The organism is Pseudorhodoferax sp. Leaf265, from assembly GCF_001422365.1.
Lineage (GTDB): Bacteria > Pseudomonadota > Gammaproteobacteria > Burkholderiales > Burkholderiaceae_C > Pseudorhodoferax.
The window spans coordinates 226,171-279,254 of sequence record NZ_LMMT01000037.1; the positions used below are offsets into that span (position 1 = coordinate 226,171).

Genomic DNA, 53,084 nt, shown 5'->3' on the forward strand with positions numbered 1-53,084 from the left:
TGCAGTAGTCGATCGCGCGTGGCGACTGGCGCAGCGCCTTGCGCCAGGCCTCGCCGGCCTTCTCCAGCACGTCGGTCAGCGTGGCCTGGCGCTCGCGCTGCTCGGCGGCGCGCTGGCGTTCCTGCGGCGTGCTGTCGTCGTCGGGCACGGCCATGCCGACCTGCTGGGCCAGGTCCTGCACGGCCTCGCGGAAGCCTGCGCCGGTGTGCTCCATCAAGAAGCCGATGGCGTTGCCGTTCTTGCCGCAGCCGAAGCAGTGGAAGAACTGCTTGCTGGGGCTGACCGTGAACGAGGGCGACTTCTCGCCGTGGAAGGGGCACAGGCCCAGGAAGTTGGCACCGCCCTTCTTGAGCTGCACGTACCGGCCCACCACCTCGACCACGTCGACGCGGGCGAGGAGTTCCTGGACGAACGACTGCGGAATGGCCACGGGGCGAGCTTACACAGGCGGCGGCCTGTCCATCGGCGAAAGGTCAGCGCGGCGCCAGGCGGATGGCGCCGTCCAGGCGGATCACCTCGCCGTTGAGCATGTCGTTCTCGAAGATGTGGATGGCCAGGCGCGCGTAGTCGGCGGGCGTGCCCAGACGGGAGGGGAAGGGCACGCTGGCGGCCAGCGCGTCCTGCACCTCCTGCGGCATGCCGAACAGCATGGGCGTGCCGAAGATGCCGGGGGCGATGGTCATGTTCCGGATGCCGGTCTTGGCCAGGTCGCGCGCGATCGGCAGCGTCATGCCGACCACACCGCCCTTGGACGCGCTGTAGGCGGCCTGGCCGATCTGGCCGTCGTAGGCCGCCACCGAGGCGGTGGAGATCAGCACGCCGCGCTCGCCCGTGGCCTCTGGCGCGTTCTTGCCCATGGCCTCGGCCGCGAGCCGGATCATGTTGAAGCTGCCCAGCAGGTTGACCATCAGCGTCTTCTGGAAGGTCGCCAGGCCATGGGCGCCGTTCTTGCCCACGGTCTTCTCGGCCGGCGCGATGCCGGCGCAGTTCACCAGCCCCATGAGCTTGCCCAGCTCCACGGCCTTGGCCACGGCGGCCTGGCCATCGACCTCCTGGCTCACGTCGCAGCGCACGAAGGCGCCGCCGATCTCGCGGGCCAGGGCCTCGCCCTTGTCGGCCTGCAGATCGGCCACGACCACGCGGCCGCCCTTGGCGGCCAGCGCCCTCGCTGTTCCTTCGCCCAGACCCGACGCGCCGCCCGTGACGATGAAGACCTTGCCTGCGATGTCCATGTGTGCTCCTTTGGTGGTTTGACGTTGACGTAAACGTCAATTATGGCGCCCGCCCAACGACAAGGGCCGCCCGGAGGCGGCCCTTGCGCGGTGCGCAGGCGGCTACTTGAAGCCCACCCGGTCCAGCATCTGCTGCACCTTCAACTGGTGTGCGCCGACCTGGCCGATCGGGATCGTCTCGGCCTTGAAGCCGTTGGGCACCATGGCCGCCAGCGCCGGGTTGTCGACCTTCACACCCTTGGCGGTCGGCCATTCGTTGTTTCCGTTGGCAAAGTAGTTCTGGGCCTCGGGGCTGGCCAGGTATTCCAGCAGCTTGATGGCGTTGTCGCGGTTCTTGGCGTACTTCGCCACCGCGCCGCCGGCGATGTTCAGGTGCGTGCCCCAACTGCTCTGGTTGGGAAATACCACGCCCACGCGCTCGGCCACGGTGCGGTCGGCCGGGTTGGTCGAGCGCATCAGGCGCGCCAGGTAGTAGCTGTTGGTGACGCCCACGCCGCACTCGCCGGACGCCACGCCCTTGATCTGGTCGGTGTCGCCGCCCTTGGGGTCGCGCGCCAGGTTGGCCACGATGCCCTTGAGCCATTCCTCGGCCCGCGTCTCGCCCATGTGTTCCGTGACCGCGCCGAACAGGCTCAGGTTGTAGGGATGCGAGCCCGAGCGGATGCAGATCTTGCCCTTGAGCGCAGGCGAGGCCAGCTTCTCGTAGGTGTCGACATCGCTGGCCTTCAGCGTGGCCTTGTCGTAGACGATCACGCGGGCACGCGTGGAAAAGCCCCACCAGGAGATGCCGCCATCGGCCGCCGGCTGCGAACGCAGGTTGGACGGGATCGCGTCTTCCAGCAGCTTGGAGCGGATCGGCTGGAACAGGCCGTCGACCTCGCCGCGGTACAGCCGGGCCGCGTCCACCAGCAGGATCACGTCGGCTGGCGAGGCCGTGCCCTCGGCCTTCAGGCGGGCGATGATGTCCGCGTCGCCCGCGTCCACGCGGTTGATCTTGATGCCGGTGGCCTTCGTGAAATTGCTGTACAGCGCTTCGTCGGTGGCGTAGTGGCGGGCCGAGTACAGGTTCACGACCTGGTCCTGCGCGAGCGCGGTGCCGGCTGCCAGCAGCAGCGCAGCCAGGGAAATGGCTCTCTTCAACATGAAGCTTCCTGGAACGATGGGAGGCGGCGATGGTAAGGCCAACGCGAATCGTTCTCGAAAATCCCCGGCACAAAAAAAGGCCCCGCACAGCGGGGCCCTTGAAGGGGTTCCTGAATCCCGATGAATTCGAAGAAACCCGAGGAGACAACTCGCGGGAGCCGGCTGCGCCGGTCTCCCAGAACAACGAATCAACGCTTCTTGGCAGCGGCGGTGGCCGTCTTGCCGGCGTTCACGGCCGAGGTGGCGACCGCGTTGAAGTTGGCTTCGGCCACGTCGCTGGCTTGCTTGACGGCCTTTTGTACGGATTCCAGGGCGTTGGTGCCGGCGGCCACAGCGCTCTTGAACACGGCCACGGCGGTCTCGGAACCGGCGGGGGCGTTCTTGGCGGCGCTGTCCACGGCCGACAGGAACTTCTTCTGCACGTCGCTGGCCTGGGCTTCGAAGGCCTTGCCGAACTCGGCGCCCGTGCCTTGGGCGATTTCGTAGACATGGCGGCTGTAAGCGGCGGTCTTCTCGGCCAGCGGCTGCAGCAGGCTGGCTTGCAGGGCCAGCAGCTCTTGCGCGTCCTTGACCGACAGGGCAGCCTGGGCGGTGTCGGCGGCTTCGGCCAGGGCGGCCTTGGAAGCGGTGACGTTCAGTTCAACCAGCTTCTCGACGCCTTCGAAGGCCTTCGAGGTCAGGCCGAACAGCAGGTCGAAGTTGGCTTTGTGGGTGGCAACGATTTGGTCAGCGGTCAGCATATGAATCTCCAGTTTGAAAATGTGCGGGATCTTTGCTGCTCTCCCGCCTCATCCGTTGATGTTGCAGTGCAGCATGGAACGAATTATAGGGACGCACTGCGGCGGTGCAAGCCTTTTTTGCTGCATTGCAACAATCTAGAGGGCGGCTTCTAAACCGGCCCGTGCTTGACGACCCCGCTGGCAGAATGCCGCGATGCCAGCCACCCCCGCCGCCGCACCGGCCCGCGCCCAGCCGCGTGGGCGCGAAGACTTCCGGGTGTTCCGCCCGATCACCACCCGCTGGGCCGACAACGATGCCTACGGCCACGTCAACAACGTCGTCTACTACAGCTGGTTTGACACGGCCGTGAACGCGTACCTGATCGAGCAGGGCGCGCTGGACGTCGAGCGCAGTCCCACCATCGGCCTGGTGGTGGAGACGCAGTGCCAATACTTTGCCCCGCTGGCCTTTCCCCAGACCATTGAAGCCGGCCTGCGCGTGGCGCGACTGGGCGGGAGCAGCGTGCGCTACGAGGTGGGCCTGTTCGCGCAGGGCGCGCCGCAGACGGCCGCCCATGGCCATTTCGTGCATGTGTACGTGGACCGGGAAAGCCGCCGGCCCGTGCCGGTGCCCGAAGCGTTGCGCAGCGTGCTTGCACCGCTGCTGTGAAACGGGTTCGGGCCGGCCGGGTGCAACCCCGACCGGCCCGAACGGGCCTGCCGCACGCCATCGCGTGCCAACCAGGCCACCAGCGGCGTGCAATCAGCTGCGCTTGGCGTCGGCCATGGCGGCCACGTGGGCGGCCTTGGCGTCCTTCATGCACACGTCCTTGGTGTTGCCTGCGAGCGCATCGCACTTCTGCTTGGCCGTGTCGTAGGCGGCATCGGCCTTGGCCTCGACGACCTTGGCCGTCGCCTTGGCGCTGGGCTTGTACTGCGCGTCGAGCTCGGCCTTGGCAACCTTCTCCTTGCCCTTGGCCTCGCTCTGGCACACGTCCTTGGCATTGCCGGCCAGCCCATCGCAGCGCTGCTTGTCGGCCTTGTACTCGGCCTCGATGCGGTCTTCGGCGGCCTTGTACTCGTCGCGCGTCATGGCGCTGGCGTGCGATGCGAAGGTGAAGGTCATGGCGACACCCAGGGCGGTCAGGGCGTGCTTGATGGTGGTGGCTTGCATGGCGGTACTCCTCGGTGTGTGGCTTTGCTTTGGAGAAGGGGATTCAGACAGACTTCTCGAAGAAGAAGTCAGGGTTGCGGCTTTCCCAGTCGCGCACCTGGCGCTCGGCTTCGTCGCGGGCGACGCCGTGGCGTTCCTGGATGCGGCCCAGCAGCTGTTCGCGACGCCCTTCGATCACGTCGAGGTCGTCGTTCGTGAGCTTGCCCCATTGCTCCTGGACCTTGCCCTTGAACTGCTTCCAGTTGCCTTCCAGCTTGTCGTTGTTCATGTGCTCTCTCCTTGTGAAACCGTCCGTCGCGGGCTGCTCTGGACGTGGAGTCACTGTAGGCAGGGTGGGGGCCGCAGGCGGTAGGACGCGCCGGTCTGCCTGCGTAGGCCTGAAAGCCTTGCGCCCTGCAGAAAAAGCCGCCTGGCGCCCCTGCGACAATGCGCTGTCATCACCCTGAAGCATTGAGCCGGAGACAAGCCCGCGCGGCGCGCCAACCATGATCCTCAGCAGCCTTCTCGACACCGACCTGTACAAGTTCACGATGATGCAGGTGGTGCTGCACCAGTTCCCGGGCGCGCAGGTGGAGTACCGCTTCAAGTGCCGCAACAGCATTGCGCTGGCCCCGTATGTGAACGAGATCCGCGAGGAGATCCGCCACCTGTGCACGCTGCGCTTCCAGGACGCCGAACTCAACTACCTGCGTTCGCTGCGCTTCATCAAGAGCGACTTCATCGACTTCCTGGGCCTGTTCAAGCTCAACGAGAAGTACATCGAGGTCCAGCCGCTCGCTTCGGGCGACATCGAGATCTCGATCCGCGGGCCCTGGCTGCACACCATCCTGTTCGAGATCCCGGTGCTGGCCATCGTCAACGAGGTCTATTTCCGCAACACCGGCGCCGGTGCGCGCCTGGCCCAGGGCCGCGAGCGGCTGGACCGCAAGATCGCGCAGCTGCAGGCCGAGGGCCTGGCCGACCTCAAGATCGCCGACTACGGCACGCGCCGGCGCTTCTCCAAGACCTGGCACGAGGAGGTGCTGCGGCGCCTGGCCGATCGCCTGGGCACGGGCCCGCACGGCCAGCTGGCTGGCACCAGCAATGTGCTGTACGCGATGAAGCTGGGCCTGACGCCGCTCGGCACCGTGGCGCACGAGTACCTGCAGGCCTGCCAGGCGCTCGGCCCGCGGCTGCGCGACAGCCAGGTGTTCGCGTTCGACTCCTGGGCCAAGGAGTACCGCGGCGACCTGGGCATCGCCCTGTCCGACGTGTACGGCATGAGTGCCTTCCTGCGCGACTTCGACATGTACTTCTGCAAGCTGTTCGACGGCGCGCGCCACGACAGCGGCGACCCCTTCACCTGGGGCGAGCGGCTGATCGAGCACTACCGCCAGAACCGCGTGGACCCGCACACCAAGACGCTGATCTTCAGCGACGGACTCACGGTCCCGCGCACCATCGAGCTCTACCAGCGCTTCCGCGGCCGCTGCCAACTGGCCTTCGGCATCGGCACCAACCTCACGAACGACCTGGGCGATGCGCCCGCGCATGTGCCGCTGCAGATCGTCATCAAGATGGTGCGCTGCAACGGCCAGCCCGTGGCCAAGCTGTCGGACACGCCGTCCAAGAACATGTGCGACGACGAGAAGTACCTGGCCTACCTGCGCCAGGTGTTCGAGATCGAGCCGCCCGCCGTATGAGCGGCCGCACTGGGCGCACGCTGGCAGGCGTGCTGGGGCTGGCTGCGCCGCTGGCCGGATGGGCTGCAGAGATCGATGGACGCGCCCTGTCGGCCTGGTGGGGGCTGCCGTTCGCCGGCGTGCTGCTGTCGATCGCGCTGTTCCCGCTGTTCGCCATGCGCATCTGGCACCACCATTACGGCAAGATCACGGCGGCCTGGGCACTGGCCTTCTTCGTGCCCTTCGTGTGGGTGTTCGGGCCGGGCCTGGCCGGTGCCAGCCTGGTCCATGCGCTGCTGGCCGAGTACATCCCCTTCATCGTGCTGCTCACCGCGCTGTTCGCGGTGGCCGGCGGCATCTACATCCGCGGCAACCTGCACGGCAGCCCGGCGCTGAACACCGCCATTTTGGCCATCGGCGCCGTGCTGGCCAGCTTCATGGGCACGACGGGCGCCTCCATGCTGCTGATCCGCCCGCTGGTCCGCGCCAACGACAACCGCCGGCACAAGGCCCATGTGGTCGTCTTCTTCATCTTCATCGTCTCCAACATCGGCGGCTCGCTGACGCCGCTGGGCGACCCGCCGCTGTTCCTGGGTTTCCTCAAGGGCGTGGAGTTCTTCTGGACGCTGCGCAACATCCTGCCCGAGACGGCGTTCATGCTGGCCTGCCTGCTGGTGCTGTTCTATGGCCTGGACAGCTGGTACTACCGGCGCGAAGGCGTGCTGCCGGTCGATCCCACGCCGGACACGCAGCGCCTGGGCTTCGACGGGAGCATCAACTTCGTGCTGCTGCTCGTGGTGGTCGGCCTGGTGCTCATGAGCGGCCTGTGGCAATCGCCGGTGGTGTTCGACGTGGCCGGCACACCGTTGCCCTTGCCTTCGCTGGTGCGCGACATCGGCCTCATCGGGGTGACGCTGCTCTCGCTCAAGCTCACCGCTGCCAAGGTGCATGCCGACAACCAGTTCTCCTGGGGCCCGATGGCCGAGGTGGCCAAGCTGTTCGCGGGCATCTTCCTGACCATCATCCCCGTCATCGCGATGCTGCGTGCCGGCACCGACGGCCCCTTCGGTGCCGTGGTGCGTGCCGTGACCGGGCCGGACGGTCAGCCGTTGCCCGCCATGTACTTCTGGGCCACGGGCGTGCTGAGCTCGTTCCTCGACAACGCGCCGACCTACCTGGTGTTCTTCAACACCGCCGGGGGCGATCCGCAGCAGCTCATGACCACGCTGGCGCCCACGCTGGCCGCGGTTTCGGCCGGTGCCGTGTTCATGGGCGCCAACTCCTACATCGGCAACGCGCCCAACCTCATGGTCAAGGCGATTGCCGAGGAGCGCGGCGTGGCCATGCCCAGCTTCTTCGGCTACATGGCCTGGTCCTGTGCCGTGCTGGTGCCGCTGTTCGTCGTGCTCACGTTCATCTTCTTCGTCTGAAAGGCGCCCATCCATGTCCAAGCCCTCCGTCCTCGTCGCCCGTGCCGTGTTCCCCGAAGTGCTGGCCCGGCTGGCCGAGCATTTCGAGGTCAGCGACAACCAGGCCGACGCGAGCTGGAGCGCCGACGAACTGGCGGCCCGCCTGGCCGGCAAGCAGGGCGTGTTCACGACGGCCAGCGAGCGCATCGACGCGACCCTGCTGGCGCGCTGCCCCGATCTCAAGATTGCTGCCAACATGGCGGTGGGCTACAACAATTTCGACCTCGACGCCATGAGCGCGCGCGGCGTGCTGGCCACCAACGCGCCCGACGTGCTGACCGAGACCACGGCCGACTTCGGCTTCGCGCTGCTGATGGCCACGGCCCGGCGCATCGCCGAGAGCGAGCATTACCTGCGCGCCGGCCAATGGACGAAGTGGAGCTACGACCTCTTCGCCGGCAGCGACGTGCACGGCGCCACGCTCGGCATCCTGGGCATGGGCCGCATCGGGCAGGGCATTGCCAGGCGCGGCGCCCATGGCTTCGGCATGAACGTGGTCTACCACAACCGTTCGCGCCTCGCGCCTGAACTCGAGGCCGAGTGCAAGGCCCGCTACGTCAGCAAGGAAGAGCTGCTGCGCCAGGCCGACCACCTGGTGCTGGTGCTGCCGTACTCGCCTGCTTCGCACCACGCCATCGGCGCGGCCGAACTCGCGCAGATGAAGCCCACGGCCACGCTCATCAACATCGCGCGCGGCGGCATCGTCGACGACACCGCACTGGCCCAGGCGCTCAAGGACAGGCGCATCGCCGCCGCCGGCCTGGACGTGTTCGAGGGCGAGCCCTCGGTGCACCCGGGTCTCCTGAGCGTGCCCAACGTGGTGTTGACCCCGCACATCGCCAGCGCCAGCGTGCCCACACGCCTGGCCATGGCCAATCTCGCGGCCGACAACCTGATCGGCTACCTCGTGCACGGCAAACCCTTGACACCCTTGAACGCCGCCGCCCTGCATGCCTGAACTTCCGCTCGCCACCTGGCTGCTGCTGGGCCTGGCAGCGCTCAACGTGGTGCTGCTCGTGCTGCTGCTGAGCCGGCCGACCTCCCGCGCGGCCGAATTCGATGACCTGGTGCGCGCCCACACCGAGCGCACCGAACGCAACCTGCGCCAGGAGCTGACCGACGGCGCACGCGGCAGCCGCCAGGAAAGCGCTCAGGCGCTCGCCAGCTTCCAGCGCACGCTGCTGGCCCAGGGGGCCGAGGCCACGCGCACGCAGAACGCCCAGATCGACGCGCTGGCCCAGCAGCTGGCACTGCTGCAGAAGTCGCTGGCCGACACGCTGGCCCAGCAGCTCATGGGCCTGTCGGAGTCCAACGCCCGGCGCCTGGCCGAAGTGCGCGCCACCATGGAAACGCAACTGGCCCAGCTGCAGGCCAGCAATGCCGGCAAGCTCGACGAGATGCGCCGCACTGTGGACGAGAAGTTGCAGAGCACGCTGGAGACGCGCCTGGGCGAGAGCTTCCGCCAGGTGGCCGAGCGGCTGGAGCAGGTCTACAAGGGCCTGGGCGAGATGCAGACCCTGGCCCAGGGCGTGGGCGACCTCAAGCACCTGCTCAGCAATGTGAAGACGCGCGGCATGTTCGGCGAGGCGCAGCTGGCCGCGCTCTTGGAGCAGGTGTTCGCGCCCGAGCAGTACGCGGCCCAGGTCGCCACGCGGCCCGGCCAGCGCCATGCGGTGGACTTCGCCGTGCGCCTGCCCGGCCGCGGCGACGACGGCGCGCCGGTCTGGCTGCCGATCGACGCCAAGTTCCCCAACGAGGACTACGAACGCCTGCTCGACGCGCAGCAGCGCGCCGATGCGCCGGCTGTAGAGCAGGCTGCGCGTGCGCTGGAAGGCCGCATCCGGCTGGAAGCCCGGTCGATCTCCGACAAGTACGTGGAGCCGCCGCACACCACCGACTTCGCGATCCTGTTCCTGCCCACCGAGGGCCTCTACGCCGAGGTGCTGCGCCGGCCCGGCCTGGTCGAAGCCCTGCAGCGCGAGCACCGCATCACGCTGGCTGGTCCCACCACCTTGCTGGCCATGCTCAACGCGCTGCAGATGGGCTTTCGCACGCTGGCGCTGGAAAAGCGCAGCAGCGAGGTCTGGCAGGTGCTGGGTGCCGTCAAGAGCGAGTTCCAGAAGTTCGGCGGCGTGCTGGCCGACGTGCGGCGCCAGACCCAGACCGTGCTCAACACGCTGGACAAGGCGCAGACCCGCAGCAACGTGCTGACGCGGCGCCTGCGCGACGTGGAGGCCTTGCCCGGCACCCAGGCGCTGCTGGCCGAGGACGACGAGGCCGACGCATGACGGGCCGCGAACTGCTGCGCCTGATCGGGGCCCAGGTCTGCCTGCACGCCACCATGGCCGGCATGCGCCTGGCCACGCCGCTGCTGGCACTGCAGCAGGGCCACAGCCCGGCGGCCGTCGGCGTGCTGATCGCGCTGTTCGCGTTGACCCAGGTGTTCCTCGCGCTACCGGCTGGCCGCTTCGCCGACCGCCATGGCCTGAAGCTGCCGATTACCCTGTCGGCGGTGGCGGCCTCGGGCGGCGTGCTGCTGGCTCTGGTGTGGCCCAGCTTCATGGCCATGTGCGTGGCCGCACTCATGACAGGCGGCGCCACCGGCGCCACCGTGATCGCGCTGCAGCGCCACGTGGGCCGCTCCGCGCACGACACCAGCGAACTCAAGCGCGTGTTCAGCTGGCTGGCCATCGCGCCGGCGGCTGCCAACTTCCTTGGGCCCTTCGCGGCGGGCCTGCTGATCGACCATGCCGGGCGCGCGCCTGCGGACCTGCTGGCCTTCCGCGTGAGCTTCTTCGCGCTAGCGCTGCTGCCGCTGGCCAGCTGGCTGCTGGTGCGCCGCGCCCAGGAGCAGCCGCCGAGCCCGCCGCCCGCGGGCGCGGCCCCCACGCGCGCCTGGGATTTGCTGCGCGCGCCCATGTTCCGCCGCCTGCTGTTCGTGAACTGGCTGCAGTCCTCCAGCTGGGATGTGCATTCCTTCGTGCTGCCGGTGCTGGGCCACGAGCGCGGCCTGAGCGCCGCCGTGATCGGCACGCTGCTGGGCGCCTTCGCCATCGCCGCCGCGCTGGTGCGCGTGCTGCTGCCCGTGATCGCGGCGCGCGTGGCCGAGCGGCATGTGATCTTCACCTCCACCGTGGTCACGGCGGCGGTGTTCGCGGTCTACCCGCTGCTGTACTCGCCCTGGTCCATGGGCGCCTGCTCGGTGGTGCTGGGCCTGGCCCTGGGGGCTGTGCAGCCCATGGTCATGAGCCTGTTGCACCAGATCACGCCGCCGCACCGCCAGGGCGAGGCGCTGGGCCTGCGGCTCATGACCATCAATGCCTCCAGCGTGGCCATGCCCATGCTGTTCGGCACGGTCGGCGTGCTGATCGGCATCGGCGGGGTGTTCTGGATCGTCGGCGGCATGCTCGCGCTGGGCGGGCGCGCTGTGCTGCGCCTACAGATCGTGCCCGGCGATCACAAGGCGTAGAAGGCCTGGATCGCGGCCCAGGCGTCCTCGGGCTGGTCCACGTAGCTGAACAGCTTGAGGTCGTCGGGCGAGATCGCGCCTTCCTCGATCAGCACCTCGAAGTTCAGCAGCCGCTTCCAGTAGTTGGAGCCGAACAGCACGATGGGCACGGCCTTGGCCTTGCCGGTCTGCACCAGCGTGAGCACCTCGAACAGTTCGTCCAGCGTGCCGAAGCCGCCCGGGAAGGCCACCAGCGCCTTGGCACGCATCATGAAGTGCATCTTGCGCAGCGCGAAGTAGTGGAACTTGAAGGACAGGCTGGGCGTGATGAAGCGGTTGCCGCTCTGCTCGTGCGGCAGCGCGATGTTCAGGCCCACGTTGGCCGCGCCGGCCTCGTGCGCGCCGCGGTTGGCCGCTTCCATGATGCCGGGGCCGCCGCCGGTACAGATCACCAGGCGTTCGGCCGCGGGGCGGCTGGCGCTGTCGCGGGCCACCAGTTCGGCGAAGCGGCGGGCCTGGTCGTAGTAGCGGGCGTTGCGCATGCGGCGTTCGGCCAGTTGGAGTGCCTTGTCGTCGCCGCTGCTGCGCGCCTCGGCCAGTTCCAGTTCGGCCTGCTCGGGCGCCGGGAAGCGCGCACTGCCGAACACCACGATGGTGTTTTCAATGCCCTGGGCCTGCTGCTCCAGGTCGGGTTTGAGCATCTCCAGCTGGAAGCGGATGCCGCGCGTCTCGCGGCGCAGCAGGAATTCGGGGTCGGCGAAGGCGAGCCGGTAGGCATCGGCCTGCAGCGGCTGGCCCTGGTCCGCGGAGGCCTGCAACTGGGCCCAGGCGGTGGCCACGTCCACATTGCGCTTGTCGAGGGTGTCGGTGTTTTCCATTTGGAAGCATTTTGCAGGCAAAGCATGAACCCTCGGGTTTCTCGACTGGCCTGGAGCGGCGCCCGTGTCCTACGCCCGCATCGGTTCGTGCCGACAGGCCCGGGCCGCCCGCCCGACCATGATGGACCCAGGCCGCAGCGGCAGTGCCGCAGGCCTTCCACCAACCTGTCAGGAAAGGACATCCACCATGAACAAGAACCAAGTTTCCGGCCGCGTCGAACAAGCCAAGGGCGCCGTCAAGGAAGTCGCGGGCAAGGCCGTGGGCAATGCCAGCCTGCAAGCCGAGGGCAACGTGCAGAAGAACATGGGCAAGGCCGAGAAGCATTTCGGCGACGCCCGCGAGCATGCCAAGGACAAGGCCAAGGACGCCGTGGACAAGCTGTGAGGAGCCCAGCATGAAGACCAAGCAACTCTCCCTGCGCGCAGCCGGCCTGCTGGCTGCCAGCGCGCTGACACTGGGCCTGGCGGCCTGCGGTGAGCGCGTGGACACCGCCGGCGCCCAGCCGACCGAACCGACCGTGGGCCAGCGCGTGGACTCGGCCGCGGAGCGCACCGCCACCGCCGCCGGCAACATGGCGCAGAACGTCGAGCGCAAGGTCGACGATGCCGCCATCACAGCCTCGGTCAACGCCAGCCTGGCCAAGGACCCGGACCTCTCGGCCATGAAGATCAACGTGGACACCAAGTCCGGCGTGGTCACGTTGAATGGCCCGGCACCCACGGCCGCAGCCAAGGACCGCGCGACCAGCCTGGCCCAGGCCGTGGACGGCGTGGCCGGCGTCAACAACAACCTGGAAGTGCGCGCGGGCTGATCTCCATCCCCACCGCACAGAGGAGCCGCTTTCGAGCGGCTCCTTTTTTTTGTGCCGTGCGCCGCATGGGCGCTTAAAGTCGGGCGCGATGCGCATCCTGCTGACCTCCGACCTGCACTACAAACTGCGCCAGTACGACTGGTTGTTCCAGAGGGCGGCGGACTTCGATGCGGTGGTGGTGGCAGGCGACCACCTGGACGTGGTGTCCGCCGTGCCGGCCGAGGTGCAGGTGGCCGCGTTGTCGACCACGCTGGCGCGGCTGTCGGCCCTGGTGCCGGTGCTGGCGTGCTCGGGCAACCACGACCTCAACACCCGCAATGCCGCCGGCGAGAAGACGGCCGACTGGCTCGATGGCCTGCGTGGCCCGCGGCTGGCGGTGGATGGCGACAGCGTCTGCATTGGCGGCACGCTGTTCACGGTCTGTCCCTGGTGGGATGGCCCGCATGCGCAGGACGCCGTGCGCCGGCAACTGGAGGCCGCCGCGCTGCGCCGCGGCGAGGCCGCCGCGGGGCGCTGGGTCTGGGTCTACCACGCCCCGCCCGAGGGCGGCCTCAGCTGGACCGGCCGGCGCCACTACGGCGATCCCTTGCTGCCCGAGTTGGTCGGCCGCCTGCGCCCCAGCGCCGTGCTCTGCGGTCACATCCACGAAGCCCCGTTCAAGGCCGGCGGTGCCTGGGCCGAGCGCATCGGCGGCACCTGGTTGTTCAATGCGGGCCGGCAGATCGGCGATGTGCCTGCGCGCATCGAGATCGACCTCGCGGCCGGCACCGCCACCTGGATCTCGCTGGCCGGCGTGGAAACGCGGGCTTTGGAACAGCTTCAGTAATCTGGCACGTCGGCGCGCTCGGAGCCCGGCGCGTGCGGCGGCCTGGGCTGCTGCTCCATGAGGCGCGCCAGCACCTGGTCCATCAGCGCCAGGTGCGTGCCGGTGCCCGCGTACTGCTGCTGCAGGTCGACCAGATAGGCCGTGACGGTCTGCAGCCGGCGCGCCAGCAACTGGGCAATGGCCAGCGTGAGGGCCGGGTCGCTGCGCACCGCCGCGCCAGCGGGGTGAATGACCTGCACCAGGCTGTCGCTGGCGGCGATCACGCTCGCGCTGGCCGGCGTGTCCAGCAGCGGCCCGATCTCGCCCAGGAAGGCGCCGGGTTCGCGCACCTGCACGATGCGCACGCCGGCACGCACGATGTCGAATGCGCCCTGGCGCAAGACGTAGAGGTGGTCGCTGCGCTCGGCTTCCCGGATCAGCATGGTGCCGGCCGGAACCGCACGCTCGGGCCAGGGGCTGGCCGTGGGAGAGGGATAGGACATGGCCCCGATTCTGGGGCCGGCGCGCGGGCGGGTCTATGCCGGCGTGGCCTCGGGCTGGGCATCGGCCTCAAGAGCTGCGCCGGCCTGGGCGATCACGTCGTGCACGAAGCGCAGCTTGCGCAGCGCCTGCTCGCTGAGCGCGAACGGGTAGGCATCGTCCTGGCCCAGGCTGCGGTTCAGGCTGTTGAGCAGCAGCGTGACCGGGACCCATTGCGCGATCCATTCGTCGAAGCTGCTGCGGCCCTCCTGGAACGGATCGGCCGGGCGGCTGGGCTGCGCGCCCTCGGCGCTGGGCAGCACGATGCGCGTGCGGTAGGAGGCCGCGGTCTCCAGCAGGTCCACCATGTGCAGATAGTGGGCCCAGGTCTCGGCCCAGTCCTCCCAGGGGTGGGCCGCCGCGTAGGCGCTCACGAAGCCCGGCCGCCAGTCGGGCTTGCCGTCGCCGGCCGCATAGTGGGCCTGCAGAGCCTGCATGTAGTCCTGGCTCTCGTCGCCGAACAGCGCGCGGAAGTCGGCCAGGCGCTGCGGATGGTCGCGCACCAGCTGGTCCCAGTAGTAGTGGCCCGACTCGTGGCGCAGGTGGCCCAGCAGGGTGCGGTAGGGCTCGAACAGCTGCACGCGGCGGCGCACGCGCTCGTCGTCGTCGGCCTCGGCCACATTCAGCGTGATCACGCCGGCGGCATGGCCGGTCATGACCGGTGCCTGGCCGGGCAGGTCGGCCATGAACTGGTAGATGGGGCCTTCCTTGGCGCGCGGGTCCGCCAGGCCCAGGCGCAGCAGGGTGTAGAGCAGGCGCCGCTTGGCCGTCTCGATGCGGATCCAGCGCGGCACGTTCTCGGGCACCGACAGGTCGGGCAGGATGCGCGTCTGCCGGCAGGACATGCACAGCGGGTTGGGGTCGTCGGACGCGACCGTGAAGTTGCAGGCCTGGTAGCGCGTCTGGTTCTGGCACAGCCGGTACTGCGGCGTGCTGCCCTCGTCGGTGCTGCGCGGCTGCCACAGCGGATCGGCTTGCGGCGCCTGAGGGTCCGGCGGCGTGGCCGGCGCGGGGCCAGCCACGGGCTCGATGGCCGTGACAGCCATGCGCTCGGGCACGAAGGCCAGCGCACTGCCGCACTGCAGGCATTGCACGTTCTCGAAGAACACCGGATGACCACAGTGGTCGCAACTGAAGATCTGCATGGAATGCCTTGTTGGCCGTCTCGCGAAAAACGGGCGCACACCCGTGGTGTGCGCCCGTTCAGCCTCGGGTCTGCCGAGTGCCGCTCAGGGGCGCACGGCCAGCGTGTTGCGCACGTCGCGCACGCCCTTGACCTCGCGCGCCAGGCGCTCGGCCTGGCTGCGTTCGGCGCCGGACTTGGCGAAGCCGGACAGGTTGACGGTGCCGTTCAGCGTCTGGACGTTGATGGCGCCGGCGTCCACGGTCTTGTCTTCGACGAACTTGGCTTTCACCGCGGTGGTGATGGCCGCGTCGTCGACGTAGGCGCCCATGGTCTGCTGATCGCGCACGACGGCGCAGCCGGTGATGGTGGCCGCGCTCAGGGCGGCGACGAGGATGAGGGTGATGGGGCGGAAGGTGCGCATGGTTGGCTCCTGTGGTTTGTTGTGGTGCGGAACAGTGGCGGCGACAGGTTGCACGAGGCCTGGCGCCGGTCTCACGCAGCGCCCGTGCGGTGGCCAGGCGCCACCGCTGCGGTCGTGCGCGGGATTTCCTCCTCGCGGGGATCGGCATCCGCGCCCTGCGGCGCGGCGACGAACGAGCGTGCCGTGGCCTTCAGGTCGGACGATTTCATGAGGGCGAAGGCCACACCGGTCAGTGGCAGCAGGTGCCACACGCGCAGCAGTGCCAGCGCAGCACCGGCCCCGGCAGCGATGCCGACCAGCCGGTAGGGCTTGTCCTCGGCGTAGTCCTGCAGGGCGGGCCGGGCGAAATCGATGGCGTTGTGCATCGGGTGCGAATGCCACCAGACGCGGGCCGCGCGGCGCATGCGCGGCAGCATGCCCTGCTGGTGTGCCGCCTCCGGATCCTCGGGCGGCAGGCCGGGGCGGCGGCGGCGCGCGAGCTGGCGCGCCAGCGCGTTGCGGGTCATCTCGAGCCGCTCGCGCGGCGTGGGCTCGCTGGCCAGTTCAATGGTGTCCATGGCCACCTTCTCCTGCGGTACGCAACAGGCCGATGTCGGCCGCCATCTGCCGGCGCAACTCTGCGAAGCGCTCGCCGGGCGAGGGACGCCGGCTGGCCAGCAAGGCCGCCAGCGTGATCAAGAGGGCGACGCCCGGCACCGCCGCCAGGCCCCAGTGGAACTGCCCGTGCAGCAAGCCCAGCATGGCGGCCACGCCGGCCAGCAGCACGAACATCAGGCCGAACACGCCCGCCACGGCCAGTGCCAGCGCGCGCAGCTTGAGGTCGCGGCCGGTGGCCGCGGCCTCCTCGCTGGCCAGGGCCAGGTAGGCCGACAGGTGGTCGACCACGAGGTCGGGCCGGGAGACCACGGTGGAGAAGATGGGATGCAGCATCGTCGTGGTGGGGTGCAGCGTGGAAAGGGCAGGGCGTGCGGCTCAGTAGCTGCGGTGCGCGTTCTCGCGGCGCTTGCGCGCGCTGCTCGCGGTGACCATCGCCAGCGCGGCGATCACGGCACCCGCGGCGGCGGCGATCAGGATGGCGCGAACGGGCTGGTCGGCCACGTAGCGCTCGGTGACGGCCGCGCATTGGCGCAGCGTCTGCTGTGCGCGTGCGCCGGTCTGCGATGCGAGGTCCAGGCTGCGGTGCGCAAGCTTCTGCGCGTTGCTGGCAATGTCCTCCAGCGCGGGGTCGATGCGGCCGCGCGCCCTGCGCACCGCGCCGTCGGCGCTGTCCAGCGCATGCTGGGCCAGGTCGCGGGTGGAGTCGACCGCTTCGTGCGCCGACTGCAGCACCCGGTCGGAGAGGTGGCGGGTCATCTGGTCGGCGTCGCGGGCCAGCCCGTTGTGCGTGCGGAAGTTCATTGCAGTTTCCTTGTGTTCGTTGGGGCAAAAGACAGGAGGACCGGCGTGCCTGGTGCTCTGGCTGGGCGGCGTCGCCGGTGGCGTGTGGTGGCTAATTGCGCCGCACCATGCTCACGACAAAGCCCACGATGGCCATGACGGCGAAGATGAAGAACAGGATCTTGGCGATCTCGACGGCTCCGGCTGCGATGCCGCCGAAGCCGAAGACGGCAGCGATCAGCGCAATCACCAGGAAAACGACCGAGTAGTGCAGCATGACGGACTCCTTGTGGCTGTGGATCAAGACCATCGTTGTGGTCTGGTCGCAAGCGTACGGAGCGCGGGGCGGACTGCCGATCAGCGGCCAGCGGCTCGCACCGTCGGTTGCAGTGCGCTGCCTGCGTAGGAGGGTGCCGACCCCGCAGGCCGGCGGTGGCTCAGGTGTCGGCGCGCGGCACCTGCGTGCGCAGTGGCAGCGTGGCGGAAATGCGCGTGCCCTGGCCCGCGGTGGAGTGGATGGCCAAGCGTCCGCCGGCGGCCTCGACACGGTGGCGCATGCCGGCCAGGCCGTGGCTGGCCGCCGGGGCCGTGCGGCTGGTGTCGAAGCCCTGGCCGTCGTCTTCGACCTCCACAGTCACATGGTTGCCGTAGTTCTGCACGCTCACGTGCACCTGCTGGGCCCGCGCGTACTTGCCGATGTTGGTCAGCGACTCCTGCACCAGCCGGTAGACGGTGAGCTGCGCAGCCTCGTCGAGTTCGACCGGCTCCAGGCTGGTCGTGACCGACAGCACCGAACGCTCGCCGAATTCGCGCGCCAGGATCTCCAGGGAGGTGACCAGCCCGAGGTTGGTCAGCGAAGACGGCCGCAGGTCTTCGATGATGCGGCGCTTCAGCGCGATGCCGCTGTTGAGCGTGTCGGTCAGGTGCTGGATGCGCTGCTGGGCATCGGGCGAGTCCGCGCCCAGGCGCGACTTGAGGCGCGCCACGTCGAGCTTGGCGGCCGTCAGCAGCGCGCCGAGCTCGTCGTGCAGCTCACGCGCGAGGTGGCCGCGCTCGCGCTCGCGCACCTCCTGCAGGTGGGTGGCCAGCTCGGCCAGGCTGGCCGTGCGTTCCTTGACCTGCTGGCCCAGCAGGTCGCGCTCGCGCTGCAGGTCTTCCTGCACACGCTGGTCCACGGCCTGCAACCGCCGCGTCTGGCGCAGGTACATGTAGAAGGCCAGCAGGCCCACCATGGCCACCAGCGCGATGCCGATGCGCGAGAGCTGCAGCGCCTGGGTGATCTGCGCCTCGCCCGCCGCCTGGCGCAGCAGCGCCACCTGCAGCAACTGCGCGGACTGCTCGCGGATCGCGTTCATGTGCTCCTGGCCGACGTCGGTGCTGAGCACGAACTTCCAGGCGTCCTCGTGGCCCTGCTTGCGCAGGCGCACGCTGACGTCCATCTCGGCCAGCTTGCGCTGCACGTTGCGCGAGAGCTCGGCGAACAGCTCCAGCTCGCGCGGGTGCTGCAGGTACAGGCCGCGCAGCGCGTCCAGGTTCTGCGCGATGACCGAGGTGGCGCTTTCGTAGGGTTCGAGGTAGCGCGCGTCGCCGGTCAGCAGGTAGCCACGCTGGCCGGTCTCGGCGTCCAGCATGTGCTGCAAGAGCTGGGTGACGCCGCTGCGCGTCTGCTGCACCTGCGTCATGCTGGACAGCGCGGCCATGGACCGGCTGTGGCCGGTCTCGTTGATCGCGATCAGCACCGCCGCGGCGAGGATCGCCAGCGGCAGACTGATCGCCATCGTCGGAATGGACAGCCAGCGCGGACGTGCGAAGCGCGGCACGCGTCAGCCCCCCGCGCTCAGGCGCGCGACGAATGCTCGACGCAAAAATCGATCAGCGCATCGATCTCGTTGGATTTGTCGAACACCGCATCGACGCCCAGCTGGGCGCACCGCTTGCGGATGTCGGGCGTGGCGTAGTTGGAGAGCACCACGAGCTTCTGACCCGGTGCACGGTCCTTGCAGGCGTGCAGGATGCCGAGGCCGCTGCCTTGCTTCAAGAACAGGTCGATGATGGCGAGATCCCATTGCCGGCCATTCTCGGTGAGCCAGGCCTTGCCCTCGTTCTCGGTCTCGGCGCTGCCCACCGCCTGGATGTTCGCCAGTTCCTCCAGGGTCGCGACGAGGTTCTCGCGGATGGTGGGGTTGTCTTCGACGATGTAGGTTCTGAGCGGCACGGCGTTTGGGGTTCTGGCCGCGGGCAGGGGGATCACCCGCGCTCGAAAGATTGTGCCAGCGTGCCCTGGACCGGCGCGTAGGAGCTTGCCTACACATCGGTAGTTCCGGCGCCCGGGTATACACCCGGTTTCCTCACACCCGCCCGATGATGGAGGCGGTCGCCATCAATTCTTCGAGTAGCGCCAGCGAGACCTTGCCCGACACCGCATAGGGGTCGAGCTCGGCCCGCTCCGAGTACTTGAGCAAGATGGCATGGTTGAGCCGGTTCAGGTTGACCTGGCCCATGGTCCAGCCGCCGAAGCGCCGCTCGCTGATCTCTTCGAAGTGCAGCAACGCGACATCCTTGTGGCGCGAATCCTTCTGGATATGGCCGAACAGTTCGCTCACGGCCATGCGGCCGCCTTCGATGGCCTGCAGGAAGATGCCGCCGCCATAGCACAGGATGCCCGTGATGCCGCAGCTCGGGTTGTGTTCGCGGGCCTGGGTCAGGATGGCTTCGATGGCGCCGGGGCTGGTGTCCACGGCACGGCTGGCATAGAGCAAACGGACGAGCATGGGCGGCCTTCAGGACTTGCGTTGGGGGATGAGGGCCAGGAACTCGCGCCGCAGGTTCGGGTCCTTGAGGAACACGCCGCGCATGACCGAGTTGATCATCTTGCTGTCCATGTCCTTCACGCCGCGCCAGGCCATGCAGTAGTGGCTGGCCTCCATCACGATGGCCAGGCCGTCGGGCTGGGTCTTGTCCATGATGAGGTCGGCCAGCTGCACCACGGCCTCTTCCTGGATCTGCGGGCGGCCCATGATCCACTCGGCCAGCCGCGCATACTTGGACAGGCCGATCACGTTGGTGTGCTCGTTGGGCATCACGCCGATCCAGACGCGGCCGATGACGGGACAAAAGTGGTGCGAGCAGGCGCTGCGCACCGTGATCGGGCCCACGATCATGAGCTCGTTCAAATGCTCGGCGTTCGGGAACTCGGTGATGCTGGGGGCCTTGACGTAGCGGCCGCGGAACACCTCGTTGACATACATCTTGGCCACGCGGCGCGCGGTGTTGTCGGTGTTGTGGTCGCGCTCGGTGTCGATGACCATGCTGGAGAGCACGCCCTCCATCTTCTGCGTCACCTCGTCGAGCAACTGCTCGAGTTCGCCGGGCTCGATGAACTCGGCGATGTTGTCGTTGGCATTGAAGCGCTTCTTGGCCGCGTTCAGGCGTTCGCGGATCTTCACCGAGACGGGCGTGCCCTCGTCGTCGGCGGTGGTCGTGGTGGTGGGGGACAGCGCTGCTGCGCCTGGCGGGTGCATGAGCATCGCGGGATATTAACCCAGGGCCTTTTCGGGCGTGGTCTGCGGCGTGGGTTCCATGGCGTGCAGCAGGACCTCGAGTTCGGCCAGTGTGCCGGCCTCGTGGATCGGTTTGTCCTCGCGGATGCGCAGCATGCGCGGAAAGCGCACCGCGATGCCGCTCTTGTGGCGCGGGCTGCGCGCGATGCCCTCGAAGCCGAGCTCGAACACCAGCGAGGGCACGACGCTGCGCACGGGGCCGAACTTCTCCAGCGTGTTCCGGCGGACGATGGCATCCACGCGGCGGAACTCGGCGTCCGTGAGGCCCGAATAGGCCTTGGCAAAGGCCACCAGCTGCAACGCACCGGGCTGGGCCGGCTCCTTGCGCGCGATGGCGTCGAGCACGGACTGGGCCTCGGCCGCGTCCTGCGGCGCGCGGTTCCAGACCGCGAAGGTGTAGTCGGTGTAGACCGAGGCGCGGCGGCCATGGCCGGCCTGGGCATAGATGAGGATCGCATCGACCGCCATGGGATCGATCTTCCATTTCCACCACAGGCCGTCCTGCTTGGTACGGCCCGTGCCGTAGGCGGCGTCGCGGCGCTTGAGCATGAGGCCCTCCACGGCGCGGGCGCGCGCTTCGGCGCGCGCGGCCGCCAGCGCAGTCCAGTCGGCGCCTGGGACCAGCGGCGACAGGCGCAGCCCGGGATGGCCTGCCAGCAGGCGCTCCAGTTCGGCGCGGCGCGTGGCCTGCGGTTGGGCGCGCTGGTCCTGGCCTGCCAGTTCGAGCAGGTCGTAGGCGACGAAGGCGACGGGCGCATCGGCCAGCAGCTTGCGCGGCAGCGTCTTGCGCGCGATGCGCTGCTGCAGCAGGGCGAAGGGCGCAGGCTGCTCCGCCGTGGCCGGCCAGACCAGGATCTCGCCATCGAGCACTGTGCCGTCGGCCAAGGCGCTGGCGGCGGCCACGATCTCGGGGAAGCGTTCGGTCACGAGTTCCTCGCCGCGCGACCAGAGCCAGACCTGGCCCGCGCGCTTGACGATCTGGCCGCGGATGCCGTCGTACTTCCATTCGACCTGCCAGTCGTCCACGGGGCCCAGGCGCTCGGGCAGCCCGGCGAGTGGCGTGTCCAGCTGGTGCGCGAGAAAGAAGGGGTAGGGCTGGCCGGGATCGGCCGGGGCGTGCGGGCCGTCTTCGTCCAGCGCCGCATGGGTCAGCGCCGCGAAGCGCTCCGGCGTGGGCATGCTGCGCGTGTCGGTGTAGCCCATCATGCGCTGGGCCACGCGCTTGGCATCCACACCCGCGTGCGCAGCCAGCGCGCGCTGCACCAGCAGCTTGCTGACGCCCACGCGGAAGCTGCCGCCCACGAGCTTGATGAGCAGGAAGCGGCCCTGCGGGTCCAGCTCCTGCCAGTAGCCGCGCACGCGCGTGGCCACTTCGGGCTCGGGCAGGCCACGCAAGGGCAGCAGCCGCTCCTCGATCCAGGCGGCCAGGCCCAGGGTGCTGCCACCACCGTCCAGCGGCAGGACGTAGGCGATGGTCTCGGCCAGGTCGCCCACGGCCTGGTAGCTTTCCTCGAACAGCCAGTCGGGAATGCCGGCCATCTCGCAGGCGATCGCCCGCAGGCTGGCCGTGCGCACCACCTGGCGCGGCTTGCCGCCGGCCAGGAAGTACACGGCCCAGGCCGCATCGGCCGGCTGGGCCTGCGCGAAGTAGCGCTGCATGGCCTGCACCTTGGCGCTGGTCGAGGTGGTGGCGTCCAGCTCGCTGAACAGGCGCGCGAACAGCTTCATGCGGCCTCGGTCTCCAGCACTTCGTCGCCGTACTCGGTCTGGAAGGCGCCGGCCTCCAGGCCTTGTTCGGCCAGGTAGCGCACCATGACCGGGATGCTGCCGTGCGTCACGATCACGCGCCGCGCGCCGGTTGCGCCGATGGCGCGGTGCAGGCCGGGCCAGTCGGCGTGGTCGCTGAGCACGAAGCCGCGGTCGTAGCCGCCGCGCCGGCGTGCGCCGCGCAGCTGCATCCAGCCGCTCGCGAAGGCTGTGCCGACCTCGCCGAAGCGGCGCGCCCAGGTGCTGGCCGCCGCGCTGGGCGGACACAGCACGAGCGCGCGCCTGAAGACGGCGCGGTCCGTCACCTCGGTGGCCAGCAGCGTGGCGGGCAGGGCGACGCCGGCCGCGCGGTAGGCCCGGTTCAGCGGCTCCACGGCGCCATGCACGACGATGGGGCCGATGGCCGCGTTGACGCCGGCCAGGATGCGCTGGGCCTTGCCGAAGCTGTAGCAGGCCAGCAGACTGGCACGGCCGAGCTCGGCATTGGCCTGCCACCAGGCGTCGATCTCGGCGAACAGCTCGGCATCGCTGCGCCAGCGGTAGATCGGCAGGCCGAAGGTCGACTCGGTGATGAACACGTCGCAGCGCTGCGGCGCGAACGGCACGCAGGTCGGGTCGGGCGCCACCTTGTAGTCGCCGCTGGCGACCCAGACCTGGCCGCCATGGGCCAGCCGTACCTGGGCCGAGCCCAGCACATGGCCCGCGGGGTGCAGTGAGATCTCCACGCCGTTGTGGACGATCTGCTCGCCATAGGCCAGGGTCTGCAGCGTGATCTCGCCCAGGCGCTGGCGCAGCACGCCCTCGCCGGGGGCGGCCGCCAGGTAGTGGCCGTGGCCGGTGCGCGCGTGGTCGGCGTGGGCGTGGGTGATGACGGCCCGGTCCACGGGCCGCCAGGGATCGATGTAGAAGTCGCCGGGCGGGCAGTACAGCCCTTCGGGGCGTTGCACCACGAGTTCGGTCATGGGGCATGATTGTGCGGCTGGCCGGTCTGCGACAAAGAACGGCCCGAACGCAATGGTTGCGTCGGCCATGGGCCCGCACCATTGCAGGCAAGATCCACCCTCCATCCCTGCCGCGCCACGCCATGCACCGAGACCTTCCCACCGAACCCCGCGCCGACGAGGCCGCGATCGTGTCCGCCGCCCGGGCCTTGCGCGGCGATGCCGTCCAGATGCTGCAGGACCTGGTGGCCCAGCCCTCGCTGCTGGGCCACGAGCAGGGCGCCCAGGACGTCATGGAGCGCGCCTTCCAGGGGCTGGACCTGCGCGTGGACCGCTTCGCCATCGACGAGGAGCGGCTGCGCCAGCATCCGGCCTACTCGCCGTCCATCGTCTCCTACGAGGGTCGCACCAACGTGGTCGGCATCCACCAGCCGCGCGGACTCACGCGCGGCCAGTCGCTGATCTTCAATGGCCACATCGACGTGGTGCCGGTGGGCGCCGAAGCGCTCTGGTCGCGTCCGCCGTTCGAGCCTTTCATCGACGGCGACCGGCTGTACGGCCGCGGCGCCTGCGACATGAAGGCTGGCCTCGTGGCCTACACCATGGCCTTCAAGGCGCTGCAGTCGCTGGGGCTGGAGCCGGCCGCGCCGGTCTACCTGCAGTCCGTGATCGAGGAGGAGTGCACGGGCAACGGCGCGCTGGCCTGCCTGGTCGAGGGCTACCGCGCCGACGCCGCCATCATCACCGAGCCCGTGGGCGGCATCACGACTTGCCAGATGGGTGTGCTGTGGCTGCGCATCGAGGTGTTGGGCAAGCCGGTGCACGCCTCGGTCGCGCAGACCGGCGTGGGTGCGATCGATTTCTCGATGTACCTGTTTGGCAAGCTCAAGGAGCTGGAGGCACGCTGGAACGCACCCTCGGCGCGCTACCGCTGCTTCGCCCACAACCAGCACCCGGTCAACTTCAACCTGGGCCGCATCGAGGGCGGCGAATGGGCCTCGTCCGTGCCCACGGCCTGTCGCAGCGACATCCGCATCGGCTTTTACCCCGACATCAAGGTCGGCCAGGTCAAGGCCGAGGTGGAGGCCCTGCTGGCCGCCGCCTACGCCGCCCATCCGGCCAGCGCGGCGCTGCAGTACAAGATCGTCTACGAGGGCTTCCAGGCCGACGGCTTCGATCTGCCGCTGGACCTGCCCGTGATCCGCGCGCTGCAGCAGTGCCACGAGGACATCGCCGGCGCGCCGCTGCTGCCGTTCGCGTTCACGGGCACCACCGACGCCAAGTTCTTCAACCTTTACGGCGACACGCCCTCGGTGTGCTACGGCCCCACGGGCGCGAGCTACCACGGCATCGACGAATGGGTCTCGCTGGCCAGCCTGATGGAGGTCACGGCCGTGCTGGCTGTGTTCATGGCCCGCTGGTGCGGGGTGAACCCCCGCGCCTGATCAGTCCAGCGCCGCGTCCTGGCGCCCGAGGTAGTGCTTGGGCGTCCTGCCCATCACGCGGCGGAACATGGCGGTGAACGCGCTGGGGCTGTCGTAGCCCAGATCCAGCGCCACGGTGGTCACGGGCTGGCCCAGCGACAGCCGCGTCAGCGCTTCCATGAGCCGCACCTGCTGCAGCCACAGCGTGAGCGTGATGCCGGTCTCCTGCCGGAACAGCCGCGTGAGCGTGCGCCGGCCCAGTGCGCCGATGCGGGCCCAGTCGTCCAGATCACCGCCCTGGCCCGGATCGGCCAGCAGCGCGCGGCAGATCTTGAGCAGGCGCGGGTCGCGCGGCATCGGGATGTGCAGCGGCATCTTGGGCGCCGCGCAGATTTCGTCGAGGATCAAGCGCATCACGCGGCCGTCGCGGCCGTTCTCGTCGTAGAGCAGCGGGATCTGCGTGGCCTCCAGGATCAGCTGGCGCATCAGCGGCGACAGCTCGATCACGCGGCAGTCGTCCGGCAGGCCGGGCGAGGCGTCGGGCTGGATGTAGAGCGAGCGGTTGGATACCGCCTGCCCGCGCGCATGCATCTCGTGCACCACACCGCCCGGCACCCAGACGGCGCGGTTGGGCGGCACCAGCCAGGTGCCCTCGGCCGTGTGCAGCGAGAAGATGCCCTTGACCGCCACGGCCAACTGGGCCTTGGGGTGCGAATGCGCGGGCACGATGACCGAAGGCTCGGGCTCGTGCTCCACGATGATCATCGAGACCGGCCGGGGCACGAACTGGTAGGCGTGGAAGGTGTCGCTACGGCTCAGGTCCTGCATGGTGGTGCTCCGCAAAACATCTTGGGCGTTGTCCGGGCAAAGCCAACGCAGGCGCATTTTCCGTGCCACGGCCGCGCATGCTGCCTGCGCGCAAGCCCATCGGTCAAGCCGTTCGCGCGGATGGCCCGTGCGGAACAGAACTTGGCTCGAACCCGCCAATCCTGCCGCGATCCCGTTCCTACACTGGGTTCGTCGCCGGCTGCAGGCACTGGCCGGCCCTCCCTTCCACCGAGGACGCACCATGAAGAAACGGGATTTCCACAAGTTCGCGCTCGCCGCTGCCGCAATGGGCCTGGCCGACATGCCGCTGGGCATCACGCGGGCCCACGGGCAGACCCGCGGCGGCACGCTGAACTCCATCGTGCAGCCCGAGCCGCCCATGCTGAACCTGGCCGTGAGCCAGCTCACGCCCACGCAGATGGTCTCGGGCAAGATCTTCCTGAGCCTGCTGACCTACGACGTCAACCTCAAGCCGCTGCCCAGCCTGGCCAAGAGCTGGACCGTCTCGCCCGACGGGCTGACCTACACCTTCCAGCTCGAACCCAACGCCAGGTGGCACGACGGCAAGCCGCTGACGGCCGAGGACGTGGTCTACACGGCACGCGAATTCCTGCCCGTGACCCACCCGCGCGCACGCGACATCTTCGGCCGTTGCGAGTCCATCACCGCGGCCGGTGCGCACACCGTGGTGTTCAAACTCAAGGCGCCGTTCGGCCCCTTTCTGAGCGCCTTCGACATCTCCAACCTGCCGGTCATGCCCAAGCACATCTACGCGGGGACCGACCTGGCCAAGAACCCGGCCAACCTGAACCCCATCGGCTCGGGGCCCCACAAGCTCAAGGAATGGGTGCGCGGCTCGCACATCCACCTGGTGCGCAACGACGACTACTTCAAGCCCGGCCTGCCGCACCTGGACGCCATCATCTACCGCGTGATGCCCGACGGCGCCTCGCGCGCGCTGGCCATCGAGAAGAGCACGGTGCAGCTCACCCAGTGGACCGACCTGGAACTGTTCGACGCCCAGCGCATCGCCAAGCAGTCCAACCTGGCCATGACGACCAAGGGCTACGAGTACTTCGCACCCATCATGTGGCTGGAGATGAACAACCGCACGGCGCCCATGAACGACAAGCGCTTCCGTCAGGCGGTCATGCACGCGATCGACCGCAACTTCATCAAAGACCGCATCCTCTACGGCTTCGGCAAGGTGGCGACGGGGCCGATCAACTCCAAGACCAAGTTCTACGAGGCCGACGTCAAGAAGTACGACTTCAACGTGGCCAAGGCCACAGCGCTGCTCGACGAGATGGGCCTGAAGCCCGACGCCAAGGGCATCCGCGCGCGGCTGCGCTTTCCGGTCTCGCCCTATGGTGAGATGGTGCAGCGCTCGTGCGAGTACATCCGCCAGTGCCTGTCCAAGATCGGCGTGGCCGTCACGCTGGAGTCCACCGACCCCGGCAGCTACACGCAGCGCATCAGCCAGTGGGACTACGACCTGAACCTGTCCTGGCTGTACCAGTTCGGCGACCCGGCGCTGGGCGTCACGCGCAACTATGTGACGTCGAACATCCGCAAGATCCTGTTCACCAACACCGTGGGCTACTCCAACGCCGAGGTCGACCGCCTGGCCGATGCCGCGGCCACCGAGACCGAGGACGCCAAGCGCCAGGTGCTGTACAGCCAGATGCAGAAGCAGCTGGTGGAAGACGTGCCGATCGCCTGGCTCGTGGAGATGGAGTTTCCGACCATCCATGACAAGCGCATCCAGAACCTCGTGACCACGGCCATCGGCATCCACGAGAGCTTCGACACGGTCTCGTTCAAGGCATGAGCATGGCCCCTACCGTGGAACTGGGCTGGCGCATGGGCGCGCCGGACCTGGCCGACGATCCCGAGGCCTGGTCCTGGCCGCGCGTGCGCGAGCGCTTCTGCAGCATGCGCAGCGCCGTCCCCACAGCCAATGTCTGGCGCGGCACCGGCCCCGTGGCGGCGCTGCCGCGCGCGCTGCGCGACGACATCGACGCTGTGCGCTTCACGCCGCTGGGCGGCAGCGAGACGATGCGCTGGGATGCCTCGCTCGCGGCCAACCGCACGGACGGCATCCTCGTGCTGCACCGCGGGCGCATCGTCTACGAGCGCTACGACGGTCCGCTGCGCGCCGAGCTGCCGCATGTGTGCATGTCGGTCATGAAATCGCTGGTCGGCACGCTGGCCGCCGCCGAAGTGGCCGAGGGCCGGCTCGACCCGGCCGCGCCGGTCAGCCGCTACGTGCCGGGCCTTCAGGGCAGCGCCTGGGCCACGGCCACGCTGCGCCAGGTCATGGACATGACGACGGCCCTGCACTACGACGAGGACTACACGCGGCCCGATGCCGAGGTCTGGGCCTATTTGCGCGCGGCCGGCCAGTTGCGGCCCGAGCCCGGCGTGCCGGTGCCGCGCGGCATCCACGCCTTCCTGCGCACGGTGCGCGCGAACGGGGCGCACGGCGAGGGCTTCGCCTACAAGACCGTCAACACCGAGATGCTGGCCTGGGTGCTGGGCGAGACCACTGGCCTGCCGCTCGAGCAACTGGTGTCCGAGCGCTTGTGGGCGCCCATGGGCGCCGAGCAGGACGCCTACTTCGGCGTGGACGCGCTGCGCCTGGCCGGCGCGGGCGGTGCGCTGAGCGCCACGCTGCGCGACCTGGCCCGCTTCGGCGAACTGATGCGCTGCGGTGGCGTCTTCAACGGCCGGCGCATCCTGCCGCGGGCCGCGGTCGACGACATCGCGCGCGGCGCCAGCCCCGCGGACTTCCGCCGTGCGGGCTACGCGTTGCTGCCGGGCTGGAGCTACCGCGCCATGTGGTGGGTCACGCACAACGCGCATGGCGCCTACTGCGCGCGCGGCATCCACGGCCAGGGCATCTACATCGACCCGCAGGCCGAGATGGTGATCGCGCGCTTCGCCTCGCACCCGGGCGCGGGCAATGCCAATCTCGATCCGACCACGCTGCCGGCCTACCACGCGCTGGCGCAGCACCTGCTGGTCAACCCATGACGCGCGTCGCGTTGCTGAGCCGTTCGGCCGACCTGGACTTCCTGCGCCCGCTGCTGCTGGCGCAGGACGCCAGCCTGGACATCGCCACCTGGCCCGACCCACGCTGCCTGGAGGCCGAGGTGGCCGTGTGCTGGCAGACGCCGCCCGGCCTCTACGCGCGGATGCCCAGGCTGCGGCTGGTGCACAGCATCGCCGCCGGCGTGGACAACGTGGTCGACGGCCAGGCGCTGCGCGGCCTGCCGGTCTGCCGTGTGGTCGATCCGCTGCTGGCCCAGGGCATGCTGCAGTACGTGCTCTGGGGTGTGCTGCACTTCCACCGCCACTTCGACCGCGCGCTGGCCAACCAGCGCCGCGCACTGGCAGCGCCATGCGCAGGTCCCGGCGTCCGGTTGCCGCGTGGGCCTCATGGGCCTGGGCGAACTGGGCGGCCTGGTCGCGCAGCAGCTGGCGGCCATGGGCTATGCCGTGGGAGGCTGGTCGCGCACGCCGCGCAGCCTGGACGGCGTGCAGACCTTCAGCGGCGACCAAGGCCTGCAGCCCTTCCTCGCGCGCACCGACGTGCTGGTCTGCCTGCTGCCCTTGACCGATGCCACGCGCGGCATCCTCGGCGCGGACTGTTTCGCGGCGCTGCCGGCCGGCGCCGCGCTGATCCACTGCGGCCGCGGTGAGCACCTGGTGGTCGACGACCTGCTGGCCGCGCTCGACAGCGGCCAACTGCGCGGCGCCGTGCTCGACGTGTTCGAGACCGAGCCGTTGCCGGCCGAACACGCGCTGTGGCGCGCGCCCGGCGTGGTCGTGACGCCGCACATGGCCTCGATGGCCGGCTTCGACGTGGTCGTGCGCCAGATCGCCGACAACGTGGCGCGGCTGCGCGCCGGTGAGCCCCTGCAACACCAGGTCGACACCGTCCACGGCTACTGAACCCATCTTCTTTCCATGCCTTGCACCATGCACATCGCTCCCGAATTCAAGGCCGCCATGCACGGCACCCATCCCGCTCCGCTGGACCCCAAGGTGCGCGCGTTCGTGCTGGGCATGGCGGCCGACGCCGGCAAGTTCCCGCGTCGCGACACCGTGTCCATCGCCGAAGGACGCGACATCGCAGAAAAGGTGCGTGCGCCCTGGACCCAGGGCGGCCCGGCGATGGCGCAGACGCAGAACCTGCCCGTGCCCACGCGCCATGGCGAGGTGCAGATCCGCGTCTACACCCCGGCCGAACGCCGCCAGCCTGGCGCCTTCATCTACATCCACGGCGGCGGCTATGTGCTGTTCAGCAACGACACGCACGACCGCCTCATGCGCGAGTACGCCCAGCGTGCCGGCATGGTCGTGGTCGGCATCAACTACACGCGGGCGCCCGAGGCGCGCTTTCCGCAGCCTATCGAGGAGTGCATCGACACCGTGCGCTGGCTGCGTGCCAACGGCGCGGCGCTGGGCTTCGACGCGGGCCAGCTGTTCATCGGCGGCGACTCGGCCGGCGGCAACCTCTCGCTGAACACCTGTCTGCACTTCCGCGATGCGGGCGAGGCGGTGTTCCGTGGCATGGTGCTGAACTACACGGGCTTCTCGACCAACCTGTACCGCGACTCGGTGGTGCGCTATGGCGCCGGCGACTACGGCCTGTCGCTGCACATGATGGTCTGGTTCTTCCGCAACTACCTGCGGCGCGCCGAGGACTTCCACGACCCGCGCATGAACCTGCTCGCGGCCGACCTGCGCGGCATTCCGCCGGCCTACCTGGCCATCACCGAATGCGACCCGCTGTACGACGACAACATCGACATGGTGGCCAAGATGCAGGCCGAGGGCGTGGATGTGGCGTCCAAGGTCTACCAGGGCACGGTGCACAGCTTCCTGGAGGCGGTGTCCATCGCGCCGGTGGCCGACGAGGCCTTCGACGACACCGTGCGCTGGATGGCCATGAAGGCCTGAGCATGTACACGCCGCCGGCCTATGCCGAGAACGACACCGCGCGGCTGCATGCCTTCATGCGCGCGCACAGTTTCGCCACGCTCGTGACGCGGGGGCGGGGCGGGCTCAACGCCACGCACCTGCCGTTCCTGCTCGACGACGGAGCCAGCCCGCACGGCAGGCTGACCACGCACCTGGCCCGCGCCAACCCGCAGCTGCAGGACCTGCGCGAGGGCGCGCCGGTGCTCGTGCTGTTCCAGGGGGCCCATGCCTTCGTCTCGCCGAGCTGGTACGCCAACCAGGCCACCTTTCCGACCTGGAACTACACGGCCGTGCATGCGCGCGGCCGCGCCACACTGCTGGAGGATCCGCAGGACGTGCACGCAGTGCTGCGCGCCACCGTGGCCTGCTACGACCAGCCGCTGGGCGGCAGCTGGGATTTCGCGGCCAGCCCGGCCGCGCTGGTGGCGCTGCGGCTGCGCGCCATCGTGGCCCTGCACATCCCCATCGCGCAGCTGGAAGGCAAGATGAAGCTGAGCCAGGACAAGAGCGTGGCCGACCGGCGCGGCGTGGTGGCCGCGCTGCAAGCCAGTGCCGTGCCCGAGAGCCTGGCCGTGGCCCGGCTGATCCGTGCCCAGCCCGACATGGCAGCGGCCTTCGAGGAGGGCGCATGACCCCGGCGGAAGCCGACACGCGCACCGAACTGGCGGCGCTGTACCGCCTGGTTGCGCATTTCCGCATGACGGACCTGATCGACACCCACATCAGCGCGCGCATCCCGGGCACGCCGGACCATTTCCTGATCAACCGCTACGGCGTGCTGTTCCACGAGATGCGGCCGGAAGACCTGGTCACGGTCGACCCTGAAGGCCGGGCGGTCCGCGACCCGGACGACCCTGCGCAGCAGGTGAATCAGGCCGGCTTCACGATCCACTCGGCCATCCACGTGGCGCGCCACGACCTGGCCTGCGTCATCCACACGCACACGGCCGACGGCATGGCCGTGGCCTGCCAGCAGGAGGGGCTGCTGCCGATCACGCAGCATGCGCTGAAGTTCCACAACCGGCTCGGCTACCACGCCTACGAGGGCATCGCGCTGGACCTGGACGAGCGCGCACGCCTGGTGGCCAGCATGGGCCAGCACCGCGCGATGGTGCTGCGCAACCACGGCCTGCTGGCCGCGGGCCGCAGCATCGCCGAGGCCTTCGTCAACATCTACTTCCTGGAGCGCGCCTGCCAAGCCCAGGTGAAGGCGCTGGCCGGCAACCGGCCGCTGAGCCTGCCGCCGCCCGAGGTCTGCGAGCGCACGGCGCGCCAGTTCGACCGCGCCGAAAGCCTGGCGCACTGCGAACTGGCCTGGCGCGCGGCCAAGCGCCTGCTGGTTCAATAGCGCTTTCCGGTGACCAGCAGGGCCAGGCGCATCACGAACATGGCCAGGCTCTCCTTGCAGCGCTGCGGCCAGGGCCGGCGGCCATGGTGCGTGGGCTCCATGCGCTTGCCCTCTTCGCGCATGGCACGCAGCAGGCGTTCGCGCAACTGCTGCGCAAAGGCCTTGTCCTCGATGACCACATTGGCCTCGCGCGCGAGCAGCAGGCTCAGCGGGTCGAGGTTGGACGAACCCACCGTGGCCCAGTGCCCGTCGATGACAGCCACCTTGGCATGCAGGAAGCTGGGTGCGTACTCGTGGATCTCCACGCCGGCTTCCATCAGCAGGCCGTAGACCGGCCGCGAGGCGTGGTACTGCATGAAGTACTCGTAGCGGCCCTGCAGCAGCAATTGCACGCGCACGCCACGCCCGGCTGCGCGCACCAGCGCATTGCGCAGCTTGCGGCCCGGGATGAAGTAGGCGTTGGCGATCACGATCTCGTGGTGCGCCGCACCGATGGCCTTGAGGTAGGCGCGCTCGATGTGCTTGCGGTGGCGCAGGTTGTCGCGCAGGAGCAGGGCGGCGCGCGCACCGGCGCTGCCGTGCGCCATGGCCTCCCCACGGCTGCCGCCGTACTGCAGGAGGTCGTGCACGGCCTGCAGAGGTTCGCGGCGGCGCAGGTCGTGCACGGCCTGCAGCCGGCGCCAGAGCAGGGCCACGGCCTGCTGCGTATCGGCCACGAGCGGGCCTGTCACGCGCACGGCGAAGTCCAGGCGGGGGGCCTCCAGCCGGCCCCAGCTGGGGTCGTGGAAGTCGTCCAGCACATTGATGCCGCCGCAGAAGGCCACCTGGCCGTCGACCACGCAGAGCTTGCGGTGCAGCCGGCGCCAGCGCGTGGGCAGCAGCAGCCCCAGCGCGTTGACGGGGGAGTACACGCGCCACTGCACGCCGGCCTCGGCAAAGCGCTGCTGCCATTCCCTGGGCGCCGCGCCCGTGCCCAGCCCGTCCACGGCCACCCAGGTCTGCACGCCGCGCCGTGCCGCGCGCAGCAGGGCCTCGGCGAGTTCGGCGCCGCTGCCCGTGAAGTCGAAGATGTAGGTCTCGAAGTGGACCAGCGTCTGCGCCGCGTCCATGGCCGCGATCAGCGCCGGGAAGAACTCGCGCGTGCCTTCCAGCAGCGTGAGCTGGTGGCCGCCATGCAGCCGGGCCGCGCCACGCGTCATGCGCGGGCCGCGAAGCGCGGCAGCATCAGGATGGCCTCGGCGTTGGACGGCGAGAAGCAGGCTTCGGCCGCGGCCTGCCAGGGCAGCCACCGGAAGGCCGTGTGTTCGCGCGCATGCAGCTGCACCGGCGTGCCGGCCGGCACGGCGAGGCTGAACAGGTGCTCGGTGTTGTGCCGCACGCCGGGCGCGTAGCGGTGCAGCCACTGTGGCCAGATCGCGTAGACGTTTTCCAGGTTCCAGTCCACCAGGCTGCCGCCGCAGGCGATGCCGGTCTCCTCGAAGACCTCGCGCCGGGCGGTCTCGCGCAGCTCCTCGGTCTCGGTGTCCTTGCTGCCCGTGACGGATTGCCAGTGCTCCTGCGCATCGGCGCGGCGGATCAGCAGCACCTCGAGCGCAGGCGTGTGGATCACGACCAGGACCGACTGCGGGATCTTGTAGGGGCGGGCCATCGGTCGGATTCTAGGAGGCTGCGTAGGGGTACCCACGCGGCTAGAATCAGTCACCGGGCCCAAGTATTTGGCACCCGGTTTTTTGTTGCCCGCTGCGGTGACAGGCCGGTCCAGTCCAAGCGCTCAATCCTTAAATGCAAGCATTGATGAAAGCTGGATCGCCATGGAAATCTTCGACTACGACAACGTCCTGCTGCTGCCGCGCAAGTGCCGCGTGGAGAGCCGCTCGGAGTGCGACGCCAGCGTGACGCTGGGTGACCGCAGCTTCCGCCTGCCGGTGGTGCCGGCCAACATGAAGACGGTGGTCGACGAGGCCACCTGCCTGTGGCTGGCGCAGCACGGCTACTTCTACGTGATGCACCGCTTCGACCTGGACAACGTGGCCTTCGTGCGCCGCATGAAGGACCAGGGGACCTTCGCCTCGATCTCGCTGGGCGTGAAGAAGCCGGACTACGACACCGTGGACCGGCTGGTGAGCGAGGGCCTGACGCCCGAGTACGTGACCATCGACATCGCCCATGGCCATGCCGACAGCGTCAAGAACATGATCGCCTGCCTCAAGGACAAGTTGCCCGGGTCCTTCGTGATCGCAGGCAACGTCGGCACGCCCGAGGCCATCATCGACCTGGAGAACTGGGGCGCGGACGCGACCAAGGTCGGCATCGGCCCGGGCAAGGTCTGCATCACCAAGCTCAAGACCGGCTTCGGCACGGGCGGCTGGCAGCTGTCGGCGCTCAAGTGGTGCGCGCGTGTGGCGACCAAGCCCATCATTGCGGATGGCGGCATCCGAGACCACGGCGACATCGCCAAGAGCATCCGCTTCGGCGCCTCCATGGTCATGATCGGCTCGCTGTTCGCGGGCCATGAGGAATCGCCCGGCAAGACCGTGGAAGTCGACGGAAAGCTGTTCAAGGAGTACTACGGCTCGGCCAGCGACTTCAACAAGGGCGAGTACCGCCACGTCGAGGGCAAGCGCATCCTGGAGCCGATCAAGGGCAAGCTCTCGGACACGCTGGTGGAGATGGAGCAGGACGTGCAGAGCTCCATCAGCTATGCCGGCGGCAAGAAGCTCATGGACATCCGCAAGGTGAACTACGTGATCCTGGGCGGCGACAACGCCGGCGAGCACCTGCTCATGTGAGGGCAGGGGCCTGGGCGGCGAGCAGGCGCTCGACCTCTGCGCAGTCCGGCCCGTGGGCCACGCCGCCCGGGCGCTGGCATTTGAGCGCGGCGGCGGCACAGGCGAAACGCATGGCGTCTTCGTCGGGCAGGCTGCGCGCCACCGCCATGGCCAACGCCGCATGGAACACATCGCCCGCGCCGTTGGTGTCCACGGCCTGCACGGGGAAGGCCGGCAGGCTCAGCACCGGGCCACCCGGGCGCTGCCAGCGCACACCGTGTGCGCCCAGCGTCACCGCAGCCAGTTGGGCGCCCGAGGCAAGCGCGGCGCCGAGGCCATCGGCCAGCGTGGCATGCGGCGCAAAGGCCGCCAGGCCGGCTTCGGAGAACACCGCCCAGTCGGCCCATGCCGCCAGCGCCTGCAGGTCCTGTGTGGGCGAAAGATCGCCATCCAGCAGCGAAGGCACACCGGCCTGGCGCGCCCAACGCAAGGCGGCCAGGGCGCCAGGCATCCAGCGCGGATCGGCCATCAGCACGTCGCAGCCGGCCAGCACGCCGGTGTCGAGTGCGGCGGCGCGCGTGAGGGCGTCGCCGCGGTGGTTGAAGATCTGGCGCTCGCCGCGCGCGTCGATGACCACCGCCGACACCGAGGAGGCCGCGCCGGCCACGCGTTGGAGCTGCCGGCAGTCCACGCCGGATTCGCTGAGGCGCCGCACCAGGAAGTCGCCGGCATCGTCATCGCCGATCGCGCCATGCAGGCGCACTGTCGCGCCCAGGCGCACGGCTGCGATCGATGCATTGGCGGCCATGCCGCCGGAGATGGCCTGGTAGTGCCGCGCCGGTGTCTTGGTCGGCGCCGGCGGGAAGTCCGCGATGCTGAAGCAGTGGTCCAGTGCGGCATGGCCCACCGTGCAAAGTGTCCATGGGCCGGATGTGCGCATGGTGTGGTCCTTGTTCTTGTGGCTGGCAGTGCCGTCATCTTAGTAGGGCCCTGGCGCTAAAAAATATTCAAAATCTTGCGTCATCCACAAAAAGTAGGTTATAGTCTAGGGCTTCCGGGGGACACAAGATCTCTTGAAAATTCCCGGCGATGGTTGCAAAGACAGTCGGTTCGCTCGAACCGTTCGGCAGCACAAGACATCGGGCTCTTAGCTCAGTTGGTAGAGCAGCGGACTCTTAATCCGTAGGTCGAGTGTTCGAGTCACTCAGGGCCCACCAAAATTAAGTCGTGAAAACAAGCGCCTAGCAAGAAATTGCTAGGCGCTTTTTTCTTGTCCACGTGGGTCGTTTTGGCCGTGCCCCATTCGCGCTCGGCGCTTGGCGAGAGTTGAAGGTCAAGGCGTCAGGATGACCTTGCGACAATTCTCTTCCTTGTTGGCGAAGATTTCGTAGCCGCGCGCCGCGTCGGCCAGCGGCAACCGATGCGTGATGATGGCTTCTGGCCGCAGCTTGCCGGCGCCGATCTGCTCCAGCAATTCCGGCATGAACCGCTGCGCATGCGTCTGGCCCATCTTGAAGGTCAAGCCTTTTTCGAAGGCGTCGCCGAATAGGAAGCCGTGGATGAACCCGGCGTAGACCCCCGGGACGCTGACCACCCCGCCGCGCCGCGTCGCCGCGATGCACTGGCGCAGCGCCTTGCCGCTGGACCCTTCGAGCTTGATGGCGGTCAGAGCCGTCTCCAGGACGCTGCCCTTGGCTTCGAAGCCGACGGCGTCGATGGTGGCATCCACCCCGTGTCCATGCGTCGCCTTCAAGATTGTGTCCGCCGCATCGTCGTCCTGGTCGAAGTTGATGGTGGTTGCGCCGTAGGTCTCGCGCGCGAACTGGAGGCGGTACTCGTGGTGGTCGACGACGAAGACCTGCTCCGCACCGAGGAAGCGCGCCGATGCCGCGGCCATGAGCCCGACCGGGCCCGCGCCGAAGATTGCCACCGAGCTGCCCGGCCCAAGGTTCGCGTTCACTGCCGCCTGGTAGCCCGTTGGCAGGATGTCGGAGAGAAACAACACCTGCTCGTCCTGCAGCACGTCGGGAATCTTGATGGGACCGACGTTGGCCTTGGGCACGCGAACGAACTGGGCTTGTCCGCCGGCATAGCCCCCATACAGGTGGCTGTAGCCGAACAATCCGGCTCCTGCTGTCGCGTGCTTCTTGTTCATGATTGCGCCGCGGCCCGGGTTGGTGGTTTCGCAGGCAGCGAACAGGGCCTTGTTGCAATAGAAGCATTGCCCGCACGCGATGACGAAGGGGATGACGACACGGTCGCCTCTGCGCACCTCGGTGACACCAGCGCCGACTTCCTCCACCACGCCCATGAACTCGTGGCCCAGGATGTCGCCGTCCTTCATCATGGGTATCTTGCCGCGGTAGATGTGCAGGTCCGAACCGCAGATGGCCGTTGCGGTGACCCGCAGGATGAGGTCGTCGTCGGCTTCCATTGCCGGGTCGGGAACCTGCTCGACGCGCACATTCTTCGATCCCTGATAGGTCAATGCCAGCATGGTGGTTCCTTGGGTTGGATGGGTGGAGCGCTGCGGTGCGCTGATCCCAGTGTTCACGCGGGGTGCACCTGAAGATGACGTCCATGCGCGGGGCCGACCGTAGGAGGTCGCGCACGTCTGAAGGTCCCGTCTGTCTTCCTGCCGCTCGGATTGGCTCCTCGCTCGAGGCTCACGCGGATCGCCGTCACAATCCTCAAATCCCATTGACTTCTCGTTAGCCCTTCATGCAGTCCCACAAGCCCACGCAGTTGCGGCTGGACCTGACCTCCGACCTGCAGAAATGGCGCGCCTTCCTCGCCATCGCCGAGCTAGGTAGCCTCACGCGTGCGGCTCTTTTTCTGGACAGCAACCAGTCGCTGCTGAGCCGCCACCTCAACGCGTTGGAGCGCGAATGCAAGGCACGCCTGTTCAACCGCACTGGCCGCGGTGTCGCGCTGTCCGATGTGGGGGAGCGCATCTTTCCGTTGGTCAAGGCCCTGCTGTCCGACGCCGAGCAGTTGGAAGCGGAGATCCTGGGCGAAGCGCGCGAGCCGGCCGGCCGCGTCACCATCGGCTCGTTGCCCTCCATCACCAACCCCATGGTCGGGCGGCTCTTCAGGCAACTGCGCGGACTCCACCCGGGCGTGCACCTCAAGGTGTTGGAAGGCTCCAGTGGCCAGGTCGAGGAGTGGCTGGCGGATGCGCGTGTCGACATCGCCATCCTGTACCGCTACGGTGGTGCGCCACCTGAGCACGAGCGGGCCTTGGCCACGGTGGACAGCTACCTGATCGGCGCGCCCGGGGACCGGCTCACGGCGGCCGACGAGGTGCCGTTCTCCGCACTGCACGAACTGCCCTTCATCCTGCCCGGCGTGCCCAATGGCTTGCGCACGGCGTTGGACGCCATGGCCCGGCACGAGCGCATCACGCTGGCCCCCGTCATCGAAGCCGATTCGCTGCCGCTGATGCGCTCAACAGTGGCGGAGGCGCGGCTTTACACCGTGCTGCCCATCCACGCCGTGTGGTCCGAGGTCCAGGAGGGCAAGCTGCAGGCGGCCCGCATCGCGACGCCAACCCTGCAGCGCATCGTGTCCATGGCCACGGCGCGCAGCAAGGGGCCGAGCCGGGCCGTGGCGGCCGTGGCGGCCGAGATCGTGCAGATTGTCGAAGACAGCGCGCGCAGCGGGATGTGGCGCTCGGGCATCGCGGCGAATGGCGACTTGCCGCCCGCCGCATAGCAGGCTTGCCGGGCCTGCACACGCGACCCGCGCCGCAGCCGATAAGCTGGCATGCTTTCCGCTCGGAGACGACACGCATGCCTCGCATCACGCTATTTCCCACCGACGCCATGGACGATGCGCAGCGCGCCGTCCACGACCGTATCGTCTCCGGCCCGCGCGGCCGCATCCAGGGCCCATTGCGCGCGGCGCTGCACAACCCGGAGCTGGCCGACAGATGGCAGGCCTTCGGCGCGCTGCTGCGTTACGGCACCAAGCTCACGCCGCGCCAGTCCGAGATCGCCATCTTGGTCACGGGCCGCGCCTGCCAGTCGCCATTCGAATGGTATGCCCACCGCAGCGAGGCCGAGAAAGCCGGTGTCGAACCGTCCGTCATCGCGGCCCTGCTGGCGCAGACCGAGCCGCCTGGGCTGTCGGACGACGATGCCGCCATCTACCGCTATGCGGTGGAGTTGAACCGTCACCGCTCGGTCTCCGACTCCACCTATGCACGCGCGCTGGCCTGCTTCGGCGAGCGCGGCGTGGTTGAGCTGACGGCGCTGATCGGCTACTACACGCTGGTCGCCATGACGCTGAACTGCCACGAGATCCCTCTGCCCGAGGGCGAGGTGCCAGCCTTCCCGCTGCCGCAGCGCGGAGCCATTGCATGACCATCGCCGGCTGGGATTGCCACGCCCACTTGTTCGGACCCTACGCGCGCTACCCGCTGGCCGCCGAGCGCAGCTACACACCGCCGGAAGCGGTAGACGTCCGGTACGCGACACTCCTGCAACGCCTGGGCCTGGCCCACGGCGTGCTGGTGCATGCCAGCGCCTACGGCAAGGACCATACTCTGCTGCTCGACACGCTGGCCCTTCGGCCGGATTGGCGCGGCGTGGTTGTCGTCCAGCCTGGCGACGCTCTGCCTCTGGTCGGCCTGCACGCACGCGGCGTACGCGGTGCGCGCTTCAGCCACCGCAGCGGCGCGGCCAACTTTGCTGGCAGCGCGTCGTTCGAGGACCTGCTGGCGCTGGCGCCGCAGCTGGCCGACGCCGGCTTGCACGCCGAGCTGTGGACCGATTGCCAGGTACTCCCCGACATTGCTGCCGAACTGAAGGCACTGCCCGTGCCCGTCGTGATCGACCACATGGGCGGCTTCGATGTGGCCGCGGGTGTCGACGCTCCGGGCTTCCGTACGCTGCTGGAGTTGCTCGCCACCGGCAAGATCTGGGTGAAGCTGTGCGCCTACCGCAACTTGTTGCAGTCGCCAGACTGGCAGGTCGGCCGCGTCTTCCAGCAGACGATGGTGGCGGCCAACCCAGAGCGCCTGGTGTGGGGCAGCGACTGGCCGCACCTGCGTGTGACGCCGGAGCCGGATGCGGCCCGGTTGCTGGCGTTGTTCGAGGACTGGGCCGGTAACGAGGCTGTGGTGCAGCAGGTCCTCCACGCCAATCCCGAGACCCTGTACCGCTGACACGCGCGCCCCCATTGGGGCGCGCCATCCTGAACCATGCCCGCTCAACCCCTGGGTGGCCGGGCCATGCGGCACCAGAACGTGTGCTGGATGCCTGCTGCCAGCAGAGACGTGGACGCCCCCGGTGCCACGCCGGTGTAGGCAGTGCTCGCATCCGACACGCTGTAGGACGATGCGCGCAGGTTCTTCAGTCGCGAGTGGCCTGCGTAGAGGTCGGTCTGGCGCGACAGCGCATGCACGACATTGATGCTCAGCTGGCTGGCATCGAAGTTGCCAGCCGTGCGGTCGTCATAGCGCTTCCAGGAGACGTTGACCGTCGTCGTCGTGGCCACCGGCACAGAGCCGCCGACCAGGTAGCTGCGGTAGCTGCGGCTGAAGATGCTGGTCGGGCTCGCCGCTGCGGACGTCCGCGTGCCGTGCCAGGCACCGGACTGCGCGATGCCGGCCACCCTGAACGCGCCGAAATCATGGCGCACGCCGAAGGTGGTGCCGGCGTCGTGGGCCAGGTCGTTGGCGTTGTCGACACGCGTGTACGACAGACCCGCTAGCGTTTTGCCACTGCGGTAGAACACCAATTAGGAACCGGGGCATTGCGCAGCCACCCCACGCGGCGCAAACCTGCCTTCTCCCGCTGCGCAATGCAGGCGCGAGTTGCCCATGGAGTTGGCTGCCGGTGCATAGCTGTCTTGCCGGCCGCGTCCTGACGTGTTGGCTTCCCGGTCACGACACTTCGAGAACGCGGCCGGGCATGTGCGCCGCGACACGCCATCCATCAATGTCAGGAAACCACCATGACTGCAGAAACGCGCTCGCACAACCGTATGCAACGCCATGACCTGGCTGCGCCGCCACTGCGCGACCGCACCCGCCGCCGCTTGGCAAAGGGCCTGGTGGCCGCGGCATGCCTGTTGCCCTTGATGGCCACGGCAAGCGGCGCGGAGCGCAAGACAGTCCAGACCCCGGAGGCCACCATCGTCTACCACGCTCAGGGTCGCGGACCTCTGATCATGGTCATCGCGTCCACCGGGCGCGGCACGGAAGAGTTCGGCTTGCTGGCGGAGCGCCTGGTTGCACGCGGATACCGTGTGTTGCGACCAGAGCCGCGCGGCATCGGTGGCAGCGTCGGCCCGATGGACGGGGTCAGCTTCCACGACTTCGCCAAGGATTTCGCGGCCGTGATCCAACAAGAGGGTGGCACCCCGACCATCGTGGCTGGCCATGCCTATGGCAACTGGATCGCGCGTGTGATCGCAACAGACTTCCCCGCGCTGACGCGCGGCGTGGTGTTGCTTGCAGCAGGAGCCAGGACCTGGCCCAAGGAGCTCAGCGACGCGATCACCATGATCAACGATCCCAAGTCCACCGAGGCACAACGGCTGGCCGGGCTGCGGCTGGGCTTCTTCGCCGCCGGCAACGACCCGCGGCCCTGGCTGGATGGATGGTACGAAGATGTCACGAAGAGCCAGCGTGCGGCACGCCAGCGCACGCGGCAGGCCGACTGGTGGGCCGGTGGCCGCGCGCCGCTGCTCGACCTGCAGGGCGGCGCAGACCCGTTCCGTCCGGTGGCCTCACGCCTGGAGCTGAAGGAGGAGTTTGCGGACCGTGTGACGGTGAAGATCGTGGAGGGCGCCAGCCATGCGCTGCCAGCGGAGAAGCCCATGGAAACGGCCGATGCGGTGGCCGACTGGGCGGACCGCCTGCCGCGCTGAGGAGGTCGTATACGCCCCAAGGGCGCCGTCTTCTCCCTGCTGGCTCGACCGTGACGTCGGGCATGGGCCTGCGGGGGACCTGCGCGGGCAGGGCAATCCGGTGGCCTCGGCCCGCGCAGCCTTGCCCAGGACGGCTGTTCCTCCTTCCATTGGTCTGGGTGGAGCGGCCTGCTGCCAGCAGCCAGGTCGCCGCCCATGCTGGCTACCGGTCCAGCAGGTTCAACCTGCCCAGCAACTGCGTCATTGCCACCTTGTCCGCCTGCACGAATGCCGTGGTCTGCGCGGGCGATAGATCCAGCCGCTCCGCCCCCAGGGACGACAGCAGCGCCTGGTAGGCCGGATCGGCCTGGGCGTCGGCCATGGCTTTGCGCAGCATCTCGACGACGGCGGCCGGCGTGCCCTTGGGGGCGGCCAGCGTGTACCAGGTCGAGACTTCCGAGCCCTTGAAGCCCGCCTCGGCCATGGTGGGCACATGCGGCAGCATCGGCGCGCGCTGGGCGCCGCCATAGGCTAAGGGCAGAAGCCTGCCGTCTGCGATGAAGGCCTGCGTCGCCGCCAGATTGAGCATGCCCATCTGCACTTGGCCGCCCAGCACGTCCTTGATGGCCGGGGCCGCGCCACCGTAGGGCACGTGGGTGATCCGGATGCCGGCGCGCTGCAGGAAAGCTTCGGCGGCCAGGTGCGTGGCACCGCCGCTGCCGGCCGAGGCGTAGTTCAGCCTGCCCGGCTCCTTCTTCGCCAGCGCGATCAGCTCGGCCACGTTGGACACACCCACCGAAGGATGGACCACCAGCACGCTGGGCTGGTTGGCCACACCGGCGATGAACGCGAAATCGGCTACGCCGTCGAACGGGATCTTCTGCATCAGTGGTGTGACGACGTGGCCGGCCGAGGTGCCGATGAGCACGGTGTAGCCATCCGGCCGGGCGCGGGCGACGAAGCCCGTGCCGATGGTGGCGGCGCCGCCGGACTTGTTGTCGACCACGATGGCTTGCTTCAGCCGGGCTTCCAGCAGGCGTGCCAGCCCGCGTGCCAGCGTGTCGGCCGGACCGCCGGCCGCGTAGGGGTTGACCAGCGTGATCGGGCGCGTGGGGTAGAACTCCTCGGCATGCAGCGCAGGCGACAGGCACAGCGCGGCGGCTGCGAGCAGGATGGAGCGTCGATGGGTGGAGGGCATTGCGTTGTCTCGTTGTCAGTTGGTGTTCGTCGGTTCCCATCCCTCGCCGCCAGGCGGGCGCTGCAGCATGGGCCGGTGGAAGATCTCGCCAAGCCCTGCGTAGAAGGGGCCACCCAGTCGGGCGATGGGCCGCATGCGCGCCGTGTCCACGCGCTGGCCGTCGTACACGTCCTGCGACAGATGGAAGGCCACGACCTCGCCGATGTACAGCGTGTTGATGCCGCAGCCGAGCACGATGGCCTGGTCGAGGCGGCACTCCATCTGCACCGGAGAAATCGCGATGCGTGGTGGGCGTACATGGCGGCTGGTCAGCAGTGGGATGCCCAGCACCTCCGTTTCGCTGACGTCGGGCGCGAACTCCTGCGCGCTCTGGTGCATGAGCTCCATGTTGTGCTCGGTCGCCACGTTCACGACGAATTCGCGGCTGCCGAGGATGTTGCGCGCCGTGTCCTTGGTGCGCCCATCGCCGGCGCGCGCGGCGATGTTGATGGCCAGCATCGGCGGACTGGTTGCCACGTAGTTGTAGGAGCTGAAAGGTGCTGCGTTGACGCGGCCTTGTGCATCGACCGTGGTGACCCAGGCGATCGGGCGCGGCGCCACGCAGCCCACGACCAGGCGGTACGCGGTGTCGGTGTCCAGGCTCTGCCCATCGATGCAGACGAAGCCGGCGGGCGCCTCAGCCATCGACAGCCACCGTGGCCTGGAAAGACGGCCGGGCACAAAGCCGCTCGAACCATTGCGCCAGCCGCGGCGCTTGCTGGCGCCAGCCGAAGCTGTCGAAGCGGTAGTCCAGGTAGCCGAGCGCGCAGCCCAACGTCAGCGGTCCGATGGAGAAGGGCGCTACCAGCAGATCGTCGGTCTCGGCGTTCAGCTGCGCCAGGCACGCGCGGGCCTTCAATTCGAAAGCCTCGATCAGCGGTTGCAGTGGCTGCGTGCGCTCGCGCTCGTTGCGCCACAGGATCGAGAGGTCCAGCAGCCCGTCGCCGAGCGCATGCCAGCGCAGCGCCTGCCAGCGCGCGGGGCCCTGTTGCGGGAACAGCGGGCCGTCTGCGAGCGCATTGAGGTATTCGCAGATGACGGCCGAGTCGAACAGCCGCAGGCCGTCGGCGCAGACCAGCGTGGGGATCTTGGACAGCGGGTTGTCCTGCATCAGCGCTGCATTGGGCTTGAGCATGGCCGCCACCGAGCGCACCAGCTCGAGCTGCGGAACCAGGCCCAGCTCGTGGGCGCAGACCATGACCTTGCGCACGTAGGGCGACTTGGGCGACCAATGCAACCGCATGAGCGCGGCCATCAGATGGCTCCCGCCGTGCGCAGCCGGGCGATGCTCTCGGCGCTGTAGCCCAGCTCGGCCAGGATGTCCTCGCTGTGCTGGCCCAGCAGCGGTGGCGCCGTCTGCGTCTGAAGCGGCGACTCGGCAAAGCGCATGGGGCTGGCGACCTGCGGCACGTCCACGCCGCAGGGGTGGGGCGCATGGCGCAGCATGCCGCGCGCCTGTACCTGCGGCTCCTCGAACACTTCGGCCACGTTGTTGATGGCACCGCAAGGCACACCGGCCTGGTCCAGAGCGGCGATCAGTTGCTCGCGCGACCAGGTGGAGAACAGGGCGCGCAGCAGGCCCGACAGCTCGCCGATGTTGCGCACGCGCTGCGCATTGGTGGCGAAGCGCTCGTCGGTGCTCCATTCGGCGCGGCCCAGCACCTCGCACAGCTTGACAAACTGGCTGTCGTTGCCCACCACCAGGATCACGTCGCCGTCGCCACAGGCGTACACGTCCTGAGGCTGGATGTTGGGGTGGGCGTTGCCGTTGCGTCGGGGCAGCTTGCCCGACACCAGGTAGTTCATGGCCTGGTTCGACAGCGTGGCCACCTGCACGTCGAGCATGGCGATGTCGATGTTGTCGCCCACGCCGGTCTCGTTGCGGCGCGCCAGCGCGGCCAGCACCGAGACCGCCGTGTACATGCCTGTCATCAGGTCGACGATGGGAATGCCCACCTTCTGCGGGCCGCCGCCGGGCCGGTCGTCCCGCTCGCCGGTCACGCTCATGAGGCCGCCCATAGCCTGGATCAGGAAGTCGTAGGCCGGCTGGTCGCGGCGCGGGCCGCTCTGGCCGAAGCCTGTGACCGAGCAGTAGATCAGCCGCGGGTTGATCTTGCGCAGCGAGGCTTCGTCCAGCCCGTAGCGTGCCAGCGTGCCTGCCTTGTAGTTCTCCAGCACGATGTCGGCTTCCGCCGCCAGGTCCTTCACGATCTGCTGACCCTCGGGCTTCTCCAGGCTCACCGTGATCGAGCGCTTGCCGCGGTTCACGGCCAGGTAGTAGCCGGCCTCCTTGGTGTCGCGGCCCTCGGCGTCCTTCAGGAAGGGCGGCCCCCAGGTGCGCGTGTCGTCGCCTGCGCCGGGGCGCTCGACCTTGATCACGTCGGCGCCCAGGTCGGCGAGGATCTGGCTGGCCCAGGGTGCGGCGAGGATGCGGCTGAGGTCGAGCACTTTCACGTGCGACAGTGGGCCTTTGGCGGTGGTCATCTGGAGAATCTCCTTGGGGATGCCATTGATTCTGGAAGCCGCCACCGCTTCGGGCTACCCGCCAGCCGGCAAGGCTGTGATGCGCCGCGGCGCATAGCAGCGCCGGCTTTGCATAGCAGGTATGCGCATGGCATCGGTGGCAGACGGGCGGCCGCTTCCTACAGTGCCTGCACGTTAATCCCGTGGAGACATCGCCATGCACAAGTTCCTGAAATCCGCCGCCGCCATCGCGCTGGGCATTGCCGCGCTGTCGGTCGCAGCACAGGGCTATCCCAACAAGCCGATCCGCGTGGTCATCCCGTTCCCTGCGGGCGGCCCCGTCGACCAGACTGCCCGCGCGCTCGGCGCCAAGATGGGCGCGGCGCTGGGGCAGACGCTGGTGATCGACAACAAGGGCGGTGCCGGTGGCCTGATCGGTGCCGATGCGGTGGCCAAGGCGCCGGCCGATGGCTACACGGTACTGTTCTCGTCCGCCGGTGCGCTGGCGATCGTGCCGCACCTCACGGCATCCATGCCCTACGACCCGCAGAAGGACCTGATCCCGGTCACGCAGGCGCTCAAGGTGCCGGCCGTGCTGGTGGTGTCGGCCGCCTCGCCCTACAAGACCTTTGCCGAGCTGAAGGCCGCCGCCACGGGCCAGGGCAGCAAGATCAACTACGCGTCGGCCGGAAGCGGCACGACGCCGCATCTGCAGGCCGAACTGCTCAAGCGCGAAGCCCAGCTCAACATCAACCACATCCCGTACCGCGGCGCGGCGCCGGCCATCACCGACATCCTGGGCGGGCAGGTCGACATGATGATGGTCGACATCCCGGTCGCGCTGCCCTTCATCCAGTCCGGCAAGCTGCGCGCGCTTGCAGTCACGAACAGCAAGCGCATCCCCATCATGAAGGACGTGCCGACCATGGCCGAGCTGGGCGTGCCCAAGGCCGAGGCCTACAACTGGTACGGCATGCTGGCGCCGGCCCGGACGCCTGCCGACATCGTGGGCAAGCTGTACACGACGACGGGCGCCGCGCTGCATTCTCCCGAGCTGCTCAAGCAGTTCGAACAACAGGGGGTGGAGGTGGTGGCCAGCAAGCCCGAGGAGTTCGGCGCCTTCATCGCGGCCGAGTCAGCGCGCTGGGGGGCACTGGCGAAGGCGGTCGGGGCCAAGCTCGATTGAGTGGATGGCGCTCGGCTTGCGCCGCGCGCCCGGGATCAGCGCTGGATGCGGCCGCCGCGCTTGGCCAGCTCCAGCGTCGCGATCGCATTGCGGTGCACCTCGTCCGGCCTGGCGTGGGCCGTCCGGGTCGGCCTTGCCCATCACGATAAAGATGTTGCAGTCCGGGCTGCCGGCGCCGGACGAGAACCACTTGCGGCCGTTGATGACGTAGTGGTCGCCATCGCGCTCGATGGCGCACTGGATGCTGGTGGCGTCAGACGAGGCCATGGCCGGCTCGGTCATCAGGAACCCCGACCGGATGGTGCCGCCCAGCAAGGGCTCCAGCGCGTCCTTCTGCGCCTCGGCGCCGTAGCGTTCGATGGTCTCCATCTTGCCGGTGTCGGGCGCCGAGAAGTTGAAGACCTGGGCCGACCAGGACACGCGGCCCATCAGCTCGCACAGCGGCGCATGGTCCAGGTTGGAGACGCCAGGCACGCCGCGGTGCGCGTGCGGCAGGAACAGGTTCCAGAGGCCGAGAGGCTGGCCTCGCGCGCGAGGGGTTTGAGTTCCTCGATCAGCGGCGAGACCTGCCAGGCATTGCCGGCGCTGCGGAAGGCTGCCATCTCTTCATGGCTGCGGGCCTCGTTCGGATGAATGTGGCGGTCGAAGAAGGCCTGCATGCGTTGCAGCAGGTCGGCCGTCCTGGCGGAGGGTTGGCGAACACGGGTGTCTCCTTGCATGAACCCACGCTGCGTGCGCGGCCGGCCACGGCAGCCCCGCGCCATGCGGTGCGGCGCCCACCGTCGACTTGCGCTTGTCAATCCAGGCGGATGCCGGCGCGCTGTACCACCTGTGCCCATCTGGCCAGGTCGGTCCGGATCAGGCTGGCGAATTCCTGTGGCGAGCTGAGCCGGACCTCGATGCCGGCGTCCGCCATCTGGCGCGCCATCTCGGGCGTGGACATGGCCGCGCCGATTTCGCGGTGCAGCGTGTCGATGATGGGCTGCGGCGTACCGGCCGGTGCCAGCATGCCCAGCCACAACGTCATGTCGTAGCTGGCCATGCCGGGCGTCTCGGCGATCGTGGGTACCGAAGGCATGGCCGGGGAGCGCTTGGCACCCGTCATGCCGAGTGGGCGCAGTTTGCCGGTCTTCGCGTAGTCGACGAAGTTCGAGGTGGTGTCGAACATCATCGAGATGCGCCCGCCGAGGAAGTCGGTCATCGCCGGTGCGCTGCCCTTGTAGGGAACGTGCGTCAGGTCGATCTGGGCCTGGCTCTTGAACAGTTCGCCCGACAGATGGCTGGTGGTGCCGTTGCCGGCCGAGGCGAAGGTCAGCTCGCCCGGCTTGCTGCGCGCCAGCGCGATCAGCTCGGCCACGTTCTGCGCCGGAACGCCCGGATGCACCACCAGCAGGTTCGAGGTGCTGTGCGTCAGCGTGATCGGCACGAAGCTCTTGACCGGGTCGTAGCGCAAGCTCTTGTACAGGTTGGGATTGATCGTGAGCGAGCCCATGGTGGCGAACAGCAGCGTGTAGCCATCCGGCGCGGATGTGGCCACCGCCTCGGCGCCGATGCTGCCGCCCGCGCCGGCCCGGTTGTCGATGACCACACCCTTGCCCAGCCGCTCGGAGAGCTTCTGGCCCAGCGTGCGCGCCATGAGGTCGGTGGCGCCGCCCGCCGGGAATGGCACGACAAGGCGGACGGGCTTGTCGGGATAGTCGGCGGCACTGGCGTGGGCGGCCAGGCACAGCGCGGCTGCACCCAGCAGCAGGTTGCGGCGCCCGGCCCGGTAGGCGTGGCGCATGTCAGCGGCCCGTGAAGACCGGGGCGCGCTTCTCGGCGAAGGCGCGTTGGGCTTCCTTGGCGTCGTCGGTCTTGCCGATCTGTGCCGTCATGTCCTGCTCGTAGCGGTAACCGTCGCGCAGGCTCATGTCCTCGATCACATTCAGCGTGTGCTTGCCCATGCGCGTGGAGACTGGGCTCTTGGACGCGATGCTCTGGGCGATCTCCATGGCTGTGGCCATGAGTTCCTCGGGCGCCACGCAGGCCTCGACGATGCCCAGCCGGTACAGCTCCGCGCCCGGTACGCGCATGCCGGTCAGGGCCATGCGACGCAGGCGCGAATGGCTGAACAGGCGCATGGCATGGCGGCAGCCGCCCAGCAGGCCTACGTCGACTTCAGGCAGGCCCAGCGAGGCTCTCTCGGAGGCCACCAGGATGTCACTGGACGCGGCCATGGCCACGCCCGAGCCGAGCGCCGCGCCGTTGATGGCGCAGACCACGGGCTTGGCGCATTCGCGGATCGCGTGGAAGCACTCGCGCGTGCGGCGCGAATGGGCGGGCAGGTCGCCCGGTCCCTTGATGACGGAGGCGCGGCCCTTCAGGTCGGCCCCTGCACAGAACACCTTGCCGGCGCCGGTCAGCACCACGGCGCGCACCTCGTCCATCTCGGAAATGCGGTCCAGCGCCAGCGTGAGCTCGTCGTTCAGCGTGCGCGTGAGCGCATTGACGGGCGGCGCGTTCATGGTCAGCGTGGCCACATGGCCGTTCAGTTCGTAGATGAGTTGGGTCAGGTCGTCCATGCAGTCTCCAGTGCGCGGCATAGCGTGGTTTTGGCGAGCCACCAGTCTAGTGAACGATGTCGAAGGCAGATAGGACGCAAGCCGCAGGGCTGCTATGCAGATCGGACCATGTCTGTGCCCCTGTGCTGAAGGCCGCGGCCCATGGCTGGGGCGGGCACACGGATCGTGCACGGCCTTGCGACAAAACGGAAAACCCACTGCGTTCATTCGACCGCTCACCCGCCAGCCCATGATGCGCCGCAGGAAAGGTCCTGCGCGATGCCGTCGACCAATGCAAGACGCAGACAGGCGGCAGCCCCCTCCAGCGGCCTGTCCTTGGGACTGACGAGGGCCAGCTCCGAATCCTCCAGCGTCAGCAGATGCCGCGCCACCAGGCCCCGGCGCTGCGCATAACGGGCGCCCAGCGTCTCGACGATGGCCACGCCCAACTGCTGCGCAGCGAACTCGCAGGCGGTATAGGACTGCGTGACCTCCATCTGCGGGTGGTAGGCCAGCCCTGCTGCTGCTATGGCCCGTTCCGTGGCCAGCCCCGCTGGCAGAGCCGACGACAACACGATCGGCCCCAGGGCCGCCACGGCGGCCAGCGTTGGCGGCGCCTTGCGACGTGCCAGCGGATGTGCAGGATGGAACACCGCGTGCAGGCTCAACGGCGCAAGCCGCTCCTTGACGGCGCGCTTGCCGACCGCGGCAGCACTGGTGATGACCAACCCCAGATCGACGCGGTGGTCCACCACCATGTCGACGATTTCCAGCGCCGTGCCGGCCCGCACCGTCAGTGCCACCTGCGGATGGGCCTGCCGCACCGACACCAGGGCCTGCGGTAGCAGCATGGTGGAGGCGATGGCTACGGCGCCCACCGTCAGGCGCATTGTCGTGCCCTTGCGGATGTCGCTCGCCAGCCGGTCGACTGCATCCATGGCCGACAGCGCATGCAGCACCTCCGGAATCAACGAGCGGCCCTGGGTGGTCAGCTGCAGCCGGCGCTGCTCGCGGCTGAACAGCGCGAAGCCCAGCCGCGTCTCCAGGTCGCGCAGCAGCGCGCTCGCGGCCGGCTGGCTCATGTGCACGCTCGCGGCCGCGGCCGTCACCGTGGGCTGCAGGTACATGGCGCGCAGCAGCGCCAGCTCACGCCGGCTCAACATACAGATTTCATATGGAATGAGTCAATTCATCTATTTGACCACTGAGTGCAGCCGCCGAAGAATGCCGCGATGACCTCCAACACCATCGTTTCCGTCATCTGCATCCCTATGCGGCTGCCGTTCCACCACTGGAGCAGCCCACCGCTGTTCGCCGGCCGCCCACGCGACAAGCTGGACAGCGCGCTGGTGCGCGTGCAGACGCAGGACGGCAGCGTGGCCTGGGGCGAGTCCTACTGCGTGGAGCCGCGCGCGTTGCAGGCCATTTTTGAGACGCTCGTCGCGCCGCTGGCCTGTGGCCGACAAGCCGACGAGGAGACACTGCTGCCTGGCATGCAGCGCGTGCTGCACAACCTGGGCCGCTCCGGCCCCGTGGTGCACGCGCTGGCCGGCTTGGACATCGCGCTGTGGGACCTGCGCGCCAAGCGCGCTGGCGTGCCCTTGCACGCCCTGCTGGGCGGCATGCGCCGCGAGCGCGTGCGTGTCTATGCTTCCCTGCTGCAGTATTACGGCAAGGCCGAGCTGCTGCACAGCGTGACCGCGCGCGCACTGGCCCAGGGCTTCACCGAGATCAAGCTGCACGAGCGCACGGCCGAGGCGCTGGCCGCGGTGCGCCACGCGACCGGCCCAGGCGTGCCCATCATGGTCGACACCAACTGCGCATGGCTGCCGCACGAGGCCGAGGCCGCCATTGCGGCCATGCTGCCGCACGAGCCGTACTGGATCGAGGAGCCGCTCTGGGTGCCGGAAGACGCGCAGGCTCTGGCCACGCTGCGCCAGCGCTGCGGAGTGCCGTTGGCCGTGGGAGAAAACGCAAGTTCTGCGCTGGCGCTGCGCCGCATGGCCGAGCAGGGCACGGTGCAGTATGTGCAGCCCAGCGTGATCAAGCTGGGGCTCACGGCTGCACTGGACATTGCGCGTTCCTGCGAAGGCACCGGCACGGTCTGCGCGCCGCAGGTGGCCTTCTTCGGCCCCGGTTTCCTGGCCAGCCTGCACCTCATCGCGGCGCAGCAAGACGAGGTCTCGCTGGAGAGGCTGTTCGTCGAACTTGCCCACGTTCCCTATGCCGCCACCGTGCCCATCGAGAACGGATGGCTGCAGGTGCCCGACGCGCCAGGCTTGGGCGCGGACCCCGAGCCCGCGCTGGTCGAAGGCCGCTACGCCGGCTAACCATTCTTTTCAAATCAAGTGACGGAGACCCACATGCAGATCAACCGCCGCACGCTGTTGCAGCACACCACCGTCCTGGGCTTGTCCGGCTTCGGGCCGCTGTCACGTGCTGCAGCCTACCCCGACAAGGTCGTTCGCGTCATCATTCCGTACCCCGCTGGTGGCGCTACCGACAACCTGGGCCGGCTGTGCGCGCAGGCGCTGCAGCAGGCATTGGGACAGTCTTTCATCGCCGACAACCGCGCTGGCGGCGGCACCACCATCGGCACGCGCGCGCTGGCACAGTCCGCGTCGGACGGCTACACGCTGGGTATGGTGGACAGCAGTTTCACGATCAACCCTGGCCTGCTGGGCGCTAAGCTGCCCTACGACACGCTAAAAGACTTCACCCCCATCTCGCTGGTCGCGACCGCGCCGTTCGTGCTGGTCACCCATCCCTCCGTACCGATCAAGGACCTGGCCTCCTTCATCGCGCGCGCCAAGGCGGCTCCGGGCAGCATGGCCTATGGCTCGGCGGGTGTCGGCAGCGGTCCGCACCTGGCCGGCGAACTGTTTGCGCAGCAGGCCGGCATTCAGGTCCAGCACATCCCCTACAAGGGCGGCGGCACGGTCATCACCGATCTGCTGGGCGGGCAGTTCCAATATGCGTTTGCCACCGTGCCCACGCTGGCCGAGCACATCAAGGCTGGCCGGCTGCGCGCTCTGGCCGTCACGCCCAGGCAACGCGTGGCGCAGCTGCCGGAGGTGCCCACTTTCGCCGAAGCCGGCCTGCCCGGCGTGGACACCATGCCGCTGTTCGGCCTCATCGCGCCGGCGGGCGTGACGGCAGCCATCGTCGAGCAGCTGTCGGCGCCGCTGCGTGCATCGATCCGCGATGGCGAAATGCGCGCACGGCTGCAGGCCATGGGCTTCCTGCCCGTGGGCAGCACGCCCGCGGAGTTCGCGCAGCGCATCCGCGAGGAGAGCGCGCAATGGGCCACGGTGGTCCGTCAAGGGAACATCCAGCCCGAATAGACCGGCCCCCGCAGGCGAAGTGGCTTCCGCCCGGCGTGCTGGGTCAGCGACGCGACGGGCTTGTCCCAGCTTGATCGCGAGGGGCGCGGCCCGAGATCCTCATTGGCCCTATGCGGTTCACGTTCCGCTTCCGCCGCAGTGGTCGCTCGTTGTCGAACCGGGACGATGCTCTCACCGTAGAAGTCAGATGCTTGTGGCTCGGCAGGGTGGAAGGCCGTTCGACGTGGGCGAGAGTGTGCAACGGCTCATGTGCGCAGCGCTCACGCGCAACAGGACTTCGAGCGCCTTGCACCCGGGCAGGCCATCGGGCGCGTGCTGGACGTGACCGACTTCGACGCCATCGACGGCGTGGTGGCGGACATCGAGGCGACGGTGGGGCCGATCGATGTGCTGGTGAACAACGCGGGCTACGGGCACGTAGGGTGTGCTGGAAGAGTCGCCGCTGCACGAGATGCGCCGCCAGTTCGACGTGAACGTGTTCGGCGCGGTGGCCATGACCAAGGCGGTGCTGCCCTGCATGCGCAAGCGCCGGCGCGGCCACATCCTCAACATCACCTCCATGGGCGGCTTCGTCACCATGCCGGGCATCGCCTACCACTGCGGCAGCAAGTTCGCGCTGGAAGGCATCTCCGAAGCGCTGGGCAAGGAGGTCAAGCCCTTCGGCATCCACGTCACCGCCGTGGCGCCGGGCTCGTTCCGCACCGATTGGGCGGGACGGTCGATGGCCCGCACCGCGCGGTCCATCGCCGACTACGACGCGCTGTTCGATCCGATCCGCACGGCACGTGCCGAGAAGAGTGGCAAGCAGCTCGGCGATCCGGCCAAGGCGGCCCGGGCCATGCTGGCGGTGATCGCGAGCGACGCCCCGCCCGCGCATCTGCTGCTCGGCAGCGATGCGCTCGCGCTGGTGCGCGACAAGCTGTCGGCGCTGACCCAGAAGCTGCACGCCTGGGAGGCGCTGGCGCGTTCGACCGATGGCTGAAGGCCCGGGCTAATGCCCGCCTAACTGAGGCCCGCTAAGCTGCAGCC

57 protein-coding genes, 1 tRNA gene and 3 pseudogenes (1 of these 61 running past the window's edge) are annotated in these 53,084 nt (G+C 68.8%); 26 read left to right on the forward strand and 35 right to left on the reverse strand.

All coding sequences use genetic code 11. From position 1 onward, the window contains the following. The 4 genes from dnaG to ASF45_RS26520 all read right to left on the reverse strand — a co-directional run. Positions 1–430 carry the start of a DNA primase gene (gene dnaG, locus ASF45_RS26505; protein ID WP_056670591.1) on the reverse strand. Its footprint begins 1,415 nt before the window's first position, so 430 of the gene's 1,845 nt are visible here — the first part of the coding sequence; the start codon lies at positions 428–430; its stop codon lies beyond the left edge, outside the window. 43 nt (positions 431–473) lie between these two features. Beyond that, positions 474–1,232 carry a 3-hydroxyacyl-CoA dehydrogenase gene (locus ASF45_RS26510; RefSeq protein WP_056670594.1) on the reverse strand — a complete coding sequence of 253 codons (759 nt, stop codon included), beginning with the start codon at positions 1,230–1,232 and terminating at the stop codon, positions 474–476. A 102-nt stretch (positions 1,233–1,334) separates the two neighbouring features. Continuing rightward, on the reverse strand, positions 1,335–2,375 hold the full coding sequence (locus ASF45_RS26515) for an extracellular solute-binding protein (protein ID WP_056670598.1): 1,041 nt from the start codon (positions 2,373–2,375) through the stop codon (positions 1,335–1,337). Between the two features lie 188 nt (positions 2,376–2,563). After that, positions 2,564–3,115, reverse strand: coding sequence for a phasin family protein (locus ASF45_RS26520; protein WP_056670601.1), 552 nt, complete (start codon positions 3,113–3,115; stop codon positions 2,564–2,566). 193 nt (positions 3,116–3,308) lie between these two features. Here ASF45_RS26520 and ASF45_RS26525 point away from each other — a divergent pair, with 193 nt between their 5' ends. Next, positions 3,309–3,764 (forward strand): thioesterase family protein, encoded by a 456-nt coding sequence (locus tag ASF45_RS26525; RefSeq protein WP_056670604.1) that lies wholly within the window; start codon positions 3,309–3,311, stop codon positions 3,762–3,764. 102 nt (positions 3,765–3,866) lie between these two features. Here the strand turns inward: ASF45_RS26525 and ASF45_RS26530 are convergent. Continuing rightward, positions 3,867–4,220: pseudogene (locus ASF45_RS26530) on the reverse strand (hypothetical protein); the annotation flags it as partial. Positions 4,221–4,311: 91 nt separating this feature from the next. Beyond that, positions 4,312–4,536 (reverse strand): CsbD family protein, encoded by a 225-nt coding sequence (locus tag ASF45_RS26535; RefSeq protein WP_056670607.1) that lies wholly within the window; start codon positions 4,534–4,536, stop codon positions 4,312–4,314. 217 nt (positions 4,537–4,753) lie between these two features. On the opposite strand from ASF45_RS26535, the gene pncB reads away from it, so the two are divergent. Genes pncB through ASF45_RS26560 form a run of 5 tightly spaced genes read left to right on the forward strand, consistent with a single transcriptional unit; the run spans position 4,754 to position 10,867 of the window. Continuing rightward, positions 4,754–5,950 carry a nicotinate phosphoribosyltransferase gene (pncB, locus tag ASF45_RS26540; protein WP_056670610.1) on the forward strand — a complete coding sequence of 399 codons (1,197 nt, stop codon included), beginning with the start codon at positions 4,754–4,756 and terminating at the stop codon, positions 5,948–5,950. Continuing rightward, the gene (locus ASF45_RS26545; protein WP_056670613.1) at positions 5,947–7,359 is read left to right on the forward strand and encodes a sodium:proton antiporter; all 1,413 of its coding nucleotides are present in this window, start codon (positions 5,947–5,949) and stop codon (positions 7,357–7,359) included. The genes pncB and ASF45_RS26545 overlap by 4 nt, the downstream gene beginning before the upstream one ends. 13 nt (positions 7,360–7,372) lie before the next feature. Then, positions 7,373–8,356, forward strand: coding sequence for a D-glycerate dehydrogenase (locus ASF45_RS26550; protein WP_056670615.1), 984 nt, complete (start codon positions 7,373–7,375; stop codon positions 8,354–8,356). Continuing rightward, the gene (locus ASF45_RS26555; RefSeq protein ID WP_056670618.1) at positions 8,349–9,686 is read left to right on the forward strand and encodes a DNA recombination protein RmuC; all 1,338 of its coding nucleotides are present in this window, start codon (positions 8,349–8,351) and stop codon (positions 9,684–9,686) included. Before ASF45_RS26550 ends, ASF45_RS26555 begins: the two co-directional genes overlap by 8 nt. After that, complete coding sequence (locus tag ASF45_RS26560; protein ID WP_056670621.1) at positions 9,683–10,867, forward strand: MFS transporter; 1,185 nt, start codon at positions 9,683–9,685, stop codon at positions 10,865–10,867. The genes ASF45_RS26555 and ASF45_RS26560 overlap by 4 nt, the downstream gene beginning before the upstream one ends. Here ASF45_RS26560 and ASF45_RS26565 read toward each other — a convergent pair. Next, entirely contained in the window at positions 10,855–11,724 is an 870-nt protein-coding gene (locus ASF45_RS26565; RefSeq protein WP_056670624.1) for a TIGR00730 family Rossman fold protein, read from the reverse strand. The genes ASF45_RS26560 and ASF45_RS26565 overlap by 13 nt on opposite strands. A 187-nt stretch (positions 11,725–11,911) precedes the next feature. Between ASF45_RS26565 and ASF45_RS26570 the strand changes: the two genes are divergently transcribed. From ASF45_RS26570 to ASF45_RS26580, 3 genes are all read left to right on the forward strand, one after another. Further along, positions 11,912–12,109, forward strand: a complete 198-nt coding sequence (locus ASF45_RS26570; protein ID WP_056670627.1) for a CsbD family protein — start codon at positions 11,912–11,914, stop codon at positions 12,107–12,109. 10 nt (positions 12,110–12,119) lie between these two features. Beyond that, a complete protein-coding gene (locus tag ASF45_RS26575; RefSeq protein ID WP_056670630.1) occupies positions 12,120–12,536 on the forward strand; it encodes a BON domain-containing protein in 417 nt (138 codons plus the stop codon). 88 nt (positions 12,537–12,624) lie between these two features. Beyond that, positions 12,625–13,362 (forward strand): metallophosphoesterase, encoded by a 738-nt coding sequence (locus ASF45_RS26580; protein ID WP_056670633.1) that lies wholly within the window; start codon positions 12,625–12,627, stop codon positions 13,360–13,362. Here the strand turns inward: ASF45_RS26580 and ASF45_RS26585 are convergent. The 13 genes from ASF45_RS26585 to ASF45_RS26645 form a co-directional block, all read right to left on the reverse strand. Next, positions 13,356–13,844: a Crp/Fnr family transcriptional regulator gene (locus ASF45_RS26585; RefSeq protein WP_063887792.1), complete on the reverse strand. Its 489-nt coding sequence runs from the start codon at positions 13,842–13,844 to the stop codon at positions 13,356–13,358. The genes ASF45_RS26580 and ASF45_RS26585 overlap by 7 nt on opposite strands. Positions 13,845–13,877: 33 nt before the next feature. Continuing rightward, positions 13,878–15,026 (reverse strand): putative zinc-binding metallopeptidase, encoded by a 1,149-nt coding sequence (locus tag ASF45_RS26590; protein WP_056670638.1) that lies wholly within the window; start codon positions 15,024–15,026, stop codon positions 13,878–13,880. A gap of 84 nt (positions 15,027–15,110) precedes the next feature. Beyond that, complete coding sequence (locus ASF45_RS26595; RefSeq protein ID WP_056670641.1) at positions 15,111–15,428, reverse strand: BON domain-containing protein; 318 nt, start codon at positions 15,426–15,428, stop codon at positions 15,111–15,113. Between the two features lie 71 nt (positions 15,429–15,499). Next, entirely contained in the window at positions 15,500–15,985 is a 486-nt protein-coding gene (locus ASF45_RS26600) for a hypothetical protein (protein WP_056670643.1), read from the reverse strand. After that, positions 15,972–16,358, reverse strand: coding sequence for a hypothetical protein (locus ASF45_RS26605; RefSeq protein WP_056670646.1), 387 nt, complete (start codon positions 16,356–16,358; stop codon positions 15,972–15,974). Before ASF45_RS26605 ends, ASF45_RS26600 begins: the two co-directional genes overlap by 14 nt. A gap of 42 nt (positions 16,359–16,400) precedes the next feature. After that, a complete protein-coding gene (locus tag ASF45_RS26610; protein WP_056670649.1) occupies positions 16,401–16,826 on the reverse strand; it encodes a hypothetical protein in 426 nt (141 codons plus the stop codon). A gap of 91 nt (positions 16,827–16,917) precedes the next feature. Further along, entirely contained in the window at positions 16,918–17,082 is a 165-nt protein-coding gene (locus ASF45_RS26615) for a DUF1328 domain-containing protein (RefSeq protein WP_082524985.1), read from the reverse strand. A 160-nt stretch (positions 17,083–17,242) separates the two neighbouring features. Further along, positions 17,243–18,583: a CHASE3 domain-containing protein gene (locus tag ASF45_RS26620; protein ID WP_056670954.1), complete on the reverse strand. Its 1,341-nt coding sequence runs from the start codon at positions 18,581–18,583 to the stop codon at positions 17,243–17,245. A gap of 59 nt (positions 18,584–18,642) precedes the next feature. Next, the gene (locus tag ASF45_RS26625; RefSeq protein WP_056670655.1) at positions 18,643–19,020 is read right to left on the reverse strand and encodes a response regulator; all 378 of its coding nucleotides are present in this window, start codon (positions 19,018–19,020) and stop codon (positions 18,643–18,645) included. A 133-nt stretch (positions 19,021–19,153) separates the two neighbouring features. Further along, positions 19,154–19,576, reverse strand: coding sequence for a BLUF domain-containing protein (locus ASF45_RS26630; RefSeq protein WP_056670658.1), 423 nt, complete (start codon positions 19,574–19,576; stop codon positions 19,154–19,156). A gap of 9 nt (positions 19,577–19,585) precedes the next feature. Continuing rightward, a complete protein-coding gene (gene folE, locus ASF45_RS26635) occupies positions 19,586–20,326 on the reverse strand; it encodes a GTP cyclohydrolase I (RefSeq protein WP_056670957.1) in 741 nt (246 codons plus the stop codon). Positions 20,327–20,341: 15 nt separating this feature from the next. After that, positions 20,342–22,093 (reverse strand): ATP-dependent DNA ligase, encoded by a 1,752-nt coding sequence (locus tag ASF45_RS26640; RefSeq protein ID WP_056670660.1) that lies wholly within the window; start codon positions 22,091–22,093, stop codon positions 20,342–20,344. Beyond that, positions 22,090–23,094 (reverse strand): ligase-associated DNA damage response exonuclease, encoded by a 1,005-nt coding sequence (locus tag ASF45_RS26645; RefSeq protein ID WP_056670663.1) that lies wholly within the window; start codon positions 23,092–23,094, stop codon positions 22,090–22,092. The genes ASF45_RS26640 and ASF45_RS26645 overlap by 4 nt, the downstream gene beginning before the upstream one ends. A gap of 122 nt (positions 23,095–23,216) precedes the next feature. Between ASF45_RS26645 and ASF45_RS26650 the strand changes: the two genes are divergently transcribed. Then, complete coding sequence (locus tag ASF45_RS26650) at positions 23,217–24,518, forward strand: ArgE/DapE family deacylase (protein WP_056670666.1); 1,302 nt, start codon at positions 23,217–23,219, stop codon at positions 24,516–24,518. Here ASF45_RS26650 and ASF45_RS26655 read toward each other — a convergent pair whose 3' ends face one another. Further along, entirely contained in the window at positions 24,519–25,325 is an 807-nt protein-coding gene (locus ASF45_RS26655; RefSeq protein ID WP_200932216.1) for a helix-turn-helix domain-containing protein, read from the reverse strand. Positions 25,326–25,566: 241 nt separating this feature from the next. Between ASF45_RS26655 and ASF45_RS26660 the strand changes: the two genes are divergently transcribed. Together ASF45_RS26660 and ASF45_RS26665 are read left to right on the forward strand one after the other, a co-directional pair. Beyond that, a complete protein-coding gene (locus ASF45_RS26660) occupies positions 25,567–27,156 on the forward strand; it encodes an ABC transporter substrate-binding protein (protein ID WP_056670668.1) in 1,590 nt (529 codons plus the stop codon). A gap of 2 nt (positions 27,157–27,158) precedes the next feature. After that, positions 27,159–28,361, forward strand: a complete 1,203-nt coding sequence (locus ASF45_RS26665) for a serine hydrolase (protein ID WP_235581046.1) — start codon at positions 27,159–27,161, stop codon at positions 28,359–28,361. Positions 28,362–28,512: 151 nt separating this feature from the next. Here ASF45_RS26665 and ASF45_RS36865 read toward each other — a convergent pair whose 3' ends face one another. After that, complete coding sequence (locus tag ASF45_RS36865) at positions 28,513–28,641, reverse strand: hypothetical protein (RefSeq protein ID WP_255357810.1); 129 nt, start codon at positions 28,639–28,641, stop codon at positions 28,513–28,515. 20 nt (positions 28,642–28,661) lie between these two features. Here ASF45_RS36865 and ASF45_RS26670 point away from each other — a divergent pair, with 20 nt between their 5' ends. From ASF45_RS26670 to ASF45_RS26685, 4 genes are read left to right on the forward strand one after another with little or no spacing between them, the layout of a single operon-like run. Beyond that, the gene (locus tag ASF45_RS26670) at positions 28,662–29,282 is read left to right on the forward strand and encodes an NAD(P)-dependent oxidoreductase (RefSeq protein WP_235581047.1); all 621 of its coding nucleotides are present in this window, start codon (positions 28,662–28,664) and stop codon (positions 29,280–29,282) included. Between the two features lie 27 nt (positions 29,283–29,309). After that, positions 29,310–30,293: an alpha/beta hydrolase gene (locus ASF45_RS26675; RefSeq protein WP_200932217.1), complete on the forward strand. Its 984-nt coding sequence runs from the start codon at positions 29,310–29,312 to the stop codon at positions 30,291–30,293. Between the two features lie 2 nt (positions 30,294–30,295). After that, on the forward strand, positions 30,296–30,946 hold the full coding sequence (locus ASF45_RS26680; RefSeq protein ID WP_056670674.1) for an FMN-binding negative transcriptional regulator: 651 nt from the start codon (positions 30,296–30,298) through the stop codon (positions 30,944–30,946). Then, positions 30,943–31,662, forward strand: a complete 720-nt coding sequence (locus ASF45_RS26685) for a class II aldolase/adducin family protein (protein ID WP_056670678.1) — start codon at positions 30,943–30,945, stop codon at positions 31,660–31,662. Before ASF45_RS26680 ends, ASF45_RS26685 begins: the two co-directional genes overlap by 4 nt. On the opposite strand, the gene clsB is transcribed toward ASF45_RS26685, so the two are convergent. After that, positions 31,656–32,861, reverse strand: coding sequence for a cardiolipin synthase ClsB (gene clsB, locus ASF45_RS26690; protein ID WP_056670682.1), 1,206 nt, complete (start codon positions 32,859–32,861; stop codon positions 31,656–31,658). The genes ASF45_RS26685 and clsB overlap by 7 nt on opposite strands. Next, entirely contained in the window at positions 32,858–33,310 is a 453-nt protein-coding gene (nudB, locus tag ASF45_RS26695; RefSeq protein WP_056670685.1) for a dihydroneopterin triphosphate diphosphatase, read from the reverse strand. Before nudB ends, clsB begins: the two co-directional genes overlap by 4 nt. A gap of 163 nt (positions 33,311–33,473) precedes the next feature. Here nudB and ASF45_RS26700 point away from each other — a divergent pair, with 163 nt between their 5' ends. Further along, a complete protein-coding gene (locus ASF45_RS26700) occupies positions 33,474–34,451 on the forward strand; it encodes a GMP reductase (RefSeq protein WP_056670688.1) in 978 nt (325 codons plus the stop codon). Here the strand turns inward: ASF45_RS26700 and ASF45_RS26705 are convergent. Beyond that, complete coding sequence (locus tag ASF45_RS26705; protein ID WP_063887793.1) at positions 34,444–35,370, reverse strand: PfkB family carbohydrate kinase; 927 nt, start codon at positions 35,368–35,370, stop codon at positions 34,444–34,446. The two genes, ASF45_RS26700 and ASF45_RS26705, sit on opposite strands and share 8 nt — an antisense overlap. A 201-nt stretch (positions 35,371–35,571) precedes the next feature. Between ASF45_RS26705 and ASF45_RS26710 the strand changes: the two genes are divergently transcribed. After that, a tRNA-Lys gene (locus ASF45_RS26710) sits at positions 35,572–35,647 on the forward strand. 116 nt (positions 35,648–35,763) lie between these two features. Here the strand turns inward: ASF45_RS26710 and ASF45_RS26715 are convergent. Continuing rightward, the gene (locus tag ASF45_RS26715; protein ID WP_056670693.1) at positions 35,764–36,927 is read right to left on the reverse strand and encodes a zinc-dependent alcohol dehydrogenase; all 1,164 of its coding nucleotides are present in this window, start codon (positions 36,925–36,927) and stop codon (positions 35,764–35,766) included. A 224-nt stretch (positions 36,928–37,151) separates the two neighbouring features. On the opposite strand from ASF45_RS26715, the gene ASF45_RS26720 reads away from it, so the two are divergent. From ASF45_RS26720 to ASF45_RS26730, 3 genes are all read left to right on the forward strand, one after another. Beyond that, positions 37,152–38,144, forward strand: a complete 993-nt coding sequence (locus ASF45_RS26720; protein ID WP_056670696.1) for a LysR family transcriptional regulator — start codon at positions 37,152–37,154, stop codon at positions 38,142–38,144. Positions 38,145–38,221: 77 nt separating this feature from the next. After that, the gene (locus ASF45_RS26725; RefSeq protein WP_056670699.1) at positions 38,222–38,794 is read left to right on the forward strand and encodes a carboxymuconolactone decarboxylase family protein; all 573 of its coding nucleotides are present in this window, start codon (positions 38,222–38,224) and stop codon (positions 38,792–38,794) included. Then, the gene (locus ASF45_RS26730) at positions 38,791–39,597 is read left to right on the forward strand and encodes an amidohydrolase family protein (protein WP_056670702.1); all 807 of its coding nucleotides are present in this window, start codon (positions 38,791–38,793) and stop codon (positions 39,595–39,597) included. Before ASF45_RS26725 ends, ASF45_RS26730 begins: the two co-directional genes overlap by 4 nt. A 44-nt stretch (positions 39,598–39,641) precedes the next feature. Here the strand turns inward: ASF45_RS26730 and ASF45_RS26735 are convergent, their stop codons facing one another. Beyond that, complete coding sequence (locus ASF45_RS26735; RefSeq protein ID WP_162244062.1) at positions 39,642–40,169, reverse strand: porin; 528 nt, start codon at positions 40,167–40,169, stop codon at positions 39,642–39,644. 249 nt (positions 40,170–40,418) lie between these two features. Here ASF45_RS26735 and ASF45_RS26740 point away from each other — a divergent pair, with 249 nt between their 5' ends. Beyond that, on the forward strand, positions 40,419–41,306 hold the full coding sequence (locus tag ASF45_RS26740; protein WP_056670965.1) for an alpha/beta fold hydrolase: 888 nt from the start codon (positions 40,419–40,421) through the stop codon (positions 41,304–41,306). Between the two features lie 202 nt (positions 41,307–41,508). On the opposite strand, the gene ASF45_RS26745 is transcribed toward ASF45_RS26740, so the two are convergent. From ASF45_RS26745 to ASF45_RS26760, 4 genes are read right to left on the reverse strand one after another with little or no spacing between them, the layout of a single operon-like run. Further along, positions 41,509–42,483: a tripartite tricarboxylate transporter substrate binding protein gene (locus ASF45_RS26745; protein WP_056670707.1), complete on the reverse strand. Its 975-nt coding sequence runs from the start codon at positions 42,481–42,483 to the stop codon at positions 41,509–41,511. Positions 42,484–42,498: 15 nt separating this feature from the next. Further along, on the reverse strand, positions 42,499–43,167 hold the full coding sequence (locus ASF45_RS26750) for a flavin reductase family protein (RefSeq protein WP_056670710.1): 669 nt from the start codon (positions 43,165–43,167) through the stop codon (positions 42,499–42,501). Then, the gene (locus tag ASF45_RS26755; protein ID WP_082551293.1) at positions 43,160–43,777 is read right to left on the reverse strand and encodes a glutathione S-transferase family protein; all 618 of its coding nucleotides are present in this window, start codon (positions 43,775–43,777) and stop codon (positions 43,160–43,162) included. The genes ASF45_RS26750 and ASF45_RS26755 overlap by 8 nt, the downstream gene beginning before the upstream one ends. After that, entirely contained in the window at positions 43,777–45,006 is a 1,230-nt protein-coding gene (locus ASF45_RS26760; protein WP_056670712.1) for a CaiB/BaiF CoA-transferase family protein, read from the reverse strand. Before ASF45_RS26760 ends, ASF45_RS26755 begins: the two co-directional genes overlap by 1 nt. A 196-nt stretch (positions 45,007–45,202) precedes the next feature. Between ASF45_RS26760 and ASF45_RS26765 the strand changes: the two genes are divergently transcribed. Then, entirely contained in the window at positions 45,203–46,171 is a 969-nt protein-coding gene (locus tag ASF45_RS26765) for a tripartite tricarboxylate transporter substrate binding protein (protein ID WP_056670714.1), read from the forward strand. Between the two features lie 111 nt (positions 46,172–46,282). On the opposite strand, the pseudogene ASF45_RS26770 reads toward ASF45_RS26765, so the two are convergent. The 4 genes and pseudogenes from ASF45_RS26770 to ASF45_RS26785 all read right to left on the reverse strand — a co-directional run. Next, positions 46,283–46,830 (reverse strand): annotated as a pseudogene (locus ASF45_RS26770) (acyl-CoA dehydrogenase family protein); the annotation flags it as partial. A gap of 137 nt (positions 46,831–46,967) precedes the next feature. After that, positions 46,968–47,954: a tripartite tricarboxylate transporter substrate binding protein gene (locus ASF45_RS26775; protein WP_056670717.1), complete on the reverse strand. Its 987-nt coding sequence runs from the start codon at positions 47,952–47,954 to the stop codon at positions 46,968–46,970. Between the two features lies 1 nt (position 47,955). Then, a complete protein-coding gene (locus ASF45_RS26780) occupies positions 47,956–48,732 on the reverse strand; it encodes an enoyl-CoA hydratase/isomerase family protein (protein WP_156473190.1) in 777 nt (258 codons plus the stop codon). Positions 48,733–48,947: 215 nt separating this feature from the next. Beyond that, complete coding sequence (locus tag ASF45_RS26785) at positions 48,948–49,874, reverse strand: LysR family transcriptional regulator (RefSeq protein WP_056670727.1); 927 nt, start codon at positions 49,872–49,874, stop codon at positions 48,948–48,950. 69 nt (positions 49,875–49,943) lie between these two features. Between ASF45_RS26785 and ASF45_RS26790 the strand changes: the two genes are divergently transcribed. From ASF45_RS26790 to ASF45_RS26800, 3 genes and pseudogenes are all read left to right on the forward strand, one after another. Beyond that, on the forward strand, positions 49,944–51,041 hold the full coding sequence (locus ASF45_RS26790) for a mandelate racemase/muconate lactonizing enzyme family protein (RefSeq protein WP_056670971.1): 1,098 nt from the start codon (positions 49,944–49,946) through the stop codon (positions 51,039–51,041). 33 nt (positions 51,042–51,074) lie between these two features. After that, positions 51,075–52,055, forward strand: a complete 981-nt coding sequence (locus ASF45_RS26795) for a tripartite tricarboxylate transporter substrate binding protein (RefSeq protein ID WP_056670735.1) — start codon at positions 51,075–51,077, stop codon at positions 52,053–52,055. Positions 52,056–52,304: 249 nt separating this feature from the next. Continuing rightward, a pseudogene (locus ASF45_RS26800) lies at positions 52,305–53,037 on the forward strand (oxidoreductase); the annotation flags it as partial. Positions 53,038–53,084: the final 47 nt, after the last annotated feature.

Excerpts from the sequence above, each read along its gene's own strand:
- ASF45_RS26620 (WP_056670954.1), bottom strand. The coding sequence starts at position 18,583 with ATGGCGATCAGTCTGCCGCTGGCGATCCTCGCCGCGGCGGTGCTGATC.
- ASF45_RS26660 (WP_056670668.1), top strand. The coding sequence starts at position 25,567 with ATGAAGAAACGGGATTTCCACAAGTTCGCGCTCGCCGCTGCCGCAATG.
- ASF45_RS26595 (WP_056670641.1), bottom strand. The coding sequence starts at position 15,428 with ATGCGCACCTTCCGCCCCATCACCCTCATCCTCGTCGCCGCCCTGAGC.
- ASF45_RS26640 (WP_056670660.1), bottom strand. The coding sequence starts at position 22,093 with ATGAAGCTGTTCGCGCGCCTGTTCAGCGAGCTGGACGCCACCACCTCG.
- folE (WP_056670957.1), bottom strand. The coding sequence starts at position 20,326 with ATGCACCCGCCAGGCGCAGCAGCGCTGTCCCCCACCACCACGACCACC.
- ASF45_RS26755 (WP_082551293.1), bottom strand. The coding sequence starts at position 43,777 with ATGGCCGCGCTCATGCGGTTGCATTGGTCGCCCAAGTCGCCCTACGTG.
- ASF45_RS26795 (WP_056670735.1), top strand. The coding sequence starts at position 51,075 with ATGCAGATCAACCGCCGCACGCTGTTGCAGCACACCACCGTCCTGGGC.
- ASF45_RS26560 (WP_056670621.1), top strand. The coding sequence starts at position 9,683 with ATGACGGGCCGCGAACTGCTGCGCCTGATCGGGGCCCAGGTCTGCCTG.
- ASF45_RS26740 (WP_056670965.1), top strand. The coding sequence starts at position 40,419 with ATGCAACGCCATGACCTGGCTGCGCCGCCACTGCGCGACCGCACCCGC.
- ASF45_RS26615 (WP_082524985.1), bottom strand. The coding sequence starts at position 17,082 with ATGCTGCACTACTCGGTCGTTTTCCTGGTGATTGCGCTGATCGCTGCC.
- ASF45_RS26535 (WP_056670607.1), bottom strand. The coding sequence starts at position 4,536 with ATGAACAACGACAAGCTGGAAGGCAACTGGAAGCAGTTCAAGGGCAAG.
- ASF45_RS26525 (WP_056670604.1), top strand. The coding sequence starts at position 3,309 with ATGCCAGCCACCCCCGCCGCCGCACCGGCCCGCGCCCAGCCGCGTGGG.
- pncB (WP_056670610.1), top strand. The coding sequence starts at position 4,754 with ATGATCCTCAGCAGCCTTCTCGACACCGACCTGTACAAGTTCACGATG.
- ASF45_RS26565 (WP_056670624.1), bottom strand. The coding sequence starts at position 11,724 with ATGGAAAACACCGACACCCTCGACAAGCGCAATGTGGACGTGGCCACC.
- ASF45_RS26550 (WP_056670615.1), top strand. The coding sequence starts at position 7,373 with ATGTCCAAGCCCTCCGTCCTCGTCGCCCGTGCCGTGTTCCCCGAAGTG.
- ASF45_RS26610 (WP_056670649.1), bottom strand. The coding sequence starts at position 16,826 with ATGAACTTCCGCACGCACAACGGGCTGGCCCGCGACGCCGACCAGATG.
- nudB (WP_056670685.1), bottom strand. The coding sequence starts at position 33,310 with ATGGCCCGCCCCTACAAGATCCCGCAGTCGGTCCTGGTCGTGATCCAC.
- ASF45_RS26630 (WP_056670658.1), bottom strand. The coding sequence starts at position 19,576 with ATGCTCGTCCGTTTGCTCTATGCCAGCCGTGCCGTGGACACCAGCCCC.
- ASF45_RS26790 (WP_056670971.1), top strand. The coding sequence starts at position 49,944 with ATGACCTCCAACACCATCGTTTCCGTCATCTGCATCCCTATGCGGCTG.
- ASF45_RS26750 (WP_056670710.1), bottom strand. The coding sequence starts at position 43,167 with ATGGCTGAGGCGCCCGCCGGCTTCGTCTGCATCGATGGGCAGAGCCTG.
- ASF45_RS26580 (WP_056670633.1), top strand. The coding sequence starts at position 12,625 with ATGCGCATCCTGCTGACCTCCGACCTGCACTACAAACTGCGCCAGTAC.
- ASF45_RS26765 (WP_056670714.1), top strand. The coding sequence starts at position 45,203 with ATGCACAAGTTCCTGAAATCCGCCGCCGCCATCGCGCTGGGCATTGCC.
- ASF45_RS26510 (WP_056670594.1), bottom strand. The coding sequence starts at position 1,232 with ATGGACATCGCAGGCAAGGTCTTCATCGTCACGGGCGGCGCGTCGGGT.
- ASF45_RS26785 (WP_056670727.1), bottom strand. The coding sequence starts at position 49,874 with ATGTTGAGCCGGCGTGAGCTGGCGCTGCTGCGCGCCATGTACCTGCAG.
- ASF45_RS26575 (WP_056670630.1), top strand. The coding sequence starts at position 12,120 with ATGAAGACCAAGCAACTCTCCCTGCGCGCAGCCGGCCTGCTGGCTGCC.
- ASF45_RS26725 (WP_056670699.1), top strand. The coding sequence starts at position 38,222 with ATGCCTCGCATCACGCTATTTCCCACCGACGCCATGGACGATGCGCAG.
- ASF45_RS26720 (WP_056670696.1), top strand. The coding sequence starts at position 37,152 with ATGCAGTCCCACAAGCCCACGCAGTTGCGGCTGGACCTGACCTCCGAC.
- ASF45_RS26730 (WP_056670702.1), top strand. The coding sequence starts at position 38,791 with ATGACCATCGCCGGCTGGGATTGCCACGCCCACTTGTTCGGACCCTAC.
- ASF45_RS26650 (WP_056670666.1), top strand. The coding sequence starts at position 23,217 with ATGCACCGAGACCTTCCCACCGAACCCCGCGCCGACGAGGCCGCGATC.
- ASF45_RS26775 (WP_056670717.1), bottom strand. The coding sequence starts at position 47,954 with ATGCGCCACGCCTACCGGGCCGGGCGCCGCAACCTGCTGCTGGGTGCA.
- ASF45_RS26515 (WP_056670598.1), bottom strand. The coding sequence starts at position 2,375 with ATGTTGAAGAGAGCCATTTCCCTGGCTGCGCTGCTGCTGGCAGCCGGC.
- ASF45_RS26745 (WP_056670707.1), bottom strand. The coding sequence starts at position 42,483 with ATGCCCTCCACCCATCGACGCTCCATCCTGCTCGCAGCCGCCGCGCTG.
- ASF45_RS26585 (WP_063887792.1), bottom strand. The coding sequence starts at position 13,844 with ATGTCCTATCCCTCTCCCACGGCCAGCCCCTGGCCCGAGCGTGCGGTT.
- ASF45_RS26680 (WP_056670674.1), top strand. The coding sequence starts at position 30,296 with ATGTACACGCCGCCGGCCTATGCCGAGAACGACACCGCGCGGCTGCAT.
- ASF45_RS26555 (WP_056670618.1), top strand. The coding sequence starts at position 8,349 with ATGCCTGAACTTCCGCTCGCCACCTGGCTGCTGCTGGGCCTGGCAGCG.
- ASF45_RS26600 (WP_056670643.1), bottom strand. The coding sequence starts at position 15,985 with ATGGACACCATTGAACTGGCCAGCGAGCCCACGCCGCGCGAGCGGCTC.
- ASF45_RS26545 (WP_056670613.1), top strand. The coding sequence starts at position 5,947 with ATGAGCGGCCGCACTGGGCGCACGCTGGCAGGCGTGCTGGGGCTGGCT.
- ASF45_RS26675 (WP_200932217.1), top strand. The coding sequence starts at position 29,310 with ATGCACATCGCTCCCGAATTCAAGGCCGCCATGCACGGCACCCATCCC.
- ASF45_RS26715 (WP_056670693.1), bottom strand. The coding sequence starts at position 36,927 with ATGCTGGCATTGACCTATCAGGGATCGAAGAATGTGCGCGTCGAGCAG.
- ASF45_RS26685 (WP_056670678.1), top strand. The coding sequence starts at position 30,943 with ATGACCCCGGCGGAAGCCGACACGCGCACCGAACTGGCGGCGCTGTAC.
- ASF45_RS26705 (WP_063887793.1), bottom strand. The coding sequence starts at position 35,370 with ATGCGCACATCCGGCCCATGGACACTTTGCACGGTGGGCCATGCCGCA.
- ASF45_RS26665 (WP_235581046.1), top strand. The coding sequence starts at position 27,159 with ATGGCCCCTACCGTGGAACTGGGCTGGCGCATGGGCGCGCCGGACCTG.
- ASF45_RS26590 (WP_056670638.1), bottom strand. The coding sequence starts at position 15,026 with ATGCAGATCTTCAGTTGCGACCACTGTGGTCATCCGGTGTTCTTCGAG.
- ASF45_RS26570 (WP_056670627.1), top strand. The coding sequence starts at position 11,912 with ATGAACAAGAACCAAGTTTCCGGCCGCGTCGAACAAGCCAAGGGCGCC.
- ASF45_RS26780 (WP_156473190.1), bottom strand. The coding sequence starts at position 48,732 with ATGGACGACCTGACCCAACTCATCTACGAACTGAACGGCCATGTGGCC.
- ASF45_RS26700 (WP_056670688.1), top strand. The coding sequence starts at position 33,474 with ATGGAAATCTTCGACTACGACAACGTCCTGCTGCTGCCGCGCAAGTGC.
- ASF45_RS26605 (WP_056670646.1), bottom strand. The coding sequence starts at position 16,358 with ATGCTGCATCCCATCTTCTCCACCGTGGTCTCCCGGCCCGACCTCGTG.
- ASF45_RS26520 (WP_056670601.1), bottom strand. The coding sequence starts at position 3,115 with ATGCTGACCGCTGACCAAATCGTTGCCACCCACAAAGCCAACTTCGAC.
- ASF45_RS26760 (WP_056670712.1), bottom strand. The coding sequence starts at position 45,006 with ATGACCACCGCCAAAGGCCCACTGTCGCACGTGAAAGTGCTCGACCTC.
- clsB (WP_056670682.1), bottom strand. The coding sequence starts at position 32,861 with ATGACGCGTGGCGCGGCCCGGCTGCATGGCGGCCACCAGCTCACGCTG.
- ASF45_RS36865 (WP_255357810.1), bottom strand. The coding sequence starts at position 28,641 with ATGCCCTGGGCCAGCAGCGGATCGACCACACGGCAGACCGGCAGGCCG.
- ASF45_RS26645 (WP_056670663.1), bottom strand. The coding sequence starts at position 23,094 with ATGACCGAACTCGTGGTGCAACGCCCCGAAGGGCTGTACTGCCCGCCC.
- ASF45_RS26655 (WP_200932216.1), bottom strand. The coding sequence starts at position 25,325 with ATGCAGGACCTGAGCCGTAGCGACACCTTCCACGCCTACCAGTTCGTG.